This is a genomic window from Bradyrhizobium sp. USDA 4503 (genome assembly GCF_054055815.1).
The window spans coordinates 8,788,739-8,845,784 of sequence record NZ_JBSRXS010000001.1 but is presented as its reverse complement, the minus strand read 5'-3'; the positions used below and the strand labels follow the sequence as shown (position 1 = coordinate 8,845,784).

Here is a 57,046-nt window from a genome sequence, read left to right as displayed (position 1 = left end):
TGCCAGCAGCGAAATCTCTCAATATGGATTTTCCGCTGACGGTCGATGTCACCGAGAGCGCCTCGCTTTATGCCGGCGTCTCCGGCAGTTCGACGAGCTTTGGAAGCGCCGGCTTTTCGTCCTTTCAAATCACAAGCTGGAACATCGGCTTCCAGGCCGACCTTTACGAGCAGAACGGTGGAACCTTTCCTACCGTGACGCTGCAGTCGACTATCACAAAGTCGATTCCCGATGGTCCTCTGAGCACAACCTCCTTCAACAACATTCTCGAATTTGACTATGCGCTCGATTCCGATGAGACCAGAGGCTTCCTCAGCGGTTTCCAATACACGCGAACCGACGTCGACGGTGCGCTGGGCAGGATCAACCCGAACACGATTGCCTATGTCGGCGGCTACTATCAATGGCCGAACAATTGGAAATTTACCGGCCGCGTGGGCGTGCAATCCTTCGAGGGCGCGCAGCTTCTGAACCTCGCATCCATTCAGCCCTTTGCGCAACCGATCGTGCGGATCGATCTCGACCGCGTGGACGATAATGACAACCGACTGTTTGGCGTCACAGCCGAAATCATGTGGGTGCCGAAACCGGCCTATCAACTGACGTTCAGAACGCCTCTGTATGCCGTCAAGAACTAGCCGGCGCCCCGGCCGCCCGAGCAAGCAAGCACCGAGACCATCCGACGAGGGTGCGAGCGACCCGCCCACGGCCGTACTCCGACGACAGGTAGTTCTGCCCAGGTCACTTTGTCCTCTGCGGCCATCACCGGGTCGGCCATCGGCCCGCCGGGATGCGGCGCCAATCGGTGCGGGGACACGGCCAAACAGTCATGGCGTCAGCCGTCACCTCGAAAACCGAAGCGCGCTCGCGGCAACCAATCGTCCGGCTATTGTTGATCGTCGAACGGCTTGACCGAGTAGGCCGGCGCGCGCACCGGCTGGATCGTCAGCCGATAGGCGATCAGGTTGGTGCCATCGAATGCCTCGAGCAAGTAGTCGCAAACGGGACAGTGATACTCACCTTTGGCGCCAGGTTCGGACCATAGCTCCAACCGCCGGAAACCTGCGCCACAGCACGCGCACGTCACATCCGCTTTCCGCACGTTGATCCTCTTGGCTGCGTTCCGCAGGACGTAAAAACACCAGGTGAACTCGGCAATGAAACGATGGCTGTCGCCTGACTGAGGCGAAAAGCAAATGCCATGGAACTCACGTTCGCATTCCAGGCAAGATGCTTCGGCAGCAAAGTACAGATTGTGCCTGGGGTTGATGACAGCTGCCTGACCCTTTTGGAATGCGCGCCCTACTGCATTCCGTTGATCTACGTCAATCTCGCGAGGCGAAATTGTCGCAGTGTCGCCGTTCGCAAATTGTCCCATAGGGAGGACACGCCATGCTTCGTTGCATCCTCGCCGCTCTGGCGGCTCTGGTTCTCGTCGCTGTCTGCCTGATTCCTGATGACGCCTATGCCCGTCGCGGAGGAGGCGGCGGCTTCCGCGGCGGCGGAGGCGGCTTTCACGGCGGCGGGATGCGCGGCGGTGGCATGCATGTAGGCGGCGGAAGAGTTCACGGTGGAGGATATCGCGTTGCCGGCCGTCCAGGTGGCCGACCGATTGCAGGGCGTCCGGGCTATCCCGGTCGACCGATTGCAGGGCGCCCTGGCCGCCCGGTCGCCGGCTATCCCGGCTACGGCAGAGGCTACTATCGGCCGGGCTGGGGTTATGGTGCTGCCGCCGTCGGCGCTGCAGCCGCAGCCGGCGCGTATGGCGCCTATGGCTACTACGGCAACCAAAGCTGCTACTACAATGAATACGGGCAAATGGTCTGCCCGCAGTATTGATCCGGCTGAGCTGCAATGGATGGACGTGCGGTTGCACCGCACCGGCTCGCTGTCGAGCTTCGGTCAGGCATCGGCATGTCCATTTTGAATGGATCGATCGCAAAGAGACGCCATGATCGCCATCGTGGCGGTCCCTTGAATTTTGCTTTTCCAAGGAGACGGCTCGATGGAGTACGACGCCTTCACCGACGCGAGCCTTAAGATGATGTACGAGGCTGTTCGCGGCGCGCTCGAAGCCGACGATGAGTTCGAGGCAAACGGTGAAGATCCAAAATTCCGGGTCCGGTCGACGGCCGAATGGAAGCGGCATGCCAGCAATCTTGAGGCCGAGATTCTGAAACGGGGGCTCCAGATCGACATCATCGACTGGACGCGCGGTCAGAGCGAGCTACCGCTCTAAAGCCATCAGGGGTCCGCGTGAACGCGACGAAGAACACGCGCCCTCGTCCGGATTGGTGCCGGCAACGCTCGCCGTTGATCAAACCGGGCCGTGCGATCCAGGTGGCACCATGTACAGGGTCATGGCGAAAATCACGTAGATGAGCACGAGCAAGGCGCCGATAAACCATGCCGACCGTCCGCTGTTGGTGATGAAGCAGGACGTCACGGAGGCGATCATGACCATCGTCACGGCGCCCGGCCAGAACTGCAAATCCATCGGCTTCGGACCGACGACGTAGCTCAGAAGCACCAGTGCCGGCGCGACAAACAAGGCGATCTGAGACGCGCTGCCGAGCGCGATGCTGACGCTCATATCGAGACGGTTCTTGCGCGCCGCAGAAAACGCGACCGCCATTTCTGCCGCGGCGCCGACCAGCGCGACGATGATGAAACCGACGAACGCCGGGCTCAATCCCAGCGTCGCGCCCGCTTTCTGCACCGAGCTGACGAATATTTCGCTGACCAGCGCAACCAGCACCGTGACGACGAGAAGGGTGCCTATCGCAAGTCCGATCGGCCAGCCGGCGCCGCCGGTTTCGCCATGCTCCTCGCTTGCGAACAGCTCCTTGTGTGTCTTGAGCGAGAACAGCAAGCCGAGCCCATAGGCGCATATCAGCAGCACAGCGAGGCCCGTACTGAGAGCCAGCGCCATGGCCTCGCCGCGCGCCGGATCGAGGTCGGCGACAGCCGAGGGCGCAAGCAGCGCAATCGTCGCCATCAGCAGCAGCGCTGCATACATCCTCCCGCCGGCCCGGTTATATTCCTGAACGTGATGGCGGAGCCCCCCGAGCAGGAACGATGCGCCGAGCATGAAGAGTGAATTGGTGACGATGGCACCAGCGATCGATGCCTTCACCAGCATGTATTCGCCGGCATGCAGCGCAGCGATCGCGATAATCAGCTCGGTCAGATTGCCCAGGGTTGCGTTGAGCAAGCCTCCGATTGCGTCGCCCGTTTTCTCCGCGACGCTTTCCGTCGCGTGGCTGAGAAGGGCAGCCAACGGCACGATGGCCAGCACGGCGAGCACAAACAGTGCTGTGTGGGCGGACGGAGCTGCCGTCTCGACCACCAGCACAATCGGCACGAAGACAAGCATCCAGAATAATGGATTGTGACGAATTTCCTTGAGCAGAAGGTGCATGGGACCGCCCGGTCGGTGGGAGTTGGACAGCAATTTCTGAACACCATGGACCGCCCGCGCTTGATCTAGCTCAACCCGCAAACAGCCGACGTCGCTCGGTATTTTGCGAACGGTCAGAAGAGCGTTCCTGCCTCCGGCTCCCTGCCCCTTTGACCTAGATCAACCGGCAGCCGATCCGGCTATGTTTTCCTTCTCGGGACGTCCAAGAAAAGCAGCTCAGGAGTTTGCAATGACGAGGAACGCAGCCGCCGCAGCGATTGCACTTTTGATGACAACCTCGTCTCTCGCCATCGCAGCAGAGACATCCCCGACTGTCGGCGTTGCGCCACCCAGCGCCGCCGACCTGAAGAGCCTGACCGACATGCGCGTCGGCATCGTCAAGGCCGCCTTGCAGCTGACTCCGGATCAGGAGAAGTACTGGCCGGCCATCGAGGATGCGATCCGCACCAGAGCGAAAAATCGGCAGGCTCGGTTGGAGCGCATTGCCGAATTGCACGAAAACGGACCGATGGACGGAATGCATGAAGGCAATCCGGTCGAATTCATGCAGCGCAGGGCGGATCGGCTGATTCAGCGCGGGACCGACCTCAAGAAGCTCGCCGATGCCTGGGAGCCGCTCTACAAGACATTGAGCGATGATCAGAAGAGAAGGATGGCGTTCGTGTCGTTCGCTGTCATGCGTAGCGTGCGAAATGCGATCGAGCAGCGCGGCGGTCCGGAAGACGAGGACGAGTAAAGCCAAACGGGCGCAGGCGTCTACGTTGCGGGGCGATTCCATGTCGCGGCGCGCATCGCCGCTTCGCCAGAGGCAGCGCCGCGTTCATCAACCGGCGGTCATTCCGGCGGCGGAAAGCGATCGAAGGTCGGCAGCTCGTGTGCATCCTCCATCCAGCGCAGCCGCTCCGCGACCTGGATATGCATCGTGGCCGGCACCGCGTCGGGATCGTCATAGGTGCCGCTCTGGATGTCGATGAACCCGGGCAGCATGTTGCCGTTGGTATAGAAAAGTCCGCTGCCGCAGTTCGCGCAGAAGTGCCGCCGGCCGTGCTCCGAGGATCGGTAGATCCTGGGCTGCCCCTTGGTCACCTTGACCATGTCCTCGGCCACCATGACCCAGCCAACCATCGGCGCGCCAGCGTGGCGCCGGCAATCGGTGCAGTGACACAAAGCATGGACGACCGGTTCGCCGGTCACCTCGTAACGGATCTCGCCGCAGTGACAGCCGCCGGTGACGTCAGCCATGTTTTCCTCCGCTCGATCAGTGGTTTGCCGGATCGATAACGCGGCGAGCAGCAATGCTTCAATTGCGCATCTTGCCCTTGCGTCGAGCTGTCGCGCGGTCCCCTGCGCCCACCGATCATGCAGACCGGCGTCGTACCTCACGAAATCGTCATCCCTGCCCTCGGCCCCGCCAAAGCGTCGGGAATAAAGCCCCGGCCCCGCCGATCATCTCCCCGGAAACCCAATCCCTGGGCCCACGGGAGACTTGCCATGAGCGGACACGATCACGACCATCGCGATGAGGAAAAAGGCGTTAGCCGACGCAAGGTGCTGGAATGCATGACCTGGGCCGGCACCGGCGTGCTGTGGACGGTCACCGGCGGCGTGCCGCATTCGCTCGGCATCGTCGGCTCGGCCGCGGCTGCGGAAGCTGCGCCCGGCATGACCTTCATGCAGATCAGCGACAGCCATGTCGGCTTCGACAAGCCGGCCAACCCGAACGCCATCGGCACGCTGGAAGAGGCCATCAACAAGGTCCGGGCGATGCCGGTCAAGCCGTCCTTCATGATCCACACCGGCGACATCACGCATCTGTCGAAGGCGTCCGAATTCGATGACGCCGATCGCATCATCTCGCAGGCCAAGCTCGACGTGCACTACGTGCCGGGCGAGCACGACTTCATCGACGAGGAGGTCAAGCTCTACAAGGAGCGCTACGGCCGCGGCACCAAGGGTCCGGGCTACTATTCGTTCGATGCCGGCGGCGTGCATTTCATCGGCCTCGTCAACGTCGTCGACCTCAAGGGCGGCGGCCTCGGCAATCTCGGCAACGAGCAGCTCGAATGGCTGGAGAACGACCTCAAGGGCCGCTCGAAGTCGACGCCGATCGTGCTGTTCGCCCACATCCCGCTGTGGACGGTCTATCCGCAATGGGGCTGGGGCACCGAGGACGGCGCCCGCGCGCTGGAATACGTCAAGGGCTTCGGCTCGGTCACGGTGCTCAACGGCCACATCCACCAGGTAATGCAGAAGGTCGAGGGCAACGTCACCTTCCACACCGCGCGTTCGACCGCCTTCCCGCAGCCGTCGCCGGGCTCCGCCCCCTCGCCCGGCCCGATGAAGGTGGAGGATGCCAAGCTGCGCAGCATGCTCGGCGTCGCCAGCATCAACTTCAAGCAGAACAGCCAGCCGCTGGCGATCATCGACACGCCGCTGCAAGGCTGAGGGACAAGACCGATGAGTTCGATCAATCGACGCGACTTCGGGATCGCCGTGGTCGCGACCATGCTGCTGCCGGTCACGGCGGCCCGCGCCGAAGATACCGCGGTTCACATCGACAACTTCTCGTTCACCCCGCCCCAGCTCGAGGTGAAGGCCGGCACGACAGTGACCTGGACCAACCGCGACGACATCCCGCACACCGTGGTGTGCGCGGGCAAATTCCGCTCCAAGACCATGGATACCGACGGCACCTTCTCGTTCACCTTCACGGAGCCCGGCGAGTACAAGTATTTCTGCTCGCTGCATCCGCACATGACAGGCAGTGTCAAGGTTGGGTAACGTGACAACCCATACAATCACAACCATGCCCGGCCGGTGGCCCTCCGCCCCCGGCCGGGCACGAGCCGTCTCTCGACATGCCGGGCAGGACACGATGGTTGTCAACGCGTCGCAAGACGATCCCGAAAAGGCGCGGCGCTTCCGCGAGGCCGCGCTGCCGTACCTTGACGACGCCTATACGCTGGCCCGCTATCTGCTGCGCGACGCCGCCGACGCCGAGGATGCGGTGCAGGAATGCTATCTGCGCGCCTACAAGCATTTCGACAGCTACCGCGGACCTGCGATGAAGCCGTGGCTGTTCGCGATCCTGCGCAATGTCTGCCGGGCCGAATATGCAAGGCGCAAGACCGCCCCGACCGCGGTCGAGGAGTTGCCCGAAGGCGGCGAGCAGACCCCGTTGTGGAATGAAGCCCCGGAGACCCCGGAAAAGCAGCTGCTGCGCCGCTTCGACGGCGAGACCGTGCGCAAGCTGGTCGCGGCGCTTGCCGAGCCGTTCCGCGAGACCTTCGTGCTCAGGGAAATCCAGAATCTTTCATACCGCGAGATCGCCGATGTCGCCGCCGTGCCGGTCGGTACCGTGATGTCCCGCCTCGCGCGCGCCCGCGCCATGCTGCGATCGGCCTGGCTTGCGGAACAGGAGCAAGTGAAATGACCTGCGAGGAAGCCGAAGTGCTGATCCACGCGCTGATCGACGGCGAACTCGACGCCGGCCATGCGCGCGAAGTGGAAGCCCATATCGAGGGGTGCGCGCATTGTGCCGCGCTCATGAAGGAGTATCAGGAGATCCGCCAGGCGATCGCCGAGAGCGATTTGCGCTACAAGGCGCCGCTCGAGCTGCGCCGCAAGATCGAGAAGTCACTGCCGCAACCGCAAGCGCAGGCGGCGCCGACCCGGCGCTCGGTGCTGCGCGGCTTCGCGCTGGGCTCCGCGGTGTCGGCGATGGCAGCGACCGGCCTTGTCGCGATCGTGCTGCGCAACGAAGACGAGCAGCGCATCGAGAACGAGGTGGTGTCGGCGCATCTGCGTTCGCTGCAGGCCGGCCACCTCACCGACGTGATCTCGACGGATCAGCATACGGTCAAGCCCTGGTTCAACGGCAAGCTCGACGTCTCGCCGCCGGTGATCGATCTCACCGCGCAGGGCTTCACGCTGATCGGCGGCCGGCTCGACTACGTCAACGCCCGCGAGATCGGCGCCGTGGTCTACAAGCGGCGCCAGCACGTCATCAACCTGTTCGTGGCGCAGACCGCGAACACCGAACGCAAGGCGGCGAAGATCTCGACACTGCAGGGCTTCAACATCCGCCGCTGGAGCGACCGTGGCCTGAACTACTGGGCGGTCAGCGATCTCGGCGCCGACGAGCTCTCCGAGTTCGGCGACAAGTTCGAGGGCGCAATGCGCGCCAACAAGGAGGGGTGATTTGCTTCCCTTGGCCGACCGTCATTGCGAGGAGCGACAGCGACGAAGCAATCCATATCTCCGTCTGTCGCGCGATGGATTGCTTCGCTGCGCTCGCAATGACGGATAAGGCTGCTTCGTGGCCCGGATGGAGCGAAGCGCAATCCGGGAACGGTCTTGCCGGTTGTGAGAATCCCGGATTTCGCTTCGCTCCATCCGGGCTACATCGTGAGGCCTACGCCGACTTGCGCACCGCGTTGTCGACCAGCGTCTTGCCGAGCGACCAGATCGCGCCGGGCACCTTGTGGCTGCCGGCGATCACGTCGTCGAACGACTTCTCGATCCAGGTGCAGTCTTCTTCGGTGATCATGAGCGGCGGCAGCAGCTTGATGGTGTGGAGGCCGTGGCCCGCGACCTGGGTTAGGATCTTGTGATCCTTGAACAGCGGCACCGTGATCAGCTGGCAGAACAGGCCCTTGTTGGCGGTCTCCAGCAGATTCCACGACGCCTTGAGCCGCAGCGATTTCGGCGGACCGAACTCGACGCCGATCATCAGGCCTTTGCCGCGAACTTCCTTCATCAGTTCATAGCCAGGCACCATGCGCGTCAGCGCAAGACGGAGCTCGGCGCCGCGCTTGGCGGCGTTCTCGACGAGCTTCTCGGCCTTGATGACGTCGAGCGTGGCAATGCCGGCGGCCATCGCGAGATCGTTCTTGGCGAAGGTCGAGCCATGCACGACCGCGCGGTCCATCTGGTTGAAGATCTTGTCGAAGATGTTCTTGCGCGTCAGCAGCGCGCCGATCGGCACGTGACCGCCGGACAGCGCCTTCGCCAGCAGCACCATGTCGGGCTCGATGCCCCAATGCTCGATCGCGAGGAATTTTCCGGTGCGGCCGATGCCGGTCTGGATCTCGTCGGCGATGAACAGCGTGCCGTACTTGCGGCACAGCGCCAGCGCGCCGGGCAGGAACTCGTCGGTGGGCATGTTGACGCCCTTGCCCTGGATCGGCTCGACGATGAAGGCGCCGACCTGGCGCGACGACAGCGCCTTCTCCAGCGCTTCGAGATCGTTGAAGGGAATCGGAGTGCAGCCCGGCAGCAGCGGCTCGAATCCGCCGCGGAAATTCGAATCATCCGTCAGCGACAGCGCGCCGTAGGACAGGCCGTGGAACGAATGCCCGCAATAGACGATACCGGGGCGGCCGGTCGCGCCACGCGCGAACTTGATCGCGGCTTCGACGGTTTCGGCGCCGGAATTGGCGAAAAACACCTTGTCCAGGTATGGAACATGTTCCAGAAGACGTTCAGCGAGCACGCCGGCGAGCGTCGAGACATCGAGCTGCACGAGATTGGGCAGATCGGCGTCGAGCACGCTCTTCAGCGCCTGGCGCAGGGCCGGATGATTGCGGCCAATCGCAAAAACGCCAAATCCGCTCAATAGATCAAGGTAACGAGCCCCCTGACGATCGAAGAGGTATTGGCCTTGCCCCTTCTGGAAGCCGACGTCGTAGCCGATGGTCTTGAGAACGCGAACGAGCTGCTCGTTGAGGTGACGCGTGTGCATGGCACCGCGCTGCCCCTCGCGCTCCACAAAAATCTCGGAAACGTCTAAATTGGAACTTACCATTCGTTACATACGTCGGTTGATGGCCATCTCGTCAACTTAAAACGCTCGCTAGCGGCGTTTTGACCCCCGCTCGGATCGTCCAGTTAAGCACAGGTTTGGACCATGTTGCACTGCCCAAGAACTTTCGCGCGTACAATAGCCTTTTCAGGTTTATTTTTGGCCACCGTATTATCACCGGCACTTGCAGCGGACCCGACCGGCGACTGGAAGGTCGCTGACGGTGTCGCCACCATCCGCGTCGCCCAGTGTAATGGCAACATGTGGGGTGCGGTGTCTTGGGAAAAAACCCCAGGCGGCAAGGATAAGAACAATCCTGATCCTGCGAAGCAGAGCAGGCCGACGCTCGGCATGCCGATCCTGATCGACATGAAGAAGAAGGCCGGCGCGGATGCGTGGGAAGGTCAGGTCTACAACGCCAAGGACGGACAGCTCTACAGCTCGACCATCAAGCCCGTCGGCACCGATCAGCTCGAGATCCAGGGCTGCGTGCTCGGCTTCTTGTGCGGCGGCGAGACCTGGACCCGCGTCGGTCCGCCGATTCCGGTGAGCGCCGCCGGCAGCCCGGCGGCGAAGGGCACCCAGCCCAAGTCAACAGCACCGCAGAAAACCACCGGTGCCGTGGCGCCGGCCACCAAGCCGGGGCAAAAGCAGGCCCCGGGCAATGCCAATGCGCAGGCTGACGCCGTGGGCGATATCTGCCTGCTCCCCGACATCGCGCGACCGACGCATTAGCGGAAACCTGCGGGAACACCGTCCGCTGACATCGCGGCTCGGCGGCGCCTGCCGCCAAGCCGGTTCGACAGCGAATCGCCAACGCGTCAGGTGACGTCGTTGGCGATGTCCTCCTCCTTGACCTCGCGCGGCTTGCCCATCAGCGCCGGTTGGAACAGCAACACCGCCGCGAGCGTGGTGACCAGCGAGAGCGCCAGCAGCTTGCCCATGCTGGCGGTGCCGGGATGGCTCGACAGCCACAGGCTGCCGAACGCGGTCGCCGTGGTCAGCGCGCTGAAAAAGATCGCGCGTGTCAGGCTCGACTGCAGCAGATTCGTCCTGCCCTGGCGCCACGCCGTGACATAGTAGATCTTGAACGCCACGCCGACGCCGAGCAGCAGCGGCAGCGCGACGATGTTGGCGAAGTTGAGCGGCAGCCCGATCAAGACGCAAATCTCCAGCGTGACGATGCCGGCGACGAGGAGCGGCACCAGCGTCATCAGCACGTCGACGACGCGGCGCAGCGTGAGCCACAGCAGCAGGCTGATCGTGACCAGCGCCAGAATGCCGGCGTGGATGAACGCCTTCACGATGACGTCGCCCGACTTCAGGATCGAGACCGGTCCGCCGATCGCGGTCGGCTCGGCGGCGAGCACGGCGTCGGCAAAGCGGCGCAGATTGTCGTTGTCGTTCGGATCGCCCTTCGGCTCCACCTCGACACGCATCAGGCCGTCCTTGGTCTTCCAGCTGGCGACGAGTTCCGGCGGCAGGTTCTGCAGCGTGACGGTCTGGGCCTGCAGCGTATTGCGGAGCTGATCGAACACGATCTTCATCGGCGCGACGAATACGTCCTGCGCCTTGTCGCGGGTCGCCTCATTCGCATCGGCGAGCTTCTGCAGCGCGTCGGCGAGCCGGCGCGCGGCCAGCGCACCCGGCCCCTTGCCGTCGCCCGCGGTCTTGCGCAGGCCGTCGACCGAGCTCTTCAGCGACTCGACATTCTCCTGATCCGACGGCGCCGGATCGACCGAATCCGGGTTGAGCGCGGGGCCGAGCGTCTTGGCCGCCTGCGCGATCAGCTTCAGCTTGGCCGGCTGGTCGTCGGGCACGAAGCTGTCGAGCGACATCACGCGCGACACTTCCGGCAGCTTCTCGAGCTTGGCCTCGATCTTCTTGGCGTCGGCTTCCGAGCGCGTCATCACATTGATGGCATTGGCGCCGGTGTTCGGATCCTTCCTCAGGTCGAGGAAGGTCGCGATCGATTCCACCTTGGAATTGCGCAGATTGATCGGGTTGAAGTCGAACTTCATGTAATGGAGCAGCGGCAAGCCCGCGACCGTGACCAGCAGCGTGCCGACGATGATCGGAACGCGATGCTTCTCCAGGAAGTTATCGAGCGGCGCCAGGAAGGCGTAGCCGACCGGCTCCTTCTCGCCGGGCGGATTGAGCAGATCGAGCAGCGCCGGCAGCACCGTGATGCTGGTGACGAACGCCACCAGCATGCCGGCGCCGGCGATCTTGCCGAGCTCCGAGATGCCCTTGTAGTCGGTCGGCAGGAAGCAGAGGAAACCGGCAGCGGTCGCCATCGCGGCGAGCGACAACGGCACCGCCGAGCGGCGCGCCGCGTTTTCCAGCGCCAGCGTCAGATTGTCGTTCTTGAAGCGCTCGGAGCGGTAGCGGACGCTGAACTGGATGCCGAAGTCGACCCCGAGGCCGATGAACAGCACGGCGAAGGCAATCGAGAGCAGGTTCAGCGAGCCGACCATCATCAGGCCGACCGCCGTGGTGATGGCAAGCCCGATGAACAGGTTCACGAACACGGCGAAGATGATCTTGCCGGAATGCAGCGCCATCCAGAGGATGACCAGCACGATCACCACGGTGCCGATGCCGTTGGTGATCGCGCCGTCCTGCACGGTGGCGTATTCCTCGTTGGCGATCGGCACCGGTCCGGTCAGGCGAACGCGCGCGTGATATTCAGTCGGGAATTTCAGATCGGCCGCCGCCTGGCGGATCGCATCGGTCGCGGCCTTGCCCGGCTCCAGCGCCGAATAGTCGATGATCGGCTTGATCTCGATGAAGGCGCGCTTGTCCGAATCGGTCAGCGGCTTGTCGCTGGTGAGCTCGCGCCACGAGAAGGTCGCGTTGCCCTTGGCGAGGACGGTCTCGACCGTCTCGGAGATCAGGTTGAAGGGCGGCGCGGCATTGTCGAGCTTGACCTGCCCGCGCTTGACGCCGGCAAGGCCGGTCTCGAGCGCGCCGGTCAGGCCGCGTATCGAGGGATCGCCGGCCATGATCTCGATCAACGGTGCAGCCGATTCGAGCTGGCCCGCGACCTTGCCGACCTCTTCGGTCGGCAGGAACAAGAGGCCATTCTTCTCGAAGAATTCGCCGGAGCCGAGCGCGGTGATCGCTTCGAAGTTCTTCTTGTCGGCCTGCAGCTTCGCGGTGAGCGCCTTCGCGGCCGAGCTGGTCAGCTCCGGCGTCGCTGCCTCGACCACCGCCAGGATCAGCCGCTCGCGATCAAATGCTTCCTCGAACTGGTTGTCGCGCTTGCGCCAATCGAGATCCGGCGAGATCAGCTTGTTGATGTCGGTGTTGATCGAGAAGTTGCGGGCCGTGTAGAAGCCGGCGCCGATCGACAACAGGACAGAGATAATCACGACCGGAAGGGCAAAACGCGTACAGGTTCTAACAACGGAGACGACAATATTTGTCAGCACTTCGTTTCTTTCTATCTCGGGGAAGCATGGCCGAAAACGCCCGCTCTGTAGCGGAGTTCCCGGGACCGATCTAATGTTGTTTTGGTTATCTTCCTCGACGGGACGGCGAGGAGGTTCCAAACCACAGGAACGGCCACGAATGGCCGGTATAAACCGCATCAGTGGGCGATAAAGTGACGAACAAGTGAGGGAGACGGACGGTCGCAGGGGTCGAAATCCACACCATACTACCTCTAACGCCCCTCGTCCGTGACCACGCCCCCATCGAACCGCTACCTTTTTGCCACAAATCGCTGTATTTCCATGCGCTTGGGGCGCAGATCCCGTCCAGGAACTGTGATGGCTCAGACATTGCAACTGACGTTGCGACGTCCGACCTGTGGAGTGCGTTGCCGAAAAGGGCATTGAACGAGATTGGTGCAATTTGCGTAACGGACGTCAGATGGAAGTGTTTCTTGCTCAGCCGCGCGGCTTTTGCGCGGGCGTTGTGCGCGCGATCGAGATCGTCGAACGCGCGCTCAAGAAGTATGGGCCGCCGGTCTATGTCCGCCACGAGATCGTGCATAACAAACACGTCGTCGAGAGCCTGAAGAAGAAGGGCGCGATCTTCGTCGAGGACCTCTCGGAAGTGCCGGCCAAGGCGGTGACCGTCTTCAGTGCCCATGGCGTTGCTAGGAGCGTCGAGGAGGAGGCGGAAGCCCGCGATCTGCCGGTGCTCAATGCCACCTGCCCGCTCGTCACCAAGGTCCACAACCAGGGCAAGCGTTATATCTCGAAGGGCCGCGCCCTGATCCTGATCGGGCACGCCGGCCATCCCGAGGTCGAGGGAACCATGGGCCAGGTTCCGGGGCCGGTCCTCCTAGTCCAGAGTGTCCAGGACGTGGCGGAACTGAGGCTGCCGAGCGATACGCCGGTCGCCTACATCACCCAGACCACCCTGTCCGTGGACGACACCAGGGACATCATCGCGGCCCTTCAGGCAAAATTTACAGATATTCAAGGCCCGGATATCAGGGATATCTGCTATGCGACACAGAACCGCCAATCTGCGGTAAGGGACCTCAGCAAACTGGTTGACGTCATTTTGGTGGTGGGGGCCGCCAACAGTTCCAACTCGAACAGGCTTCGTGAAATCGGCACCGAGGTCGGCGTCGCGAGTTATCTCATTGCCGATGGGAGCGAACTCAATCCGGATTGGCTCAAGGATGCGAAGGCCGTCGGCATTACCGCGGGCGCTTCTGCGCCCGAAGTTTTGGTCGACGATGTGATCGAGGCTCTGCGGCGGATCGGACCGGTGTCGGTCTCGGTCGTTCCGGGCCGAGAAGAGAATATCGAATTCCGGCTGCCAGCCGAACTGACTGCGGGCTGATCTGAACCCACATCCCTTTGATAAGTGCAGAAAGAAATCGTCTAATGGCTATACCGTTCTTCAAGGAAATGCGTATCGGCGGTTATCTGATCAAGCAGAAGCTGCTTGGCCGCAAACGCTATCCGCTCGTGCTGATGCTGGAACCTTTGTTCCGTTGCAACCTCGCCTGCGTCGGCTGCGGCAAGATCGACTATCCCGATGCGATCCTCAATCGCCGCATGACGGCGCAGGAATGCTGGGATGCGGCCGATGAGTGCGGCGCGCCGATGGTGGCGATCCCCGGCGGCGAGCCGCTGATCCACAAGGAAATCGGCGAGATCGTGCGCGGCCTCGTGGCCCGCAAGAAGTTCGTCTCGCTGTGCACCAATGCGCTGCTGCTCGAGAAGAAGCTCGATCTGTTCGAGCCGTCGCCCTATTTGTTCTTCTCGGTGCATCTCGACGGCCTGAAGGATCATCACGACAAGGCGGTGTCGCAGAAGGGCGTGTTCGATCGCGCCGTCTCGGCGATCAAGGCGGCGAAGGCGCGCGGCTTCACGGTCAACGTCAATGCCACAATCTTTGATGGTCATCCGGCCGAGGAGATCGCCAAGTTCCTCGATTTCACCACCGAGCTCGGCGTCGGCGTCTCGATGTCGCCGGGTTACGCCTATGAGCGTGCGCCCGACCAGGAGCACTTCCTCAACCGCACCAAGACCAAGAAGCTGTTCCGCGACGTCTTTGCGCTCGGCAAGGGCAAGAAGTGGAATTTCATGCATTCCGGCCTGTTCCTCGACTTCCTCGCCGGCAACCAGGAATACGAGTGCACGCCCTGGGGCATGCCGGCGCGCAACATCTTCGGCTGGCAGAAGCCCTGCTATCTGCTCGGTGAAGGCTACGCCAAGACCTTCAAGGAGCTGATGGACACCACCGACTGGGACACCTACGGCACCGGCAAGTACGAGAAGTGCGCCGACTGTATGGCCCATTGCGGCTACGAGCCGACCGCGGCGACCGCCGCGATCAACAATCCGCTGAAGGCGATGTGGGTTGCGCTGCGCGGCATCAGGACATCAGGCCCGATGGCGCCCGAGATCGACATGTCGAAGCAGCGTCCGGCGCAGTACATCTTCGCCGAGCAGGTGCAGAAGAAGCTCTCGGAGATCCGCCGCGACGAGGCTGCGGCCGCCGCCGCCAAGCAGCAGGCGAAGGCCTCGACCGCCGCCTGACGCGCGATGTGAGCGAAAGCAACATGAAAGCCCCGGTTCAGCGAACCGGGGCTTTTTTTCGTTCAGGATGCCGCCTGCTCTTCCAGTCTCGTGCGCAGAAGCAATTTCTCGATCTCTGCCGCGCGCGGTGCACTGAGTGTGCCGCGCTCGATCCCGAGCGGGACGTTGCGCAGGGCGAGCTCGCGATACAGCGCGCCGGAGGGAGGAAAGCGCTCATCCAGCGCCCGGAGATGCTTGAGGATCGTTCCGACGTCGCCGCGCGCCACGCAGCCGCCCATGCCGTTGGCGAGGCCACCGTCGAGAACAGCCGCGACCGTCCCCCGCAGCAGCGGCATCATCGCGCGCAACGCGTCGGCCTCGCTGGCGCCAAAGCTCTTCCAGAGCTCGACGCCCTCCTTGAGCAGCGCGATCAGGAACGGACCGACGTAATAGGCCGACGCATGATAGAGCGCCCGCGCACCGGCCGGCAGCGCGAGCGGTTCACACCCGATGCGGGTCGCAAGCAATTCCAGGTCACGCCTGAAGTCGCCCTCTGCCTCGATGCCGACGGTGCATCCGCGCAACCCCTCGAGCGCGACGTCGGGATTGGCAAACATCTGCATCGGATGAAATCCGCCGGTCGCGGCGCCTGCGGATTTCGCATGATCGAGCGCGGCCAGTTCGGTCGCGCCGCTGCAATGAACCACGCGGTGACGCGGCTCCCAGCGCAAGTCGCGGCAGACCGGCAGGATCGCGTCGTCGCTCACGGTCAGGAAAACCATGTCGCAGCGGTCGACGACCTGCTGCGCATCCGTCATCGGCCGCGCCGACGGGATGCGGGATCCGAGCCGCTGCGCGGCATCGGCACCGCGGTTGTAGAACGCCGCGACGTTCAGCCCCGCGCAGGCGAAGGCCGGCGCGAGCGTCTGCGCCACGCGGCCGGCGCCGATGAAGCCGATCCGCAACGCCGCCAGCGCCGTGCTCATTGCGCATAGCTCCCGTCGATGCGGTCGAGCCTGCGCCGTAGCGCCGGCCATTCCAGCAGGCCGTACCCGGCTTGCAGATTTTGCGCCGCTTCATTCAGCACCGGATTGGTGTCGCGCTCATTGTCCAGCGTGATCTCGGTGCCGGCAAAACAGGTCACCGTGTTGCCGATCGCCATCTCGGTCGGCGCATGCAGCGGCCGGCCACAGCCGAGCGCGTCGACCTGGATCCGGCAGGCCTGCTCCAGCCAGTAGATCGCGTTGAACGCCTGCGGAATCGTGTTGCCGCACACCAGGAGGCCATGATTGCGCAACACCAGCACATTGTTGCGACCGAGATCAGCGACGACCCGGTCGCATTCCTCCCGATCGATCGCCGGCCCCTCGAAATCGTGATAACCGATCCGACCGTGAAACCGCATCGCCGTCTGCGACAGCGGAAGCAGCCCTTCGGCAAGCGCGCTGACCGCGGTGCCAGCCCTGGTGTGGGTATGGAGAACGCAGTTCACGTCGGGCCGCGCGCGATGGATCGGGGCGTGCAGATAGAAGCCGGCCACGTTGACGTTGTAGCCGTGGTCGGGCTGCAGCAGGGTCCGGCCCTCGATGTCGATCTTGACGAGGCTCGAGGCGGTGATTTCCTTGTACAGCATGCCATAGGGATTGATCAGATACTGATCGTGATGCCCCGGGACCTGTGCACTGATGTGATTGTAGATCAGGTCGGTCATTCCGTAGAGCGCGACCAGGCGGTAGCACGCCGCAAGGTCGACGCGGGTTGCCCACTCCTCGTCTCCGACGACGGCCCTGACATCGCTGACGGCACAAACTTCGGTCTGACGCATGACTTGGACCCTCAGTGATGGATGACGGAGGCACGTTCAACGATGGCGCCAAGACCTTCCGTCGATGGAAGCCCGCCCAATACCTGCATCCCGTCCGCGCCAAGCCTGGATTTCACGAACAGTTCGGCGGTAGCGGCGTCGCCATGCTTCAGCATCTCGGCGGCCTGCAGCGCATGCGCCATGCGGGTGACGAGTGCTCTCGCATGCCCGTCGTCCGGGTATCGAGCACGCAAGCGATCGGCGAGATCGTCCGTGCTTCGGTCATAGACCGGATTGAGGCCCCTGCTCGCACGCAACTCGTCGACGAATGCGTCCCGGCAATTCGCATCGCGTTGCATGGCGCGCAAAACGTCCATGCACATCATGTTCGAGGTGCCTTCCCAGATCGAATTCAACGGCGCCTCGCGATAGAGCCGGGCCATCGGATTCTCCATGATGAAGCCGTTGCCGCCATGCACCTGCAGGCATTCATAGGTGAAGGCCGGCGCGCGCTGGCAGTTCCAGAACTTCATCACGGGTGTCGCGACCCGCGCCAGCAATCGCTCGTGTTCGCTTGTCTGCAGACCGTCGGTCGCGCGCGCGATGCGAAACGCGCCGAGCATCGCCGCCTCGCTCTCGAGCGCGAGGTCGGCGAGCACGTTGCGCTGCATCGGAAGCTCGGACATCGGCTTGCCGAACGCCGTTCGCGTTTGCGCGTGGTTGAGGGCGAGGCTCAGCGCCTGGCGCATCAGCCCGGCGGAGCCGACCGCGAAATCCAGCCGCGTCAGATGGGCATGCGAAAGGATTTCCGCGATGCCGCGGCCCTCTTCGCCAACCAGGATCGACCACGTATCGTGGTACTCGATCTCGCTCGACGCGTTCGACCGGTTACCGCACTTGTCCTTCAGACGCTGAATGTGGATGCGGTTGGCACTGCCATCGGGCAGCAGGCGCGGCACGAACAGGCAGCTGACGCCGGACTGGGTGCGCGCCAGCGTGTAGAATCCGTCGGCCACCGGCACCGAGAAGAACCATTTGTGGCCGGTGAGCGCATAGATCTCGCCATGCGCGCCGCGCTCGACAAAGCGCGCGGTGGTCTGGGTCTCACGCAGATCGGAGCCGCCCTGCTTTTCGGTCATGGCGTAACCGATGACCGCGGAGCGCTTGGCCTCGATCGGAAGCCGCCGCGGATCGTAGTCCGCCGCCAGCGTTCGCTCCCGCCACAAATTGAATTGCGGCTTGCCGGAGAACCCGGCGATCGCGGCGTACGCCATCCCGGTGGGGCAACCGACGCCGTTCTCGATCTGGTTCCAGAGATAGCTCAGCGCCGCACGCGCCAGATGGCCGTGTGGTTCGCGCGTCGACCAGGCGAGGCTATGCACCTCGCTCCGGAACGCCAGCGCCATCAATTGATGCCAGGCCGGATGAAATTCGACCCAATCATTGCGGTTGCCATACCGGTCATGGGTCAGGAGCTTCGGTTCGTGCTCGTTGGCCAGCCGTGCCGCCTCCTGCACGGATTCGCTGCCGGCATGAGCTCCGAGCGCGGAAAGCTTGTCTTTCGCCCACGGCGCGATCGTCGCGATCAGGCCACTCAGCGCGCGGTCGTCATCGAACGCATTGAAGCCGAGCGCCGGCCGCGCCTGATTGCGTACTTCATGGGTCGCAAACGGAGCGGCTTTCGCTTCAGCGACGGCAACCGGCTGGACGCGCGCGTTCATGCGGAGACTCGCGATACAGGGATGAGTTCAGGCGTGGCGTGGCGAAACAGCATGCGCGCGGAAAGCCCTGCGATCGACTGTGCGATCGCCTTCGCCGCGTCGGAATCGGGGGCCGCTTCGGGCGCAAGGGGACCGACCAGCGCCTCCATGAAGGCGCCGGTCACGCAGGATGCCGCGACGTTCGCGTCGATCTCGACGAACTCACCGCCGGCGATACCGCGCCGAACCAGCCTTGCGATCTGATCGGCCAGGGCCGCCCGGTATTTCAGGCGCGCCGCGTCGATCTCGGGTTCACAGGGTTCGGCGATCAACGCGTACGCCAGGCGGCGGCCGCGCATCGCCCGGACCGCGAAAGTGTAGATCGCGTCGACCAGGCACTGGGACGCCGAGCCTTCCGCCTCGACGATCGCGGCGACGACAGCCACCTCGCGCTCGGACACCAGGGCGAGCACCTGCGCGTACAGGTCCGCCTTGGAGTCGAAGTAGCGATACACGCTGCCTGTGGCCACGCCGGCCCGTGAGGCGATCAGGGCGATCTGGGCGTCCTTCCAGCCACTCAGCGCCACGGCCTCCCTGGCGGCATCGAGAATACGCGCTTTGGTTTCGACCAGCTGGTTGAGGCGAACGGCAGCGATTGCCATAGTGAACCTTAATTCATGAATAAAGGATCATAGTTCATTCTCGGATGAATAGCCGTAGCTGTCAAGCGTCGACCCAGCGCGGTCCGCGTAGGGCCTTCCCGGGGCGCCGGCGCGCTGCTGGCAAGTCGTCAGAGGCTGGCCGCGCGACCCCACCGGCCCGAGGGACACGGATATGCGGGGTCTCTCACCGCACAGCGCGCAAGTCCGCTGATCGCGTGGAACCGGAACAGCGTGGCATCGAGCGAAACCTTTGGGCATCAAAGCAAAAGGCCCGATCGCGATGCGACCGGGCCTGTGAGTTGAGCTTGATGCGGTGAGAAACCCGGTCCCTGCCCGGCGCAGCGGATCAGGCCGCCTTCGCTGTGATCAGAACGTCTTCTACCGGCATCAACACCTCGTTGCCGAGCAGGAAGCCGCGGCAGCTGCGCAGCGAGCGCAGCGCGCGGTTGAAGTCAATTCCGGTCGACACCAGCGCGCGCAGCGTCCGTGGATTGCGGGCGATGCCGCGCAGCACCTTGCGCAGGTCGATGTCGCCGTTCGGCTTCACCGCGGATTTCGCAAGTTCCGGTAGCGCCCGGTGCGCGGGATCGCTGATTACGCGCAATGCGGCAAACGGAATGCGGGCCTTGGCGGCATAGGCCGCCGCGATATGGCTCTCCATATCGACCGCGGCTGCGCCCGTCATCGAGCGCAGAGCGGCCTTGCAGGCCTTTGCCGCGATCACCTCTTCCACGCCGGCGAGACTGCCGCGGACGATCCTGCGGCGCTTCAGCGCGGCGCTGGCGATCATCTCTTCGTTCAGCGCGGATGCGGCCAGGAAACGGGTATCGCCCGACATCACCTCGGTCGCAACCACGACGTCGCCTGACTTGAGCGACGGATCGAGCCCGCCGGCCACGCCGAACGAAATCACGCCACGGAAGGTGCTCGGATCCAGCGTCGCCAGCAACTCACGCAGCTGCTGCGGATCGCTCGAACTGCAGATTACGATCATGCCGGGGCCTGCCGCGATGCGAGCCTCCTGCACCAATCCAGTCACAATCAATACCGGCCGAGGATCAATTCTACTGCCCACGGTCTCGGCGGCCCCCGCCTCAACAATCACATCCCGACCCCTACCACCCTGCTATTGGTGCTTCTCAAATTTCGATACCGCGCCAGCGCCCAGAGCGGAAAGAACTTCGAGTAGCCATGATATCGCAAGTAAAATACCCGCGGAAACCCCGTAGCTGTGTATCGCTGCTCGTCCCACAGCCCTTTTTCCGTCTGTGTTGCCTTTAGGTACTCCACCCCGCGCGTAACAGCGGGATTTTCGACCTCTCCGGCCGCCATCAATCCAAGCAAAGCCCATGCCGTTTGCGAGGAGGTCGAAGGCGCAACTTCATAACCCTTGTAATCCAGCCGGTAACTGACGGCGTCCTCGCCCCAGCCGCCGTCCTGATTCTGGACTGACGCCAGCCAGTCGACCGCCTTCCGAATCATCGGGTCGTTGCGATCGACCCCTGCGACATTTAGCGCCGAGAGCACCGACCAGGTGCCGTAGATGTAGTTCAGGCCCCAGCGGCCGTACCAGGAGCCCTCGGCAAGCTGGGTGCGGCGCAAATAAGCGACGCCGTCAGCCATCGCCTTGTTGCTCTCGGCGGTCTCGCCGAGCTGGCCCAGCATCGAGATGCAGCGCGCGGTGACATCCTCGGTCGGCGGATCCAACAATGCGCCATGATCGGAGAACGGGATGTTGTTGAGGTAATATTCGAGGTTGTTGACGTCGAATGCGGCCCAGCCGCCATCGCGGCTCTGCAGCCCCTCGATCCACTCGCGGCCGCGCGCGATGGACTCATCATATTCCCTGGTTCCGGTATGACGCCGCACGCGATCCATCGCCATCACGACCACCGCGGTGTCATCGAGATCGGGATAATGGTCGTTGTTGTACTGGAACGCCCAGCCGCCCGGGCGGACGTCCGGCGCCTTGACCGCCCAATCGCCCTTCAGGTCCAGCACCTGGCGCGGCTTCAGCCAGTCGAGGCCCTGCCTGGCCTTGGCCAGGGTGTCGTCGCCGCCCGCTTCCTGCAGCGCATGACAGGCCAGCGCGGTGTCCCACACCGGCGAAACGCAGGGCTGGCAATAGGCCTCGTGTTCGCTAATCACGAGCAGCTTGTCGATGCCGCGGCGGGTGGTGGCGCGCGGCGGGAAATTCTCGTCCTTGCCGAGCGCCTCGTACATCATGACGATGTTGGCCATCGGCGGATAAATCGCGCCCATGCCGTCTTCGCCGTTCAGCCGCTCTTCGGTGAAGGCGAGCGCGGCATCGATCGCGCGCTGGCGCAGGCTCTTCGGAAACAACGGCTCGATTACCCGCAGCACGGCGTCGAGCGAGCGGAACAGATAGAACCAGCTCGCGCTCTGATGCGGCGCCTTCGGCGCCATGCGGACCGATTTCGGATCCTCCAGGAACAGTTCGTCGATGCCGACGCCCTTCGGATTCTTCGCACGCGGCTTCAGCGCGGCAAGCACCATCAGCGGCACCATGGTGGTGCGCGCCCAGTAGGAGATCTTGTTGATGTGGAACGGCGACCACATCGGCAGCAGCATGATCTCGATCGGCAGCACCGGCGTCGCGCGCCAGGTCACGACGCCATAGAGCGCGAGCAGGAATCGCGTGAACACGTTGCTGCCCGAAGCGCCGCCGCGCGAACGGATCGCCTCGCGCGCCCGCGCCATGTGCGGCGCGTCGACGGAATCGCCGATCATCTTCAGCGCGAAGTACGACTTCACGCTGGCGCTCATGTCGAACGGGCCGTCATGCACCAGCGGCCAGCCGCCATGGGCGCCCTGGACGCGGCGCAGATAGTTGCCGATCTTGGCCTCGAGCCCGGCATCGATCGGCTCGGCCAGGTAGTGACGCAGCAGGATGTACTCGGCCGGAATGGTGCTGTCGGCCTCGAGCTCGAACACCCAGTGCCCGTCGGATTGACGGTAGCCGAGCAGCGCTTCGGTTGCCTTGGAGATGCTCTTCTCCAGCGCGACCGGGTCGACTGCAACGCTGTGATCTCTCGCAAGCATTTCGCTCGATATCCTCTTCATCGCGGGCCGGCTGATCGAAAGCCGCGGCCGCTCCAGAGCATGATCCGATTGCTTCGGATCACGTTCTTGTCCTTCTGTTTGGTCGCGTTTTCTTCACGCGAACCGGTAGCCACTTCGCTCGAAAACGCGCCAACAGGTCGAATCTAACGTCTGGCCAGAACCAGATCGGCGGCGCGATCCCCCGATCGCACCGATCCCTCGATGGTTGCCGGCAACCCGGTAGCAGTCCAGTCGCCGGCAAGGAACAGGTTTTTTTGCGCCGTCGCGGGCCCCGGACGCAGGGCATTCTGTTCCGGCGTCGCCTCAAATGTGGCACGGCGCTCACGCACGATCTGCCAGGGCGGCAGGTCGCCGGAAACCCCCGAGGCCTCGCAGATGTCCTGCCAGATCGCCAGCGCGAGCTCCTCGCGCGGCATGTCGACCAGGCGGTCGCCGTTGCTGATCGTCACCGACAGCCGTTGCGGGAACGCGAACAGCCACTCCACGAGGCCGCCGACCACGCCGAGAATGGGCGCAGCGTCGCGCGGCGGATCGACGCGGAAATGCGCGTTCACGATGGCGCGGAATTTGGTCGGGGTTTTCAGGCCGGGCAGCAGTGCGGCCGCGGCCCGCGGCGGCACCGCAAGCACGACGGCGTCGTCGGCTCCCAGCGCGACCTTGTCGCCATTGCCAAAATCGAGCTCACTGATGCGATCACCCGACATGCCGAGCGCACGCAATTCGTGACTGAACTGAACGCTGTGGCCCCTCTCCTGCAGCAGCTTCACGGCCGGCTCGATCAGGACCGAGCTCAGGCCGTCGCGCGCGATCAACGGACGGCAGGCCTGCCCGCCCGCGAGCAGCGTCTCGCGCACGATGGCGCCCGCGAGCCCGGCCGAGCCCTCCGGCGGATCGACGTTCAATGCGGCGAGCAGCAGCGGCTGCACCAGGCGGTCATACAGCGTGCCCTTGCAGGGAATAGTGTTGCCGACCAGCGCACCGGTGCCGGCCCAAGCCAACGGCGCCAAGGCGAGATAGTCGCGCAGGCTAGTGTCCGGGACGCGGCGCGCCTCGTCGAACACCCACAGCGGCAGGCGGGAATCGCCGAGGTCGAGCTGCCAGCGCCGGCCGCTGGCAAGATCGACGAACGGAAACTGCGCGCGCGCAGGCCCGACGAGGCCGGCCTCGGTGCCGATCGCGCGCGCGTAGCTCAGCGCATGGCGATTCCCCGACAGCAACAGATGGTTGCCATTGTCGATGGTGAGATTGGTGGCCGCGTCGAAATAGGAGCGGCAGCGGCCGCCGGCCTGCTGCGTTGCCTCATGGACGAACACCTTGTAGCCGCCATTGGCGAGGCGCACCGCCGCGGAGAGGCCGGAAATGCCGGCACCGATGATATGAACGGTCTTTTGCATCAGATGATCGCGTAACGAAGAAGGATGCCGATCTTGGCGGCCTTGGACACACGTACCGGCGCGCGCGGCGCGGTGAAGCCGCGCGCGATCAGAAGATCGAGAATCGCGCGGTAGTATTTCGACATGATCCGCGGCGCGCGCACGGCGCGGCGCGAATTGCGCTTCATGATCTCGTCGGATTTCTGGAAATGCATCTTGGCCCGCTCGGCCAGCGGCGCGCACACCTTCGGCAGCGCGCGGTCGGCGGTGACGCGGGCCGGATCGTTATTGGTGATGCCGGCGTGCCAGAGCCATTCGCGCGGCAGATAGAGCCGGCCGAGGCCGGCATCCTCGTCGATGTCACGCAGGATATTGGTGAGCTGCAGCGCGCGGCCGAGGTGGTACGCGAGCTGGATGCCATCGTCCTCGGGCAGGCCGAACACGCGCACCGACAGTCGGCCGACCGCGCTCGCGACGCGATCGCAATACAAATCGAGCGTCGCGAGATCCGGCGCGCGGATGTCCTGCGGCACGTCCATCTCCATGCCGTCGACGATCGCGACAAAATCCTCGCGCTTCAGGCCGAAGGTCTTCACCGAGGCGACATAGTCCTTCAGCCGCTCCGGCGGATGCCCCGCATAGAGCGCGTCGATATCGTCGCGCCACTGCTGCAGCGCGGCCAGCCGCTCCGGCCGCGGGCCGTCGGAATCGGCGATGTCGTCGACCTGCCGGCAGAAGCTGTAGATCTGGAACATCGCCTCGCGCTGCGCGCGCGGCAGAATGCGCATCGCGGCGTAGAACGAGCTGCCCGACGCGGTGCTTCCGTAACTTGCGTTGGCCGCCGCCTCCACGCTCATGCGCCAGCCGCCGATTTGGAGACCGCACGCCGTCCGGTCGCACGCCGCGTCGTCTCGCCGGCCACGCCGCCAAGGCTCTGCAGCAGCAGTTCGAGCGGGCTCAGATGCACGCGCTCGCTGAGCGGATCGCGCACCTTCAGCATGTTGACGATCTTGTCGGCGAACGCCTGGATCACGGAGATCTCGAGCCCCAGCCTGAAATCCTTCACCTCGGCGGCGAGCGACTTGCTCTGGTCGAGCAGCGCCTCGGTGCGCACGGCGAGCGCCTGCAGGCATTTGAGCAGGGCCGGCTGCGATTTCGCCTCGCCGAGCATCTCGACGGTCGCGCCCGCGGCGGCCAGGGCATCGCGCGGCAAGTAGACACGGTTCAGGTTGCGGTAGTCCTTGCCGCAGTCCTGAAGATGATTGTTGATCTGCAGCCCGGCGCAGAGCGCGTCCGACGCCGCCCAGGTCGAGGTATCCTCGCCGTGCACGTCGAGCATGAACCTCCCGACCGGCATCGCCGAGTACCGGCAATAATCGATCACGTCGTCCCAGTTCTCGTAACGCAGCTTGGTGACGTCGAGGCGGAACGCCACCAGCACGTCGAGCGCGTGCCGCGGCGGCATGCCGCGCTCGGCGAAGGCGCGGCGCAGATTGACCGCTTCCTTCTGGGTGTCGCCGTTGCCAAGCAGCTCGGCCTCCATGAGGTCGAGGTAGCGCAGCTTCTCCTCGGCGGGCAGCGTGGCGTGATCGGCGATATCGTCGGCGGTGCGGACGAAATTATAGAAGGCCAGGATCAGGGCACGATGCCGCGGATGAATGATCCACGACGCGACCGGGAAATTCTCGTCGCGGTGGGTCTTTCCGGATCGCAGGTCGCTCGCGGTGGTCATGGGAAATTTGGGCTACACTGGTCATGGCACGACGCAGGCGCGAAAGGTCAGCGCATGCGGGGGATTTGCGAGCCCCATATAGGGGAATACGCCACCAAAACCAATGCTGTCCGTGACCGCCAGCATACCAAGCCCGTGGCCGGCACACATGCCGAGCACGGGCTTTGCGGCGATCCATGGGGCCCGAACCGGCCTTACTGGCCGTGGGTCTTCAGCACCTGGTCGCAGGCGGAGCTGATCTTGCTGCGGTTCTGCTGCAGGCAGGCGAGAATGGTGAAATCGCCCTGATCGATCACGGCGCGGCAGTGACGCTGCACGTCACGCGTGCAGGCCTTCTGCTCATCGGGTGTCCCGCGCGTCTGCTGCTGGGCGAAGGCGCTGGAGGAGAGCGGGATCGACAACAGGGCAAGAGCCAAGAGAAATTTACGCATCGTATTCCTTCATTTCCGACAGCAGAAAATCTGTTCCCGAAAAGCGCTTCGGCATGGCCGGGACGGATTTTGGGGATTTGCAGACGCCACGTAACGCGGCAACGGATTGACGACAAGCACCGCTAAATGCGGCTAAATTTGCGGCGCTGTAAACCCCTACATAAGTTATTGATTCGCAATGACGATTCGTGCCATCACTTTATCGCGTTCGGCTATTGCGGATAGCAGTTGCGCAAAGCTACATGCCGTCACGAAGCCGACGGTTTCTGATTCTGTTCGATGACAATATGGGCGCCGCGCGCCGTTTCTGTCGTTTGAACCTAACATTCTTCGGTGACACTAAACCTTCGATGCGGCGAGACGCTTTCTTGCGTAGGAAGCGTTGATTTTGATGGGAAAATTCACAATGAAACGGTTTGGTTCCAGCCTTTATGGTCAGGCTCTCAGGGCTGTGGGCGTCGGCGCCGCACTGATGCTCTCTGCCTCCGCCGTCCACGCCCAGGCCAGCGGGCCGTTTGCCGGTTTTGCCGGCTCGTGGACCGGAACGGGCACGGTGGCGCTGTCCAACGGCACGACTGAACGGATTCGTTGCAAGGCGGATTACAAGGTCGCACCCTCGGGCATGAGCCTGAAACAGTCCCTGCATTGCGCCAGCGACAGCTACAAGTTCGACCTCTCCAGCGACGTCACCAGCCAGGGCGACCGGATCTCCGGCAACTGGAGCGAGGCGAGCCGCAACATCTTCGGCAATCTGCAGGGCACCGCGGGCGGCGGGCGGATCGACGTGTTCGTCGAGGCGTCCGGCTTTGCCGCGAACCTGAACCTGCAGACCAACGGCTCCAAGCAGGTCGTGCAGATCGACTCCAAGGGCGAGATCCGCGGCGTCTCGATCACGATGACGAAGAGCTGACGCTCCCGGCCGATTGCGCCCACAAGACACAAAGGCCCGGTTCCGAACGCTTCGGAACCGGGCCTTTTTGCTGCAGCTTTTTGATCGCTCGTCGATCAGGCCTTTTCGATCGGCGCGGGCTGGCCGCCCCTGCCGCGGAGCTTTTGCGACAGGTTGATCAGGAACATCGAGGTCGGCCGCAGGATGAAGAGGTCCGCAACCAGGGCTGCGACCATCGAGAAGGCGCTGAGCCAGCCGAACAGGCGCAGCGACGGCAGGTCGGAGAACACGGTGACGACGAGACCGCAGGCCAGCACCACCGTGGTCAGGATCAACGCTGGGCCGACCAGGACGGTGGCGCGCTCCACCGCAAGTTCCGGCGTGACACCCGGCTTGGTCTCGAGCCGCAGGCGATTGAGGAAGTGGATGGTGGCGCTGAGGCCGAGGCCGAACGACACCGTCAAAGCCACCACGCTGGCGAATTGCAGCCCCTCCCCGAGCAGCCACAGCACCGTGCCCGACAGCACCACCGGGAAGATGCCCGGCAGGATGCAGGAGAACATCACCACGATCGAGCGGAATGCGAGCCCGATGAAGATCGCGACCAGCAGGAATTCGATAGTGAGGCCGTGGTTGAGCTTCTCGATCATGCTGGCGCTGTTGCGTGCGGCAATCACCGACAGACCCGTGACCGCGATCTCGTAGCCGGGATGCTCGGCGCGCACCTTGTCCAGCGAATGATCGAGCTTGTTCACCACCGGAAGCAACTGGCTCGAGTCCACATCCGGGACGCGGCCCGACACCACGACAGCATCCTGATTCTTGTCGATGAACCGGCGCACCAGGTGTTCGGGGATCAGGTCGACATATTCCTTCAGCGTCGCGACATCATTGCTGCCGGCCTTTTCGGCGAGCCAGCGCCGCAAGGTCTCCAGCGACCAGACGTTGCCGACGCCGGCAGAGTCCTCGACCAGTGCATGGACATCGGCAATCGTCTTCAAGGTCTCCGGCGAGTACAGCGATTGCCCCTTGGGGAATTCGATCAGCACATCGACCGGATTGGCGCCGGTCAGCTTGGCGTCGAGCCGGCTCGACGCCGCCACCGCCTGCCGCTTGTCCGGCACCTGATCGGCGAGCCGGTAGCGCGGCTCGAGATTGGCGTAGATGATGCCGAGGCCGCCGACCACGATCAGCGCAAGCAGGCTGAACAGCCCGGGACGGCCGACCATGCGCACCGCGATCCAGTAGCAGAAATTGCGCAGCGCCTGTACGCCGGCATCCGCGCTCTGGAACTTGACCGCAAAGATCTTCTCGTTGCGCACGAACAGGACGCCGAACACCGGCACCAGCGACAGCACCGCGATCAGCGCGATGATGGTCGCCGCCAGCCCGGCCTCGCCGAACTTGCGGATCAGGTCGGAATCCGAGAACTGCAGCGCGATGAAGGAAATTCCGGCCGTGCCGTGCGTCAGCACGCAGGCCGGTCCGACCACCAGCACCGCATTCTTGAACGCGGTGAACTTGTCCTGCCCCGCGATCAGCCGGTCGCGCGCCGCGAATGTCAGCTGCATCGAGTCGGAGAAGCTGATCACCATGATGAGCGGCGTCATCACGTTGAGGAACATGTTGAGGTTGAAATTGGCCCAGCCGAGGCCGCCGAGCGCGAGCAGGATCGCGATCATCGGCGGGAACGCCGCCGCCACCATGAAGGATATCTTGCGGAAGAAGATGATGGCGATGATGCAGCCGGCGAGGATGCCGAGGATGTTGTAGGTCAGGCCGTCGCGCTCGACCGCGTTGCGGATCTCGAGCTGCATGACCGGCACGCCGGACAATTGCGCATTGAGCCCGCTGCCGCCGAGGTCGTCGGCCATAATCTTCCTGATGTCGCCGACCACCTTGCTGAGCTTGTTGCTGCCGACCACCTCGGGCTCGAGCGATAGCACGATCAGCGCGAGCGTTCCGTCCTCCGACAGCAGCTTGCCGCGGATGATCTCGTTGCTTTTGACGGTCTCGACGAATTTGTCGTAGGCTGCGCCCTCGGGCAGCTCGTTCGGGAACAACGCCGCCGGCAGCTTGCCTCGCTCCGGCGCCTGGCGCGCGGAGAACAGCGACACCAGGCCGCGCACGCCCTCGACGAGTTGCAGATCCGTGACCATGTCACGCAGCTTGCCGAGATTGTCGCGCTCGAGCAGCGTCTTGCCTTCGACCACGACGAGCACGTCGAACTCGGTCGCCGGGAAGCGCTTGGTCACCGCCTCATACTGCTTGTAGTCCTTGGATTCGGAACGGAACAGCTGCGACAGCGAGTCGTCGATCTTGATCCGGTGCACGCCGAACACGGCGCCGATCAGCAACAGAACGAGGACGATGCAGGACAGGATCGGCGCCCGCATCGGGATCAGGCCGAGACGCTCGATCCCGAACGCGATGCTGAGGCCCGACCGCGGCTCTTCGATCTTCTCGACGTGGACCTGACTTTCGGAATTCTTTTCGAGCATGCCCTGTCCAGTTCTGAAAACGGCTCAATCTGTCTAGCTTGGGTCTAGGGGCGCGAATGAGGCGGGTGAGCGCAACTGATCAGCGCTAGTCCTTGAAAACACGCGAATATTGACCGGCGCCGGTTTTACCTGCCCGCCCCTTTGCTCGCAAGCGCGAGGGGCCGACCAAATCGACAGGGAACCGCCGACCCCCGCCATTAAGTATCTGATTTGTCACACCTTGGTAGCGCATTCCTCGACGATCCACCGCCGCTTTCATCTTTCAACGCGACCCCTGTGATCTGGCGTGCCAGGCCCTCGCGCACAAGCCACGAAATCCTGAATGCGGCCTCCACATAGCTCAGCCCGGCATGGTGGATGTTGGAGATGCAGTTGCGGTCGGCGTCGGTGAGACCGATTCGCGGCGCGAAGGTGAGATAGGCGCCGAGGCTGTCGGGAGCGGACAGGCCCGGCCGTTCGCCGATCAGCATCACCAGCATGCGCGCGCCGACGATGGCGCCGATCTCGTCACCGAGCGCGACCCGCGCCCCGGACGCTGCGATCACCGCGCCGGCCTCGATCTTGTCGGCCGCCAAGCGCGGCACGAGATGCCGGATCAATTCGACGGCATGCACATTGACCGCCGTCGGCGACAGGCCGTCGCCAATCACGATGGCGCAGGGGCATGCGGTGATGCCACACTTCTCCAGCGACCGCCGCGACGCAGAATCCAGCATGCGCCCGAGATCGGGCCGCCGCAGATAGTCGCGCCGGCTGTGCGCCTGGCTCGACACCTCAAGCGGCGTGATGCCGAGGCCGGCAAGACCGGCCGCGATCCCGCTGACATCGAAGGCGGCGTGGACGGCGTCGCGGGCGCGGGCATGGTCGAGCGTGAACGACAGCAGCGCATCGGTCGGCAGGCTGGCACCGGACCGGCCAAGGCCGACGCGCGCCGGCGTGAGCTCGCGCAGATCGGCGAGCGAAGGGGACGTGGGCGCCGGCGGTGTCGTCATGCTGTTATTCGGCGGGGACGGAAGCCTCGCGCAGCCGGATCGAGTAGTTCGAGGCGTTCTGCCGGCCGCTGGAGGCTGCACGCGCAAAGGTGATCAAATGATGCGCAACCAGTGTCGCCGAGATCAACCCCTCGATGTCGCCGCGCTTGAGCCGGCCGAGCGCAAACCTCCAGAACACGCGCTTGTAGTCGCCGAGCACGCCGACCTTCCAGAAGATGTTGCGGAGCATGATCAGGCCGCGCCGGATGTTGGCCCAGCTCTTCATCTCCGGGCTAACCGGCACCTTGATGCGATTGGCATAGGTGTAGTTGCATTGATGCAAATAGCGCGCGAACAGCTTCTTCGGCTCGTAGGCAACTTCCATGCATTTGCGCCAGGAACTGACCACGTCCTCGTAGGGCAGCAGGAACTCGACATTGGAGTCGCGGCCCTCGTCATCGATCAGGCGCCCGGCTTTTTCGAGCCGATCCCACAATGGCGTCTTCGGCAGCGCCTGCAGCAGGTTGATGGTGAGCAGCGGAATCCGCGACTCCTCGACGAAGGAGAGCAACGCGTCGCCGGTCTGGGGCTTGTCGGTATCGAGCCCCATGATGATGCCGGAGACGACCTCCATGCCGAACGAGTTGATGGTGCGCACGCCCTCGAGGATCGGAACCATCATGTTCTGATCCTTATGCATGGCCTTCAGCGCGTCGGGATCGGGCGTCTCGATGCCGACGAAGATCGTCACGAAGTAGGCTTCGCGCATCTTCTCCAGGATCTCGGGACGCTTGGCGATGTTGAGCGTCGCCTCGCAAGCGAGGCGCGTGACATATCCGGTCCGCTTCTGCCACTCGATCAGGTGCGGCAACAGCTCGCTCGCGGCCTTACGGTTACCGATGAAATTGTCGTCGACGAAATACACGGTGTCGGTAGCACCACAGGCGCGCAGCTTGTCGAGCTCGGCGATGATCTGCTGCGGCGACTTCAGGCGCGGATTGCGGCCATAGAGCCCGGGGATGTCGCAGAACTCGCACTGATAGGGGCAGCCCGAGGAGAACTGGATGCTGCCGAGGAAATACTTCTTGGTTTCGGCGAGCTCATAGGCCGGCAGCGGGAATTCCGTCATCGGCAGCCGGTCGGTGGTTTTAAGCACCACCTGCTCGTCGGGACGGCTGGTATCATCAGCCAGACGCTTGATCAGCTCATTGGTCGCATCGCCGAGCTCGCCGACGTGGAGGTAGTCGAATGAGGGATAGTAGTCCGGGCAAGCACTGACCGACGGGCCGCCGATCGCGACCACCAGGTCATGGTCATGCGCGCGATGGCAGATGTCGTTCATCTGCTGGCGCTGGATATGCATACCGCTGACGAACACGGCATCCGCCCACTCGAAATCCTCCGCCGTCGCCGGACGCAGATTCTCGTCGACGAAACGCACCGGCCAGTTCTCGGGAAGGTATGCGGCGATCAGCAGCAGGCCCTGCGGCGGCATGAACGCCTTGACGCCGTCAGTGAGGGGGTAGGCGTGCTCGAAGGTCCCAAACGACGACGTATAGCGCGGAAAAACGCAGAGGATACGTCGTACTGTCTCTATGCCCTCAGCTCTCATCAAGCGACCCCGAAGCACCGGCAAATCTAACCACGGCGCGGAACGCTGGGCCAGAAATTCTTCAACATTGTGGCACTACTTAACGTCATAACGACGAGATAGTTGCTCTGCAGAATTTCGCTATCCCCCTCAGGTCAGGAGCCTGGCAGCGAGGTCGGGCAGCCGCTCCGCATCGGCCACGAGGCGGAAGTCCTGCCCGGCAAGGCCGACGCGCGCGAGCCAGTCGTCGAATTCGGGGGCCCGCCTCAGGCCGAAAAGGTCGCGGACATAGAGCGCATCGTGAAACGATGTCGACTGATAGTTCAGCATGACGTCATCCGCGCCCGGCACGCCCATGATGAAGTTCACGCCGGCGGCCGCGAGCAGCGTCAGGAGATTGTCCATGTCGTCCTGATCCGCCTCGGCGTGGTTGGTGTAGCAGACGTCGATCCCGAGCGGCAGGCCGAGCAGCTTGCCGCAGAAGTGATCCTCGAGCCCGGCGCGGATGATTTCCTTGCCGTCATAGAGGTACTCAGGACCGATGAAGCCGACCACGCTGTTGACGAGCAGCGGATCGAACGCACGCGCCACCGCATAGGCCCGCGCCTCGCAGGTCTGCTGGTCGACCTGGTGATGGGCATTGGCGGACAGCGCTGAGCCCTGCCCGGTCTCGAAATACATCACATTGTCACCGACCGTGCCGCGGCGCAGCGACAGCCCCGCTTCCCGGGCCTCCCGCAGCAGCGAGAGGTCGACGCCGAAACTGCGATTGGCCGCCTCGGTGCCGGCGATCGACTGGAACACGAGATCGACCGGCAGCCCCTGCCCGATCAGTCCGAGCGTGGTCGTGACATGGGTCAGCACGCAGCCCTGCGTCGGAATCTCGAATCGCGTGATGATGTCGTCCAGGAGCCGCAGCAGGGTGCCGATGACGTTTGGGTCGTCGCTCGCCGGATTGATGCCGATGCAGGCATCGCCCGCTCCCAGCAGCAGCCCGTCGAGAATCGAGGCGGTGATGCCCTTGGGGTCGTCGAAAGGATGGTTCGGCTGCAGCCGCGTGCTCATTCGCCCGCGCAACCCGATGGTGTTGCGGAAGCGGGTCGTCACCTCGCATTTCTTCGCGACCAGGATCAGATCCTGGTTGCGCATCAGCTTCGACACCGCCGCAACCATCTCTGGCGTGATGCCGCGCGAGATCTTCTTGATCGCTTCCCCGCTGGCGGCATCCGACAGCAGCCAGTCGCGGAATCCGCCGACGGTGAGCGACGACACCGGCAGAAAGCCGGCAACGTCGTGGCTGTCGAGGATCAGGCGGGTGACTTCGTCAGCCTCATAGGGGATGACAGGCTCATCGAGGAATTGTTTGAGCGGAACATTGGCCAGCGCAAGCCGCGCTGCGATCATCTCCTCCGCGCTGTCGGCGGCGATGCCGGCCAGGCGGTCGCCTGAACGCGGCGGCGAGGCCTTGGCAAGCAGGATGCGCAGATCGTCGAATGCGTAATTGGTGGCGTCGATGGTGTGACGATAGAGCATGAGGGGTTCGTCGCGGGCTGGGGCAGCGCAATCTAGCACCTCTTTGCGAAAGGCGTGCCATCGGCTTCGCCCCGCGTGCTGGCGCCTTTGCCGGTAACGGCGGCGCAGCCTCGGCACGACCGCAAGCCGCGAGCACCCGGCAGACTCAAAGCGGCCCATAAGGCATTGGGATTATTTACAGATTTTAACGGTCGCGGCTGCACAAATCTCGCGTGTTAACAAATTGTCCATGAAAATTTTGCATAAGCTTTAATCGGCCGAAGGTACTCCCCGGCCTCTTGGAGTGCCCCGCAATGCCCGCCCCCGTCACATCCCCCATCTCCATGTCCCGGCCTCCAATGGCATCCCGATTCTCGCTTGCTGCCAGGCTGTACTCGACGTTTGCGCTGATTGCGGCGCTGACCGCGGCCATCACCTTCCTGTCCGAATACAATGCGCGGCGTAATGCCGAGCTGACCGAGGCCGTCGACCTCGCAAGCCGTGCCGCACTCAATGTCGAGCGGGTCAATTCACTGGTCTACGCCGTGGTGATGGAATCCCGCGGCATCTACATGTCGACCGATCCGGCAGCGGTGAAGAAATACGGCGACGGGCTGCTGGCGTTCAACGAACGCATTCTCGGCGTGGTCAAGAACTGGGAAACGCTGGTGCAGGCCGACGACGCCGCCCAGTTCGCGGTGTTCAAGAAGCGCATCGAGCAGTTCATCGATTTCCGCAAGGAGCTGGTACGCCGCGGCATCGAGATCGGCGCCGCAGCCGGGCGGGAATGGGGCGACAACGACGCCAACCGCGACGTGCGCACCGCACTGAACAAGGATCTCGAGGCGCTCTCCAAGGTCTATGCCGACCGCAGCAAGAAGCTGGCGCGGGAGACCGACACCAACCGCACGATGGCGCTGGTGCTGACCGGCCTCGGCGCCGCGGCCTTGATTGTGGTGGTACTCGGCGTGCTGATCATCGCCCGCTCGGTGGCCCGGCCGCTGTCGCAGATCACCATGACGATCAAGCGCGTCGCCGAGGGCACCGACCATGTCGAAGTACCGCATGTCGGGCGCAGCGACGAGATCGGCGCACTGGCACGCGCCATCAAGGTCTTCCAGGAGGCGATGGACCGCAATCGCAGCCTCAACGCGCAGGTCGTACAGGATTCCGAGGCGCGCGACGCGCGCGGCCGGCATATCGAGACCTTCGTCGAAGCGTTCCGTGGCACGATCGGCGAGGTGCTCCGCGCGGTGCACGACAACGCCGCGACGATGCGTCAAACCGCGCAGACCATCGCAACCGTCGCGTCGGACGCCAGCGACCGCGCGGTGGCGGCGGCAGGCGCCACCGAACAGGCCTCGAGCAACGTCTCCGCGGTGGCGGGCGCAGCCGAAGAACTCTCCGCCTCGGTCGAGGAGATCGGCCGCCAGGTCAAGCAGTCGTCCGGCGCAGTCGATCAGGCCGGTGCGCGCACCGACCGCTCGATCACCGAGATCGAGGGCCTTGCCGCCACCACCCAGCGCATCGACGGGGTGCTGAGTCTGATCCAGGCGATCGCCGAGCAGACTAACCTGCTCGCCCTCAACGCCACCATCGAAGCCGCCCGCGCCGGCGATGCCGGCCGTGGCTTCGCCGTCGTCGCGCATGAGGTCAAGGCGCTGGCCGGCCAGACCGCGAAGGCAACCGCCGAGATCAGCGAGAATGTGGGCCTGATCCAGGCCTCGACCCGCAACTCCGTGGCCGCCGTGCGCGAGATCGGTCAGGCGGTGCGCGAGATCAGCAACGTCACCGCGAACATCGCGAGCGCGGTCGGCCAGCAGGACGCGGCGACGCGCGAAATCTCCGCCAATGCCCAGATGGCCGCCCAGGGCAACGAGACCCTGGTCACTAATGTCGGCTCGCTCCGCGATGACATGGACCAAACCAGCAAGGCGGCGGAATCGGTGCTCGCGGCCTCGAACGATCTGACCACAACTGCCGAGACGCTGTCGCGCGAGGTCGAGCAGTTCTTCCGCAACCTGCGCAGCGACGCGGCCGACGGCCTGCAGCGGACCGGAACCTGAGCGGCGATCTGGCGGGGCCCTGCGACAGGGCCCCGGCAATTCGGATGGTTAAGACTCTCCCAACGCACGGACACAAATTGCCTCCGTTTCGGGTCGCATTTCTCAATTTGATGCCTCCATAGAAAAGCGTCGCTGCGCGAGGGCGCGGGGAAGTGGAACCGAGCAATGAACGGGCTTTTGCCAAAGCCGAAGGCAGTGCCGACCAAACGGCTCCTTGCGCTCGGGATCGGCCTCGTTCTCTGCTTTTCGGCGATCTGCGCATCCATCCTCTGGGAGATGGCGGGCAAGGACTATCAGCATGCGAAGCAAGGTGCGACCAACCTCGTCGCCTCCATCGCCAGCGAGATCGACCGCAACATCGACCTCTACGACCTCTCGCTCCAGGCGGTCGCCGACGGCGTCAAGCTGCAGGAACTCGGCAAGATCAGCCCGGAGCTTCGCCAGGTCGTGCTGTTCGACCGCGCCGCCACGGCCAAGGATCTCGGCTCGATCCTTGTGCTGAATGCGGCGGGGGACGTCACGCTCGATTCCAGGACGTTGACGCCGCGGGCCGCAAATTTCGCCGATCGAGACTTCTTCCGGGCACATCAGACGCGAGCGGACGGCGGGCTGTTCATCAGCGCTCCGTGGATTACCTCTGACGGCGAATATCTGATCAACCTCAGCCGCCGCATCAACAATGACGACGGTTCCTTTGCCGGCGTGGTCGCGGGCAGCATGCGGCTCAGCTATTTCCACAATCTGTTTCGCAAGCTGAATTTCGGCTTCGGCGACAGCATGGCGCTGTTCAACAGCGATGGCGTCATACTGATGCGCGCCCCGTTCGACATCAGCAAGATCGGGCAAAGCATCAAGGACTCTCTGGTCTTCAAGCAATTTCCGGCACGACAATCCGGCTCCTACATCACGAAATCGATCGTCGATCATGTCAGCCGGCTCTATGTTTTCCAGGCGGTCGGACACAATCGCCTGCTCATCGCCGAGGGTCTTGCGCTCGACGGCATCTATGCCGACTGGTGGCAGCAGCTCTGGCTGATCGGCAGCGTGGTGGCAGCGCTCTGCGGCTTCTCGATCGTGCTGATGTTCTACCTGGTGGCCGCTCTCAAACGGCGGGCCGCCGCGGAAGACCGGCTCGCGCACCTCGCGAGCACGGATGCACTGACGGGCCTCGCCAATCGCCGCCGCCTCGACGATACCCTTGACGTCGAATGGCGCCGTGGCATGCGTGCAAAGGCGCCGGTCTCGCTTCTGATGATCGACGTCGATCATTTCAAGATCTACAACGACACGTACGGGCATCAGGCCGGCGACGCCGTGCTCACCACCGTGGGACGGTGCATCGCAAGCAGCGCCAAGCGTGCAACTGATCTCGGTGCCCGCTATGGCGGCGAGGAGTTTTCGGTGTTGCTGCCGGGCATCGGCAAGACGGGCGCCCTGGAAATTGCCGAACGGATTCGCACCAAGCTGGCGGCTGCGCGGGAATCCGAGCCTGAATTGCCGACCGTCAGCATCGGATTGTCCTGCCTCGTCCCGGACCACGAGCGCACGTCGCGCGATCTGCTCAAGGCCGCGGACCTCGCGCTCTATCAAGCCAAGCGTGAAGGCCGCGACCGCGTCATCGTCAGCCCGATCGGGTGGGACAAATCGGGCAAGCGGCACGTCGCCTGATCGCGACCGCATTGGCGCGGTCGAGCGCGCCGCGCGCCCATCCCGGCTCACCCCACCGGCAGCACGTCGACCGCAACGGCGAGCTTCTGCTTGCGCGCGCCGACGATGACGCCATCGACCGGCGAGACGTCGGCGAAGTCGCGGCCGATGGCGAGAATGATGTGGTCGCTCCCGACCATCAGATCGTTGGTCGGGTCGAACCCGACCCAGCCGAGCGCGCTGCCGCACCAGACCGAGACCCAGGCATGGGTGGCGTCGGCGCCCTGCAGCCGCGGCTGGCCCGGCGGCGGAATGGTGCGCAAATAGCCGCTGACATAGGCCGCGGGCAGGCCGAGGCCGCGCAGCCCCGCGATCATCACATGGGCAAAGTCCTGGCACACGCCGTGGCGCTTCTCGAACACGTCGCGAAGCGGTGTCGAGATCACGGTCGCCTTGGGATCGTATTTGAAGTCGTTGCGGATGCGGCGCATCAGGTCGGCCGCCCCGGTGAGGATGCCGCCGCCGGGCAAAAAGCTCGCGGAAGCGTAGGCCGTCACGGGCCGTAGCACCGGCACCAGTGCGCTGGCAAAGACGTAGCCGACCGGCGAGGCCGCATCGAGGCTCAATGCCTCGAACGCGTTGTCACGCACGTCCTCCCAGGGCGGACTGGCGGCGTCGCACGCCGGCGGCTGTCGCGCCACCGAGACCCGCGAGCGGGCATCGATGCGCAGACTGCGATGCGCGGTCTCGATCAGGACGCTTTCAGTGAGCGTGCCGAAGAAGTCGCGCCTTGCGGTGCGTTCCGCGGGCCTCGGACGGATCTCGACCGAATGCGAGATCAACTGCTGCCCGTCGCCAGTGACCGGCTCCAGCCGCAGCGAGCAGCGCGCGAAGCTGACCTGGGTCTCGTAGCTGTAGGTCGTGACGTGACGGATGTCGTAGATCACGCCAGCCCCGTGAGCTTCTCCGGCCGGCTGGCATTCGGTCCGTGCGGGAAATAATGCAGCCCGATCGCGTCGGCGAGGTTGAGCAGATCCTGCTCCAGCGCGAACAGCGTCTTGACGTCGAGGCTCGAGGCTTCAGCCGTTGTGAGCATTGCCTCGACCGCGACGGCAAGACGCTGCGGCCGCTCGATCAGGCCATGCTCCTTCAGGCTCGGCAGCGCGGCAATATGCTCGTTCAGCGCCGCGACCTGGAATGCGACCGAGCGCGGATTGTAGGGGTCGAGCACCGCCAGATCGCGCACCGGTGCGAGCAGCGGCTGCACCAGATAGCGCGAGCGATAAGTGATCTGGCAGTCGACCAGCGTGAGCAGAACGTCGAGGTCCTCGTCACCGGCTTCGTCATAGGCGAACTGACGGGCAAAGCGCGTGGTGTTGACGGCGCGCTCGGCGCGGCGGCCCATCTCGAGGAAACGCCAGCCGGCGGCGCGGTTCATGTTTTCCTGCGCGAGGCCGGCGAAGCTTGCGAGCTCCTGCAAGGTCAATTCGGCGGCGCTGACGACGCCGTCATCGTCATGAACCTCGATGGCCAGCCGATCAGCCATCTCGGTGATGACCTGCCAAGCGTCCGGCGACAGCCGCTCGCGGAGCGAGGTCGCCGTGCGCTGCGCGGATCGCACCAGCGACAGCGCCGAGCCGAATTTCTCCTCGCTCTGCAGCGCTTCGAGCGCGACCTTGGCGAGATTGGCGCGCGCGGTCTGCGAGGCCGCGCCCCAGGCGACCAGCATGCGCTGGATGCGCTCGGCCGAATGCATCGCCGGCGCCGCGCCGTTCGAATTCGCGCGCGCAGGATCGCGCAGCGGCGTGCACAGCGCGCGGATCAGCCGGATGGTGGCCTCGGCGCGCTCCAGATAGCGGCCGAGCCAGAACAGATTATCGGCGGCGCGGCTCGGCAGCACGCCGGCGATGCGGCGGATGCGGACGGTGTCGACCGCCGGCAGCAGGGTCGAGGTCTCAACCGCCTTGTCGGAGACCACCCAGACATCGGCGGACACCGCGCCATCGCCCATCGACACCGCGCGCGCATCGGCCCGATCAGCAATCCGGCAGAAGCCGCCGGGCAGCACAGTCCAGCCGCTCGGCGTCGCCGCCGCGAACACCCGCAACACGAACGGACGCGGCGCGATGCGACCGTTCTCCCATACCGGCGTGGTCGACAGCCGCACGAGCTCCTGACCGACATAATCGATGCCGCGATGGCTGATGGCATCCTTCAGGCGGTCGCGGTCCGCTGCCGACAATTCGCCCGGGAGCACCGGTCCGTTGCCGGGAAAATCCGCAACGCCGCGGCCATAGGCGCCTTCGATCGCGAACTCGTCGAGCCGCGACAGCACCTCTTCGCGGGCGGATTTCTGGCCGCACCACCAGGTCGCGATGTGCGGCATCATCAGGTCTTCAGAGAGCAGGCGCCGGCACAGATTGGGCAGGAAGCCGAGCAGCGCCCTCGCCTCCATCACGCCGGAGCCCGGCATGTTGGCGACCACGACGCCGCCCTTGCGCAGAACCTCGACAAGCCCGGGCACGCCGAGATAGGAGGACGCGTCGAGCTCGAGCGGATCGAGCATGTTGGAATCGACCCGGCGCAGCAGCACGTCGAGCCGCTTCAGCCCGGCGACGGTGCGGATGTGGACGCGATCGCCTGAGACCGCGAGATCGTCGCCCTCGACCAGCAGGAAACCGAGATAGCGCGCCAGCGTGGCGTGCTCGAAGTAGGTCTCGCTGAACGCGCCGGGCGTCAGCAGGCCGATCCGCGGCTCGTCGCGATCGGCGCTGGCGCGCAGCGAATCGCGGAACGCCTCGAAGAACGGCGCGACGCGCTCGACATTCATCGACTTGTAGAGATTGGAAAAGGCGCGCGACAGCACCAGGCGGTTTTCCAGCGCATAGCCCGCGCCCGACGGTGCCTGCGTGCGATCGCCGAGCACCCACCAGCGGCCGTCAGGCCCGCGGCCGATGTCGGCGGCATAGAGATGCAGATAGCGGCCCCCCGGCGGCTTGATGCCGCTGACCGCGCGCAGATACTCGCTGCTGCCGGCGATCGCCGCGGCAGGGATGGCGCCGTCCGCAACGAGGCGGCCTTCGCCGTAGAGGTCGGCCAGCACCATCTCCAGCAGCTGCGCGCGTTGCGCGACACCGGCGGCGAGCTGGCGCCAGTCCGCCGCGTCGATGATCAGCGGCAGATGGCTGAGCGGCCAGATCCGGTCGGAAGTGTCGCCCGGCGCGCGATAGGTGACGCCGGCCTCATGCAGATGGCGATCGGCGGAGGCGAAGCGGCGCTCGATATCGGCCGGCGACAGCGCGGCAAAGGCGTCGAAGAAACGGGCCCAGACCGGCCGCGGCGCGCCGTTGTCTGCAATATACTCGTCGGGAATGCCGGGCAGCCGGACATAGTCGCGGGTCCACTGCGCCATCCGGCGCTGACCGGGACGGGCCCTGCTCTCCTGACTGCTGCCTGGACTATTGCCACCCGATGCGGACATTCCACTTCCCCTTGACACAATTAGTGCAGGAGCGGCGTCCGCAAGTCGAGGGTCAAGGGAAACTCAATTGTGCGTTCCTCCGGCGGCGTCTCGATCTTGCCGGGGGTATGGCCGTGCTCCTGGAAGCGCGCCAGCCGCCGCGCCTCGGCCTCGTAGGAATTGACCGGCTTGGTCTCGTAGTTGCGGCCGCCGGGATGGGCGACATGATAGACGCAGCCGCCGAACGAGCGTCCGTTCCAGGTGTCGATCAGGTCAAACGTCAGCGGCGCATGCACGGGAATGGTCGGATGCAGGCCGGAGGCCGGCTGCCAGGCCTTGAAGCGGACACCGGCGACCGCCTCGCCGGCACGGCCGGTCTCGGTCATCGGCATCCGTCTGCCGTTGCAGGTGATGACATGGCGCCCATCGACGAATCCGGTCGCCTTTACCTGCAGCCGCTCGACCGACGAATCGACATAGCGCACGGTGCCGCCGGAGGTGCCCTCCTCGCCCAGCACGTGCCATGGCTCGAGCGCCTGCCGCAGTTCGAGACCGACGCCGCCGTGATGAACGCGGCCGAAGGCGGGGAAGCGGAATTCGAGCTGTGCCTGGTACCATTCCGGCTCGACGTCGTAACCGGATTGCTTGAGCTCGGCGAGCACGCCGAGGAAATCCTCCCAGAGGAAATGCGGCAGCATGAAGCGGTCATGCAGCGCGGTGCCCCAGCGCACGAACCTGCCCTGCTGCGGCTCACGCCACAGCTTTGCGATCAGCGCGCGGATCAACAGTTGCTGCGCCAGCGACATCCGCGGGTCGGGCGGCATTTCGAGCGCGCGGAATTCGACCAGGCCGAGCCGGCCGGTCGGGCCGTCGGGCGAATACAGCTTGTCGATGCAGATCTCGGCGCGGTGGGTGTTGCCGGTGATGTCGACCAGGATATGCCGGAACAGGCGATCGACCAGCCACAGCGGCGCATCCATGCCCGGCGGCGGCACGTGCGACAGCGCAATCTCCAGCTCATAGAGCCCGTCATGCCGCGCCTCGTCGATGCGCGGCGCCTGGCTGGTCGGGCCGATGAACATCCCGGAAAACAGGTAGGACAGCGACGGATGCCGCTGCCAGTACAGCACGAGGCTCTTCAACAGATCGGGCCGGCGCAGGAACGGTGAATCCTCCGGCCTGCTGCCGCCGACCACGATGTGGTTGCCGCCGCCGGTGCCCGTGTGGCGGCCGTCGATCAGGAAACGGTTGGCCCCTAACCGCGTCTTGGCGGAGTCCTCATAGAGGCCGAGCGTGATGTCGACGGCCTCGCGCCAACTCTGCGCCGGCTGCACGTTGATCTCGATCACGCCGGGATCCGGCGTCACCTTGATCACCTCGATGCGCGGATCGAAGGGCGGTGCATAACCCTCGACGTGCACCTGCAGCTGCAACTCTTCGGCCGCGGCTTCGATCGCTGCGATCAGGTCGAGATAATCCTCGACCTTCTCGACCGGCGGCATGAAGGCGCACAGCACGCCGTCGCGAACCTCGATCGACATCGCGGTGCGCACCGGCAGCGGCTCGGGAATCTCCTTCAAGGCTTGCTGCAGCTCGTCGGAAAGCACGTCGCGCGTCGCCATCGGATCGCGTTCGACGACGTAGGGATAATCGTCCGGCGGCACATATTCGAGCGAGGCGATCGGAAGCCGCAAGCCCAGCGGCGAGTCGCCGGGTGACAGGAACAGATGGCTACGCCGGATCTTCCAGCGCTCGCTGCGCCAGCGTGCCGGCACGCGATCACCGAGCGGGCTCCAGCGCTGGATCGGCAGCACGTAACCTTTCGGCGTGGTCAAACCCTCGTCGAACACCCGCGCCATCCGGGCGCGCTCTTCCGGATCGGTCAGCTTGGAATTCGCCGGGCTGACATTGGCCGGCAGGCTGGCTTCACGCTGCAGCCAGAAGGCGGGATCTTCATAAGCCGGCATGGCATAGTCGACGCCGAGACCAAGCTTGGTTGCTGTTACTTTGACGAAACGCTGGGCCTCCGCGATCTCGGCCCTGCGCGAATTCTCAATGCCGGCGATCAGCTCGGCATTCTTCCAGATCGGCTTGCCGTCCTTGCGCCAGTAGAGACCGAACGCCCAGCGCGGCAGGCTCTCGCCGGGATACCATTTGCCCTGGCCGTAATGCAGCAGGCCGCCCGGCGCGAACCGCGTGCGCAGCTTGCGGATCAATTCGTCGGCGAGCGCGCGCTTGGTCGGGCCGACCGCGGCGACATTCCACTCCGGCGATTCCAGATCGTCGACAGAAACGAAGGTCGGCTCGCCGCCCATGGTCAGGCGCACATCGTCTTTCCTCAGGTCGGCATCGACCTGCTCGCCGAGCTGGTCGAGCCGCGCCCAGGATTCATCGGAGAATGGTTTGGTGATGCGCGGCGCCTCGCCGATGCGCTTGACGCTCATCTCGAAGCCGAACTCGACATTGGCAACGCCCGCGGTGCCGGTCACCGGCGCGGCCGAACGATAGTGTGGCGTGGCGCAGACCGGGATGTGGCCCTCGCCCGTCAGCATGCCGGAGGTGACGTCGAAACCGATCCAGCCCGCCCCCGGCAGATAGACCTCGGCCCAGGCGTGCAGATCGGTGAAATCGCTCTCGACCTCGCGCGGCCCCTCGAGCGGATCGATGTCCGGCCGCAGCTGAATGAGATATCCGGAGACGAAACGCGCGGCGAGCCCGAGGTGGCGCAGCGTCTGGATCAAGAGCCACGCCGAGTCGCGGCAGGAGCCGGAGCCCGCGGCAAGCGTCTCCTCCGGCGTCTGGATGCCGGCCTCCATGCGGATGACGTAGCTGATCTTCTTCTGCAGCTGCGCGTTCAGCTCGACCAGGAAGTTGACGGTGCTGTCAGCCTGGCGCGGAATCTCCTTCAGATAAGCCGCGAGCAGCGGCTCGGCCTCATCGGTCTCGAGATAGGGCGCGAGCTCGGTCTTGAGATCGCCGGGATATTCGAACGGAAAGCTGTTGGCAAAGGGCTCGACGAAGAAGTCGAACGGATTGACCACCGTCATGTCAGCGGTGAAATCGACCTCGACCTTGAGCTCGGTGGTCTTCTCTGGAAAGACGTAGCGCGCCAGCCAGTTGCCCTGCGGGTCTTGCTGCCAGTTCACGAAGTGATTGGCGGGCGTGACCTTGAGCGAATAGCTCGTGATCGGCATGCGCGTATGCGGCGCGGGCCGAAGCCGAATGGTCTGAGGCCCGAGATCGATCGGCCGGTCGTATTTGTAGTGCGTGACGTGATGCAGTGCGACTGATATCGACACGGACCGAGGGCTCCAGCAGCTTTTTTGAGCAGAACACTGCTGCCGGTCGACATCAAGCACTAACAACGGGCACGGGGTGCCCAAGGTAAGGGCGCGATCCGTAGCCCTGATGGAGCGAAAGCGAAATCCGGGGCCTTCATCCGCAGGAAGAGTCCCGGATTGCGCGGAGCCTGTCATCGGGCGCGCATTCGCGCGACCCGTTGGCTTCATCCGGGCTACGCGATTGCTAGCGGCCGATTGCGCCGGATACCTGCGAAGCAAGCTGCTCGGCGAGCATATGATAGCCCTCGGGGGTCAAATGCACACCATCGGGCTGATGGGGGAGTCCACCCAGCATCCCGTTAGGGAGCATGATCACGGCGATGCCACGGGCGCTGAGACGACTTTGGATATCCGCGGTCCGGTCAGGGCTGCCCTTGCGCCGGTCATTGCCGCCTGGCTGCAAAATAACCGCACGGGTCCCGTTCGGGACGGCGCGGTCGAGGCGTTGCAGCATCCCTTCCGTGGTCTCGCCGTTGATGCCGGCGTTCACGATGCGGACGCTCAATCCCTTCGCCCGCAAGATCGCTTCGAGCTGCGCGGGATAGGCCTGGTTGCGCGCCACGCCCTTGCCGTAGGTATTGCTCGCGCCAAGCGCGACTATGGTTGCGGCGTCAGCCGAAGCGGCGCCGAGGCTCAAAGCGGCGAGAAATGCAATGCATCCAACAATTCCCAACCAACGCGCGCGCATGCTTCCTCCGTCCCCTCCGTAGCCCGGATGGAGCGCAGCGTAGTCCGGGAAGCTTCATTCGCCAACGTACTTCCTTGTCGTCCCTGCGAAAGTGTTTGGTCCCTGCTGATTGGTTGGATGGAATCGGTGTAGAACGAGGCGTGGCTTTTATCATGGAGCGCTTCGCGTCATGGAACTGAGCCTGCATGCGAACGCCACGACGACACCGAAGACGCGTGCCTACATCCAGCGCAGCAGGAAGTCGGTCGCCCAATTGGCGGCCGAGCTGGGGGTCAGCGAGACCACAATCTATCGCTGGCGCGGTCGCAGCACGGTCGAGGATCGCTCGCATCGGCCGAAGCACCTCACGACCAGCCTGTCCGCCCTTGAGGAACGGGCAGTGTGTGAGCTGCGGACATCGCTGCAGCTGCCGCTGGACGATATCGTCGAGGTGATGCAGCGGTGCATCAATGCCAAGCTGTCCCGCAGCGCGATCCACCGCTGCCTGCAGCGCAACGGCATCAGCCGGCTTGCCAAGCCTGACAAGCCCAAGGCCGGCGTCTTCGAAAGCGCCAGCATCGGCTTCATTCATATCGACGTGAAGTATCTGCCCGCGCTGCAACGCCGCACCAGTTATGCCTTTGTCGCGATCGATCGCGCCACCCGATACGTCTTCGTCGAGATCCATTCCAGGCGAGACGGAACGACCGCGACCGGCTTCCTCGAACGCTTCCTGGCCGACTTTCCGCACGGTGTTCACACCATCCTGACCGACAACGGAGCCGAGTTCACCGACCGCTTCGCCGTCGACAAGAAGAACAAACCGGTCGGGAAGCCTTCCGGCGACCATCCCTTTGATCGGCTCTGCAAGCAGCGCGCAATCGAGCATCGCCTGACCAAGCCCTACCACCCGCAAACCAACGGCCTCGTCGAACGCTTCAACCGGCGCATCGCTGAAGCCATCGGCCGCGAACACAAACGGGGCAGCGCCCGGCGGACCTTTGTCAACCACGCCGACCGCGACGCCTTCATCGCCAAGTTCGTCCACGACTACAATCGGACCCGCCTCAAATGCCTCGGCTACCTGGCGCCAATCCAGGCCCTCGCCAATCACACGGGACCGAACACGAAAGCAGGGACCCAGACCGCGTGGTCCTAATGATGAAAGACGATGGCAGACGCCTCGCACATCACTACGGCCGGTGGTTATGGGTCCCAGCTTTCGCACTAGCGTGTCTACACGGTTTTGGGGCGCGACAGATTGACTCGGTGCAGCAAGAAGTGGCGTCTCTGCAGCATGTTGTATGATTCTCTCACTGGCGCTTTGATTCGAAGGAGCGCCAGCGATGCAGCCGGATTTGTCTTTGGGTGAGTTCGGGGACGTTCGTCTCGACAAAAGGGGGCGACGCTTCTCCGGGCTATGCTTTGCACGCGCAGCGTCTGCTTGCGCCAGATGGCCCGGGGCGATTGGGCTGCCAATATGGCGTTCTGGCGGTTTGTGAACAACCCCCAAGTCACGATCGATAAATTGATTGAGGGCTGGAGCGCGCAGACGCGGACTGCGGTCAGCGGGCGTCATGTGCTGGCGATCCAGGATACGAGCGAGGTCAAGTTCCAGACCCAGGCGGGACGGCGGCGCGGGCTGGGCAAAGTCGGCAAGGGCAATGCTCGCGGCGTGCTGTTGCATGCGATGATGGCGGTGGATGCCGACAGCGGGGTCTGTCTTGGCCTTACTGGCGGCAACGTTTGGACGCGCAAAGGCAAGGTAAAAATCCCGCATGAGCGGCGCGCCTTGGCCGACAAGGAGTCGGCGCGCTGGGTGACGGCCGCCGAGCAAGGCCGCGACGTCCTGGCAGATGCCCGCATGATCACCGTCGTCAACGACCGCGAGGGGGATTTCTTTGCTCACTGGGCGCTGACGCCAGCCGAGAATGTCCATCTTCTGTCGCGTGCCATGCACGACCATGCGCTGGTCGATGGCGACACACTTTATCAGGCGGTCGAGCGGAGCCGCTTCTGCGACAACGCGGTGATCGATCTGCCGCAGCGAATGGATCGGCGCGGCCGGCAGGCCCATCTCTCGATGCGCTTCGGAACCGTCGTGCTCAAGCGGCCGCAGAGGCCCGGCGTCACCGACTTGGCGGAGGGCATCAAACTCAGCTTCGTAGAAGTGGTCGAGTTGCATCCGCCGAGAGGTGCGGAGCCCATTCGCTGGCTGCTCCTGACCACTCATCCGGTCGCCACCGTTAAAGACGCCTGGCAGATCGTCTCCTGGTACCGCCAGCGCTGGATCATTGAGCAACTCTTTCGCTCGCTGAAGAGCCAGGGTTTGCGCATCGAGGATAGTCAGATCGAGAGCGCCGAAGGCCTGATCAAGCTCGTGGCGGTCGCCACCAGAGCGGCATGTATCGTCATTCAACTCGTTCAGGCCCGCAACAGTGGCGAAGAATTGCCGGCTGAATTTGTCTTCACCGCAGAAGAGATCGAGACGCTCAGGGCCATCAACAAAACCATGAAAGGTCGCACCGAGCTTCAGAAAAACCACCATCGCCCCAACACTCTTGCTTGGGCGGCATGGATCATCGCAAAACTCGGCGGATGGACCGGCTACGCCTCCCACCGTCCACCTGGACCAATCACCTTCCACACCGGAATGGCCCGCTTCCAAATCCTCGCAAATGGCCCGACAAACGTGTAGATGCACTAGAGCTTTCGCAGGGACGACGGCGGAGTGAAAGGCTAGATCGTGGCTCTAAACTACATCGTCGCGCCCAGCACCCACGGCGCGAATTCAGCGCCGCCGAAGTCAAAGCTCTCGCTCTTGGTCGGCTGGCCCGAGGCGGTCTTGAGGATGAGGTCGAAGATGCGCTGGCCGCATTCCTGCACGCTCTCCTCGCCGTCGAGGATGGTGCCGCAATTGACGTCCATGTCGTCTTCCATCCGCTTGTACATCGGCGTGTTGGTCGCGAGCTTGATCGACGGCGCCGGCTTGCAGCCGAACACGCTGCCGCGGCCGGTGGTGAAGCAGACGAGGTTGGCGCCGCCGGCGACCTGCCCGGTCGCGGCGACCGGGTCGTAGCCCGGCGTGTCCATGAACACAAAGCCCTTCTTGGTGACGGGCTCGGCGTAGTTGAGGACGTCGACGAGGTTGGTGCTGCCGGCCTTGGCCATCGCGCCCAGCGACTTCTCAAGGATGGTGGTGAGACCGCCGGCCTTGTTGCCCGGGCTCGGATTGGCGTTCATTTCGGCGCCCTCACGCTGGGTGTACTCCTCCCACCAGCGCATCAGGCCGACCAGCTTCTCGCCGACCTCGCGGCTGACGGCGCGGCGAGTCAGCAGATGCTCCGCGCCATAGGTCTCGGGCGTCTCCGAGAGGATCACGGTGCCGCCGTGACGGACCAGCAGATCGCTCGCCGCGCCGAGCGCCGGATTGGCGGATACGCCGGAGTAACCATCCGAGCCGCCGCATTGCAGCGCCACGGTGAGCTCGCTCGCCGGCACCGCCTCGCGCTTGACCTTGTTGGCGTCGGCGAGCGCTTCCTTGACGAAGGCAACGCCGGCTTCCACCGTCTTGCGGGTGCCGCCGACCTCCTGGATGTCCATCGCGCGCAGACGACCGGCGAGCTTCTGCTCCTGCATCAGGCCGCCGATCTGGTTCACCTCGCAGCCGAGGCCGAGCACAATGACGTTGGAGAAATTGACGTGCCGCGCATAGCCGCCGAGCGTGCGGCGGAGCAGCGCCAAGGGCTCGTCCTGGGTCATGCCGCAGCCGGTCTTGTGGGTCAGCGCGACGACGCCGTCGACACTCGGGTAATCGGCGAGCGGATTGTCGCCGGTGAACGGATTCTTCTTGAACATGTCGGCCACGATGCCGGCGACATGGGCGCTGCAATTCACCGAGGTGAGGATGCCGATATAGTTGCGGGTCGCGACGCGGCCGTCGGCGCGGCGGATGCCTTCGAAGGTCGCCGGCAGATCGAAGTTCGGCACCGGCTTGACGTCGACACCATAGGCATAATCCTTGGCGAAATCACCCATGCCGCAGTTCTGCGTATGTACGTGCTGGCCGGGCGCGATCGGCTGGGTCGCAAAGCCGATGATCTGGCCGTAGCGCCGGATCGGCTCGCCTTGCGCGATCGGCTTGATCGCGACCTTGTGGCCCGCGGGGATCCGATCGACCGTCGTGACGCCCTCAGTCACCTCAAGCCCCGGCGGCAGGCTCGCGCGCGCGATCAGGACGCTGTCGTCGGCGTGCAGGCGGATCACTTGTGCCGAGGCCATCGGAGTTCTCCTTTGGAGTTAGTCACCTCTCCCCGTCCTTTACGGGGAGAGGTCGAATTCTCGCACAGCGACAATTCGGGTGAGGGGCGACGCACGTTGCCAATTACAAAGACGGTGCTAGCCGGATAGAGCCCCTCACCCCAACCCTCTTCCCGCAAAAGCAGGGCGAGGGAGCAGAGCTAACATCGCGGACAGAGCTTACGCCTTGCCGCCGGACTTCTCGCGGGTCGCGTTGACCTGCATCTTGGCGTAGACCTGCATCAGGCCGACCTCGTTCGACAGCGTCACGAGCTTGAAGCCCATGTTGATCGCGCGCACCGCGCCTTCGGCGCCCGAGCAGTGGATGCCCGGATTGAGGCCGCGCTTGCCGCATTCCTTGATGATCTTCTCGTAGATCTTGAGGATCTCCGGCTCGTCGCGATCGAGCTTCGGCACCAGGCCGTAGGAGAAGCCGAGATCGGACGGGCCGATATAGACGCCATCGATGCCTTCGACATCGAGGATCGCTTCCATGTTCTCGACCGCGGTCTTGGTCTCCATCATCGGCAGCAGCACGATCTCGTCGTTGGCGGTCTGCTGATAGGTGCCGGCCGAGCCGTACATGCCGGCGCGGATCGGGCCGTTGGAGCGCACGCCCTTCGGCGGATATTTGGCGTAGGAGACGAGGTTTCTGGCTTCCTGCGGTGTGTTGACCATCGGGCAGATCACGCCATAGGCGCCGCCGTCCAGCACCTTGCCGATGATGCCGGGCTCATTCCAGGGCACGCGGACCATCGGCGTCACCGGATGGGCGTGCATCGACTGAAAGCACTGCACCATCGACTGATAATCCTGCACACCGTGCTGCATGTCGACGGTGACGCTGTCGAAGCCGCATTGCGCGATCACTTCGGCCGAGAATCCCGAGGGGATCGCGAGCCACGCGTTCACCACCGCTTTGCCCGATGCCCAGACTTGCTTGACCTTGTTTGCCATTGATCGCGTTTCCCTTTGCGGTTTATTGGGGGACGAGCCTTCAGCTGGTCGCCCGCTGGATAGAAACTTCGCTGACGCCGACTTCGCGCGCGGTATTCACTATCGCCGCCCACGTGTCGTCAGGCAAGGGGATGCCATTCCTGGTGCGATCGGCACGGGTTTTCCGCTCCGGATCGCCTGGAACCAGCACGGAATCCGTGCCCGCGATCGGCTTGGTGGCGCGGATGAAATCGGTGTAGCGGGTGATTTCTCCATCGAAGAAATTGCTGGTGTCGATCACCTTGGGGTCGATGTAGAACGCCATCATGCCGTTGGCGAAGCGCCGGTCCGACGACGTCGCGCCGGTGCCGGTCAGCGCGCCGCCCAGCAGTTCGCAGATGAAGGCGAGACCCGAGCCCTTGTGATCGCCGAAGGCGCGGATCGCGCCAGTTCCCTTGGTGTGGTCGCGCGGTCCGTCCGGCGTGTACGGCCCATACAGCACGTGGGGATCCTCGCTCAGCGTGCCGTCGGCATCGACGAGCGCGCCGGTCGGCAGCTTCTTGCCGCCGCGGCTTGCCACCAGGCACTTGCCCTCGGCGACAACCGAGGTCGCAAAATCGAGCACGATCGGATCCTGGCCCTGACGCGGAATGCCGACGCAATACGGCGCCGTGGACAGGCGCTTCTCGACGCCGCCGTAAGGCGCAACCAGCAGCGAGCCGGCCGCGGTCACGAAATGAATTGAAACAAGACCTTCGGCGGCGGCCATCTCGGCCCAGTCGCCGACGCGGCCGAGATGACCGGAGTTGCGCAGCGCGACCGCGGCGAGCCCCGCCTTCTTGCACTTCTCGATGCCGAGTCTGACCGCAACCGGCGTGACGGTCTGGCCATAGCCGAACTTGCCGTCGACCACCGCGAGCGATGGCGTGTCGACCACCACCTCGGGAGTCTGGTTCGGCACGATCGAGCCCATCTTCTTCCACCTGACATAAACCGGCACGCGGATCACGCCGTGGCTGTCATGACCTGTAAGATTCGCGGTCGTCAGATAGGTCGCGATGCGCTTCGCCTCTTCCGGAGAGGACTCCGAATGGGAAAACACCTCGGACACGAAGTTGATGAGGTTATCGACCTTGATGGTGACCATGAAAAACCAGCTCGCTCAGTAAAGCACGGGACGTTGTCAGGCGTGGGTTTTGGCGTGGCCGCCGAGATAGGCCGCGGCGATAGCCTCATTGCCCCACAATTCGTCGGGCTTGCCGCCCAGCACGATCCGCCCCGTTTCCAGGACAAAGCCATGATCGGCGACCGAAAGTCCCATGCGCGCATTTTGCTCGACGAGCAAGACCGTGGTGTCCTTCCTGATCTGCGAAATGATGCGGAACACCGCCTGCACGATCACAGGCGCCAGCCCGAGCGACGGTTCGTCGAGCAGCAGCAGCCGCGGCTTGGCCATCAGGCCGCGCGCCACCGCGACCATCTGCAGCTGGCCGCCGGACAGCGTCCAGCCGAGCGCGTTGGAAAAGGCGCGGATGTCCGGGAACAGATCGAACATCGCGTCGGCCTCGCGCGAGATCTGCGACGCCGGCACCTTCCGGTTCGATGCGCCGAGCATGATGTTCTCTTTCACGGTGAGGCCCGGAAACACGCGGCGGCCTTCCGGCACGTGCGAGATGCCGAGCCGGACGATCGCTTCGGGCCCGAGGCCCGCGATCGAGTGGCCGTCGAACATAATGTCGCCGGAGGCGGGCTTGGCGAGGCCTGAGATCGCGCGCAGCGTGGTCGACTTGCCGGCGCCGTTGGCGCCGAGCAGCGTGACCACCTGGCCCTGCTCCACGGCGATGGTGACGCCGCGCAGCGCCTCGATCTCGCCGTAGCGGACCACGAGATTACGGATTTCGAGCAGCGGCATCATTCGCTCCCGAGATAGGCGGAGACGACGTCGGGATGGCGCAGCACCGCCATCGACTCGCCGTCCGCGATGCGGCGTCCGAAGTTCAGCACGGTGATGTGCTGGGCCGCTTCCGACACCAGCGTCATGTCGTGATCGATGATCAGGATGGTGAGGCCCTGGGCTGCGATGCGCTTGAGCAGCTCATGCAGCTCCAGCTTCTCGGTCGAGTTGAGACCGGCCGCCGGCTCGTCGAGCAGCAGCAGCGTCGGGTTCGACGCCAGCGCCCGCGCGATCTCGATCAGGCGCTGGTGGCCGTAGGAGAAGCTCGAGATCAATTCGTTGGCGCGGTTGCCGAGCCCGACGAAGGTCAGCGCCTCCATCGCGCGCTCCGTCAGCGCGTCCTCGCCCTTCCCGATCATGGTGTTGCCGGGCCGCTCGGCGCCGATCTCGACATTCTCCAGCGCGGTCATCGAACGGAACAGGCGGATGTTCTGGAAGGTGCGTCCGAGGCCGGCCGCCGTGCGCTGATGCGGCGCCATGTTGGTGATGTCGGTGCCGTCGAGCACGATCCTGCCCGCGGTCGCCTTGTAGAGCCCGGACAGCACGTTCAGCGTCGTGGTCTTGCCGGAGCCGTTGGGCCCGATCAGCGCATGCACGCTGCCGCGCTTCACCGCGATATCGACGCCGTCGACCGCCTTGAGGCCGCCAAAGTGCTTCGACAGCCCGGTCACTTCGAGCACGATGTCGCCGCCTGACGTCGCCGGCTTGAGCTGCAAGGCCGCCGCGGCCGGCGGCGCCTTGGTGTGCGCACGCCAGCGCGTGAATGCGTCCGACACAAAACCCCAGATGCCGTCGGGCATGAAGCGGATGATCAGGATTACGAACAGGCCGTAGATCGCCAGATAAAGTCCCGGCACGCTCTTGAGGAAGCGCAGCCATTCCGGGATCAGGATCAGGAGGCCCGTACCGATCACCGAGCCAATCGGCGAGGCCACGCCGCCGAGCAGCGACATGGTCAGGAACACGATCGATTCCGCGAACGAGAACTGGTCCGGGCTGACATAGGCGAAGCCGCCGGCGAACAGGCCACCGGCCAGACCGCCGAGCAACGCGCACAGGCCGAAGGCGTAGATCTTGGTGCGGAACACGTCGATGCCATTGACGCCCGCCGCAAGCTCGTTGTCGCGCACCGCGCGCATGGCGCGGCCGAGCTTGGTATCAGGCAGATGCCAGACCAGATAACCGACGATCGCGAGCATCGCGACGCAGAAGGCCAGGTAGCTCTGCGAGGACTGGAACAGCTCCGGCCGGCGAATGTTGGCGACGCCGTCCGGCCCGTGGGTCACGCCGATGGCATTGATCATCACCAGCGTCACGATCTGCTGGAACGAGATCGTCACCATCGCAAGGTAGTGCCCGCCGAGCCGCAGCGTCGACATGCCGAGGAACGCGCCGGCGATCAGCGTGATCGCGCAGGCGCCAACCAGGCAGAGCCAGAAGTTCAGGTGCAGGTCCGCGGTGCCGAGCCCGACCACATAGGCGCCGAAGCCGAAGAACGCGGCCTGCGCCAGGTTGATCTGGCCGCACAGGCCGAGCACGACCGACAGCCCGAACACCGCGATCGAGAAGGTCGTGGCCTGCAGCAGGATGTTGAGGATGTACCCGTCGAACCGCATGCCGGCGGCGAGCGCCACCAGCACCGCGGCGCCGATGAAATACGGCAGATGACGGATGATCAGCGGCTTCGAGCGCACGGCCGGCGCGGGGATCATGTTGTCGGTGGCGCTCATGCTTTCTCCGCGACGCGTTCGCCGAAGATGCCCTGCGGCCGGAACACCAGGAAAGCGATCAGCACCAGGAAGGCAAAGCCGTCCTTGTACGGCACCGAAATATAGGCGGCGCCGAACGTCTCGATGACGCCGAGCGCGAGGCCACCGACGATGGCGCCGGCGACGTCACCGAAGCCGCCGATGATGGTCGCGGCAAACGCCTTCAGCGCAATCGTCGAGCCCATCTGGATCGAGACGAACAGCACCGGCGCCACCAGGATGCCGGCGAGACCGCCGAGCACGGCCGAATAGATGAAGGTGATCATGATCATGGTGGAAACGGAAATGCCGAGCAGCGAGGCCATTTCCTTATCCTGCGAGGTCGCCTGCAGCTTCTTGCCGAGCAGCGTCTTCTCGAAGAACCAAAAATTGAACAGCACCAGGAGGATCGTGACGCCGATGATCAGAAGATACTGGCTGTCGAGATAGACCGGGCCGAGCTGGATGCCGGGCGTATCGAACCAGCCCTGCAGCACCTGCGGCTGCGGGCCGTAGATCGCAAGCACCGAGTTCGACAGCAGGATCGAGGCGCCGATGGTGGCGATGATCACGGGCAGATAGGTGCGATTGCGCAGCGGATAATAGACGCCGAGATTGAAGATGACGCCGAACAACGCCATGCCGGCGAGCGCGATCAGGAACGACAGCCAGTAAGGCCAGCCGAGATCGACCGAGAACACCACCATCAGATAGGCGGCGACCATCGAGAACTCGCCTTGCGCGAAGTTCACCACGTTGGTGGCACGGAAGATCAGCACGAAACCGAGCGCGACCAGCGCGTAGACCGCGCCGATGCCGATGCCGGTAAAGAGCAGTTGGAGGACGAGATCCATGACGAGCGCTCGATCTGAGAATTGTGTCGCGGGCGAACGGCCTCTCCGAGGTGGCCCGGAGAGGCCGAACCGCTATCAATCGTTGAAGTCGATATGCTTGTCGTAGACGATCTTGCCCTTGTCGTTCTTCACGACATTGTAGCCGTGCAGACCGTCGCCGTTCTTGTCGAAATTGTACTCGCCCTCGGCGCCGGCGAACTTCTGCGTCGCGAGGATGGCGTCGCGGATCTTGTTCGGATCGGTCGAGCCGGCCTTGTTGATCGCCGCCGACAGGATGGTGATCGCATCGTACGGCCAGGCGCTCTGGTTGTCGGGCGCGGTCTTGTAGGCATCGCGATAGGCCTTGCCGAACGCCTTCGCGGTATCGCTCGAATCCTCGGCGAAGTCGGCGACGCCGTAGGTGTTGAACAGCGCGGGGCCGGCGAGCTTGGTCGAGGAGACCGCCACCACCGAGGGCGAGCCGACCCAGGGGATATTGACGCCGAGCTGGCGCAGCTGGCGGGCAAAGATGCCCAGATCGTTCTCGAAGGTGAAGTAGGTGCCGAGCACATCAGCGCCGGACTGCTTCACGGCCAGCACGACCGGCGTGAAGTCCTGGCTCTGGTTGGCGTAACCCTGGTCGAGCACCGGCGGCGCGCCGAGCTTGGTCAGCGCTTCCGAGAGTGCCTTGCCGCCCGCGGTGCCGAAGGCGTCGGTGGAATGCACGATCGCCCATTTCTTCTTGCCGAGCGTGTTGACGCCGAAGTCGGCGATCACGCGGCCGGAATAATTGTCGTTCGGACGGAAGCGGAACAGCCAGGGATTGCCGGAATGGGTGAGGTCGGGATTGGTGCCGCCGATCATCACCGGCTTGCCGACCTTGATCACGTCGGGCGCCATCGCCTGCACCTGGGTCGAGCGGATCGAGCCGAGGAAGGCGACGATGTCGGATTGCGCGGCGAGCTTGGAGAATGCCAGCACGATGCCCGGATTGGTGGTCTGATCGTCCTCGATGACGAGTTCGACCTGCTTGCCGAGCACGCCGCCGGCCTTGTTGACCGCGGCCAGCGCCAGCTTGGCGCCGTTCTGGGCCCACAGCCCCTGCTCCGCCGCGGGTCCGGTCACCGGCACGCACATGCCGATCTTGATCGTCGCACCCTGCGCCCCAGCGCTGCGCATCAGCGCGGGTGCAGCGAGACCTGCCGCCAAACCAGCGGAAAACTCACGTCTCGTCAGTTTCATTCCATCCTCCCTGTGATGCGCCGAACTTGCTGTCGGCTGCGTTGAGACGAGCTGACGCGTCGATCTGTTGGCCCGTTCGCAGCCATCAAACGGCGCGACGAGCAAACGTGAGCACCGCTGCAGCGCACAAAGCCGTGCAACGGCGACCATCAATCTGGCGCTTGACCCAGCTAAACATGATTGCACATTGCACGCAATAGTCAAAAGTTCGCTGGCAGAGGTGCGTAAATGCCTGCTACGAGCGACCATGACGCGATCACGTGATAGTGTGGCCAGCGGGCAGCCATTCCATGTCGATTCCACGAGCGAAATCGCAGACCAGACGAAAACAGCCGGCCTACGCGCTGATCAAGAGCGCATTGGCAAAGCACATCCGCGCCGGTCACGTGCCACCTGGCACGGTCCTTTCCGAATCGGCGATCGCGACCTTGTTCGGCTCCAGCCGCTCTCCGGTGCGGCAAGCTTTTGAACAGCTCGAGCATATCGGCCTGGTGCGGCGGTTCGACGGTCGCGGCGTCATCGCCGGCAAGCGCAAGGTCGACCCTCGGCGCGTCCCGATCACACCGGAAATGTTTGGGCTGACCGACGGCCCCGTCGATGCCGTGCGCAGCGACGCTTGGGATACGCTCTACTACAAGCTCGAACGTGAGATCATTTACCGGTCGCTGTTCGGACGCTTCCGCGTCAGCGAGCTCGCATTGGCGCGGCATTTCCGGGTGGGGCGCACGGTGGCGCGCAACCTGCTGCTGCGCGCGCAGGCGATCGGCATCCTCGAGAAGGGCGCCAAGGCGCACTGGTACGTGGTGCCGTTGGACGAGGACCGCCTCCGCGACATCTTCGAGGTGCGCGCAACGCTCGAGCCGCTGCTCCTCAAATCCGCGACGGCGACAATTCCTGCCGCCCTGCTCGACCGTATGGCGGAGCGGCTGCGCGAGGGGATCCAGCACCGCGACCGCGTCGGCGTCGGCGAACTCGATGAGATCGAAGGCGACCTCCATATCCGCTGCCTGGGTTACGGCGCCAATCGCGAGATGATCGAAGCCCTCAAGCGCACCCACTGCGCTTTCGTGATCGGCAAGCACATTCAGGTCGCCCTGACCGCGCCGCAGATCGATTCCTTCATGGACGAGCATCTGGTGATCATCGAAGCCTTGCGCACGCGTGACGGCGACGCGGCGGCAGCCATCTTGCGCCGCCATATCGAATGGTCCCACTCGAAGGTCGCGGGCTGGATTGCCGAATTCCGCGCCATCAACGTGATTTCGCGCGTGCCCTACATGGCCTGAGCGCGAATGCCGCGCATGATCGAAGCTACTCGTCAGCCTCGACCTCGGCGTCATCGGACGAGCCCATTCCGGCCAGGCTCGCTTCGAGCGCGCCCAGCATCTCCTG

General features: G+C 64.2%; 48 protein-coding genes (2 of these 48 cut by a window edge). 17 read left to right on the top strand and 31 right to left on the bottom strand.

All coding sequences use genetic code 11. The annotated features are described in order from the left end of the window. A protein-coding gene (locus ACVMIH_RS41430; RefSeq protein ID WP_456866327.1) for a hypothetical protein crosses the window boundary here: on the top strand, positions 1–638 show its 3' portion. The gene continues 277 nt to the left of window position 1, outside the view; only the last 638 of its 915 coding nucleotides appear in the window; its start codon lies off the left edge, out of view; the stop codon is at positions 636–638. 248 nt (positions 639–886) lie between these two features. Here ACVMIH_RS41430 and ACVMIH_RS41425 read toward each other — a convergent pair whose 3' ends face one another. Further along, a complete protein-coding gene (locus ACVMIH_RS41425) occupies positions 887–1,378 on the bottom strand; it encodes a hypothetical protein (RefSeq protein ID WP_456866324.1) in 492 nt (163 codons plus the stop codon). Positions 1,379–1,392: 14 nt separating this feature from the next. On the opposite strand from ACVMIH_RS41425, the gene ACVMIH_RS41420 reads away from it, so the two are divergent. Continuing rightward, complete coding sequence (locus tag ACVMIH_RS41420; RefSeq protein ID WP_076833062.1) at positions 1,393–1,839, top strand: hypothetical protein; 447 nt, start codon at positions 1,393–1,395, stop codon at positions 1,837–1,839. 166 nt (positions 1,840–2,005) lie between these two features. Further along, positions 2,006–2,239, top strand: a complete 234-nt coding sequence (locus ACVMIH_RS41415; RefSeq protein ID WP_028331701.1) for a hypothetical protein — start codon at positions 2,006–2,008, stop codon at positions 2,237–2,239. 78 nt (positions 2,240–2,317) lie between these two features. Here ACVMIH_RS41415 and cax read toward each other — a convergent pair whose 3' ends face one another. After that, on the bottom strand, positions 2,318–3,421 hold the full coding sequence (gene cax, locus ACVMIH_RS41410; RefSeq protein WP_456866321.1) for a calcium/proton exchanger: 1,104 nt from the start codon (positions 3,419–3,421) through the stop codon (positions 2,318–2,320). A gap of 181 nt (positions 3,422–3,602) precedes the next feature. On the opposite strand from cax, the gene ACVMIH_RS41405 reads away from it, so the two are divergent. Further along, complete coding sequence (locus ACVMIH_RS41405) at positions 3,603–4,157, top strand: Spy/CpxP family protein refolding chaperone (RefSeq protein ID WP_233475477.1); 555 nt, start codon at positions 3,603–3,605, stop codon at positions 4,155–4,157. Between the two features lie 98 nt (positions 4,158–4,255). Here ACVMIH_RS41405 and ACVMIH_RS41400 read toward each other — a convergent pair whose 3' ends face one another. Further along, positions 4,256–4,663, bottom strand: coding sequence for a GFA family protein (locus ACVMIH_RS41400; protein ID WP_253609577.1), 408 nt, complete (start codon positions 4,661–4,663; stop codon positions 4,256–4,258). Between the two features lie 249 nt (positions 4,664–4,912). Here ACVMIH_RS41400 and ACVMIH_RS41395 point away from each other — a divergent pair, with 249 nt between their 5' ends. The 4 genes from ACVMIH_RS41395 to ACVMIH_RS41380 all read left to right on the top strand — a co-directional run bounded on the left by ACVMIH_RS41395 (position 4,913) and on the right by ACVMIH_RS41380 (position 7,621). Beyond that, a complete protein-coding gene (locus ACVMIH_RS41395; RefSeq protein WP_253640299.1) occupies positions 4,913–5,866 on the top strand; it encodes a metallophosphoesterase family protein in 954 nt (317 codons plus the stop codon). A gap of 12 nt (positions 5,867–5,878) precedes the next feature. Beyond that, a complete protein-coding gene (locus ACVMIH_RS41390) occupies positions 5,879–6,202 on the top strand; it encodes a cupredoxin domain-containing protein (RefSeq protein WP_229190026.1) in 324 nt (107 codons plus the stop codon). A gap of 94 nt (positions 6,203–6,296) precedes the next feature. After that, entirely contained in the window at positions 6,297–6,854 is a 558-nt protein-coding gene (locus ACVMIH_RS41385; protein WP_168856432.1) for a sigma-70 family RNA polymerase sigma factor, read from the top strand. Continuing rightward, positions 6,851–7,621: an anti-sigma factor family protein gene (locus ACVMIH_RS41380; RefSeq protein WP_456866318.1), complete on the top strand. Its 771-nt coding sequence runs from the start codon at positions 6,851–6,853 to the stop codon at positions 7,619–7,621. Before ACVMIH_RS41385 ends, ACVMIH_RS41380 begins: the two co-directional genes overlap by 4 nt. 214 nt (positions 7,622–7,835) lie before the next feature. Here ACVMIH_RS41380 and hpnO read toward each other — a convergent pair whose 3' ends face one another. Next, complete coding sequence (gene hpnO / locus ACVMIH_RS41375) at positions 7,836–9,227, bottom strand: aminobacteriohopanetriol synthase HpnO (RefSeq protein WP_057015689.1); 1,392 nt, start codon at positions 9,225–9,227, stop codon at positions 7,836–7,838. Between the two features lie 102 nt (positions 9,228–9,329). Here hpnO and ACVMIH_RS41370 point away from each other — a divergent pair, with 102 nt between their 5' ends. Next, complete coding sequence (locus ACVMIH_RS41370) at positions 9,330–9,959, top strand: DUF2147 domain-containing protein (protein WP_057015690.1); 630 nt, start codon at positions 9,330–9,332, stop codon at positions 9,957–9,959. An 86-nt stretch (positions 9,960–10,045) separates the two neighbouring features. On the opposite strand, the gene hpnN is transcribed toward ACVMIH_RS41370, so the two are convergent. Further along, positions 10,046–12,658: a hopanoid transporter HpnN gene (gene hpnN / locus ACVMIH_RS41365; RefSeq protein WP_057015691.1), complete on the bottom strand. Its 2,613-nt coding sequence runs from the start codon at positions 12,656–12,658 to the stop codon at positions 10,046–10,048. Positions 12,659–13,100: 442 nt separating this feature from the next. Between hpnN and ispH the strand changes: the two genes are divergently transcribed. Both ispH and hpnH read left to right on the top strand, forming a co-directional pair. Next, positions 13,101–14,027 (top strand): 4-hydroxy-3-methylbut-2-enyl diphosphate reductase, encoded by a 927-nt coding sequence (ispH, locus tag ACVMIH_RS41360; protein WP_057015692.1) that lies wholly within the window; start codon positions 13,101–13,103, stop codon positions 14,025–14,027. Between the two features lie 44 nt (positions 14,028–14,071). Further along, positions 14,072–15,232 carry an adenosyl-hopene transferase HpnH gene (gene hpnH, locus ACVMIH_RS41355; protein ID WP_028331712.1) on the top strand — a complete coding sequence of 387 codons (1,161 nt, stop codon included), beginning with the start codon at positions 14,072–14,074 and terminating at the stop codon, positions 15,230–15,232. 62 nt (positions 15,233–15,294) lie between these two features. On the opposite strand, the gene ACVMIH_RS41350 is transcribed toward hpnH, so the two are convergent. The 10 genes from ACVMIH_RS41350 to ACVMIH_RS41305 all read right to left on the bottom strand — a co-directional run bounded on the left by ACVMIH_RS41350 (position 15,295) and on the right by ACVMIH_RS41305 (position 25,997). Then, positions 15,295–16,197 (bottom strand): Rossmann-like and DUF2520 domain-containing protein, encoded by a 903-nt coding sequence (locus tag ACVMIH_RS41350; RefSeq protein WP_057015693.1) that lies wholly within the window; start codon positions 16,195–16,197, stop codon positions 15,295–15,297. Beyond that, entirely contained in the window at positions 16,194–17,036 is an 843-nt protein-coding gene (locus ACVMIH_RS41345; protein WP_141339507.1) for a class II aldolase/adducin family protein, read from the bottom strand. Before ACVMIH_RS41345 ends, ACVMIH_RS41350 begins: the two co-directional genes overlap by 4 nt. Before the next feature lie 11 nt (positions 17,037–17,047). Further along, positions 17,048–18,736, bottom strand: coding sequence for an acyl-CoA dehydrogenase family protein (locus tag ACVMIH_RS41340; protein WP_141339505.1), 1,689 nt, complete (start codon positions 18,734–18,736; stop codon positions 17,048–17,050). Then, complete coding sequence (locus tag ACVMIH_RS41335) at positions 18,733–19,377, bottom strand: TetR/AcrR family transcriptional regulator (RefSeq protein WP_057015695.1); 645 nt, start codon at positions 19,375–19,377, stop codon at positions 18,733–18,735. Before ACVMIH_RS41335 ends, ACVMIH_RS41340 begins: the two co-directional genes overlap by 4 nt. 346 nt (positions 19,378–19,723) lie before the next feature. Continuing rightward, positions 19,724–20,482: a phosphorylase gene (locus ACVMIH_RS41330; RefSeq protein ID WP_076833044.1), complete on the bottom strand. Its 759-nt coding sequence runs from the start codon at positions 20,480–20,482 to the stop codon at positions 19,724–19,726. Then, positions 20,479–22,440 carry a squalene--hopene cyclase gene (gene shc, locus ACVMIH_RS41325; protein ID WP_141339503.1) on the bottom strand — a complete coding sequence of 654 codons (1,962 nt, stop codon included), beginning with the start codon at positions 22,438–22,440 and terminating at the stop codon, positions 20,479–20,481. Before shc ends, ACVMIH_RS41330 begins: the two co-directional genes overlap by 4 nt. A 164-nt stretch (positions 22,441–22,604) precedes the next feature. Continuing rightward, complete coding sequence (hpnE, locus tag ACVMIH_RS41320) at positions 22,605–23,855, bottom strand: hydroxysqualene dehydroxylase HpnE (protein WP_456784319.1); 1,251 nt, start codon at positions 23,853–23,855, stop codon at positions 22,605–22,607. Beyond that, on the bottom strand, positions 23,855–24,691 hold the full coding sequence (hpnD, locus tag ACVMIH_RS41315; protein ID WP_141339499.1) for a presqualene diphosphate synthase HpnD: 837 nt from the start codon (positions 24,689–24,691) through the stop codon (positions 23,855–23,857). The genes hpnE and hpnD overlap by 1 nt, the downstream gene beginning before the upstream one ends. After that, complete coding sequence (gene hpnC / locus ACVMIH_RS41310) at positions 24,688–25,566, bottom strand: squalene synthase HpnC (RefSeq protein ID WP_141339497.1); 879 nt, start codon at positions 25,564–25,566, stop codon at positions 24,688–24,690. Before hpnC ends, hpnD begins: the two co-directional genes overlap by 4 nt. Before the next feature lie 194 nt (positions 25,567–25,760). Further along, positions 25,761–25,997 (bottom strand): hypothetical protein, encoded by a 237-nt coding sequence (locus ACVMIH_RS41305; RefSeq protein WP_057015701.1) that lies wholly within the window; start codon positions 25,995–25,997, stop codon positions 25,761–25,763. 406 nt (positions 25,998–26,403) lie between these two features. Here ACVMIH_RS41305 and ACVMIH_RS41300 point away from each other — a divergent pair, with 406 nt between their 5' ends. Beyond that, complete coding sequence (locus ACVMIH_RS41300) at positions 26,404–26,907, top strand: hypothetical protein (protein ID WP_028331723.1); 504 nt, start codon at positions 26,404–26,406, stop codon at positions 26,905–26,907. A gap of 95 nt (positions 26,908–27,002) precedes the next feature. Here the strand turns inward: ACVMIH_RS41300 and ACVMIH_RS41295 are convergent, their stop codons facing one another. The 4 genes from ACVMIH_RS41295 to ACVMIH_RS41280 form a co-directional block, all read right to left on the bottom strand. Then, positions 27,003–29,387: an efflux RND transporter permease subunit gene (locus ACVMIH_RS41295; protein WP_141339495.1), complete on the bottom strand. Its 2,385-nt coding sequence runs from the start codon at positions 29,385–29,387 to the stop codon at positions 27,003–27,005. A gap of 197 nt (positions 29,388–29,584) precedes the next feature. Further along, the gene (gene eutC / locus ACVMIH_RS41290; protein WP_141339493.1) at positions 29,585–30,379 is read right to left on the bottom strand and encodes an ethanolamine ammonia-lyase subunit EutC; all 795 of its coding nucleotides are present in this window, start codon (positions 30,377–30,379) and stop codon (positions 29,585–29,587) included. Between the two features lie 4 nt (positions 30,380–30,383). Beyond that, the gene (locus ACVMIH_RS41285; protein WP_456866314.1) at positions 30,384–31,970 is read right to left on the bottom strand and encodes a B12-binding domain-containing radical SAM protein; all 1,587 of its coding nucleotides are present in this window, start codon (positions 31,968–31,970) and stop codon (positions 30,384–30,386) included. A 129-nt stretch (positions 31,971–32,099) separates the two neighbouring features. After that, the gene (locus ACVMIH_RS41280) at positions 32,100–33,482 is read right to left on the bottom strand and encodes an ethanolamine ammonia-lyase subunit EutB (protein WP_456781179.1); all 1,383 of its coding nucleotides are present in this window, start codon (positions 33,480–33,482) and stop codon (positions 32,100–32,102) included. A 338-nt stretch (positions 33,483–33,820) separates the two neighbouring features. Between ACVMIH_RS41280 and ACVMIH_RS41275 the strand changes: the two genes are divergently transcribed. Both ACVMIH_RS41275 and ACVMIH_RS41270 read left to right on the top strand, forming a co-directional pair. Continuing rightward, entirely contained in the window at positions 33,821–35,527 is a 1,707-nt protein-coding gene (locus ACVMIH_RS41275; RefSeq protein ID WP_141339491.1) for a methyl-accepting chemotaxis protein, read from the top strand. Positions 35,528–35,692: 165 nt separating this feature from the next. Further along, the gene (locus ACVMIH_RS41270; protein ID WP_456814144.1) at positions 35,693–37,195 is read left to right on the top strand and encodes a sensor domain-containing diguanylate cyclase; all 1,503 of its coding nucleotides are present in this window, start codon (positions 35,693–35,695) and stop codon (positions 37,193–37,195) included. A gap of 47 nt (positions 37,196–37,242) precedes the next feature. On the opposite strand, the gene ACVMIH_RS41265 is transcribed toward ACVMIH_RS41270, so the two are convergent. The 4 genes from ACVMIH_RS41265 to ACVMIH_RS41250 all read right to left on the bottom strand — a co-directional run bounded on the left by ACVMIH_RS41265 (position 37,243) and on the right by ACVMIH_RS41250 (position 44,663). After that, complete coding sequence (locus tag ACVMIH_RS41265; RefSeq protein WP_141339487.1) at positions 37,243–38,121, bottom strand: transglutaminase family protein; 879 nt, start codon at positions 38,119–38,121, stop codon at positions 37,243–37,245. Beyond that, positions 38,118–40,655, bottom strand: a complete 2,538-nt coding sequence (locus ACVMIH_RS41260) for a circularly permuted type 2 ATP-grasp protein (RefSeq protein WP_456815851.1) — start codon at positions 40,653–40,655, stop codon at positions 38,118–38,120. The genes ACVMIH_RS41265 and ACVMIH_RS41260 overlap by 4 nt, the downstream gene beginning before the upstream one ends. Positions 40,656–40,675: 20 nt before the next feature. After that, positions 40,676–43,933: a transglutaminase family protein gene (locus tag ACVMIH_RS41255; RefSeq protein WP_456866311.1), complete on the bottom strand. Its 3,258-nt coding sequence runs from the start codon at positions 43,931–43,933 to the stop codon at positions 40,676–40,678. Between the two features lie 226 nt (positions 43,934–44,159). Further along, complete coding sequence (locus ACVMIH_RS41250; RefSeq protein ID WP_316394705.1) at positions 44,160–44,663, bottom strand: GDSL-type esterase/lipase family protein; 504 nt, start codon at positions 44,661–44,663, stop codon at positions 44,160–44,162. Between the two features lie 169 nt (positions 44,664–44,832). Here ACVMIH_RS41250 and ACVMIH_RS41245 point away from each other — a divergent pair, with 169 nt between their 5' ends. Together ACVMIH_RS41245 and ACVMIH_RS41240 are read left to right on the top strand one after the other, a co-directional pair. Next, a complete protein-coding gene (locus ACVMIH_RS41245; RefSeq protein ID WP_456866307.1) occupies positions 44,833–45,801 on the top strand; it encodes an IS481 family transposase in 969 nt (322 codons plus the stop codon). Positions 45,802–46,095: 294 nt separating this feature from the next. Continuing rightward, positions 46,096–47,340: an IS4 family transposase gene (locus ACVMIH_RS41240; RefSeq protein WP_229193590.1), complete on the top strand. Its 1,245-nt coding sequence runs from the start codon at positions 46,096–46,098 to the stop codon at positions 47,338–47,340. Between the two features lie 59 nt (positions 47,341–47,399). On the opposite strand, the gene ACVMIH_RS41235 is transcribed toward ACVMIH_RS41240, so the two are convergent. The 7 genes from ACVMIH_RS41235 to ACVMIH_RS41205 form a co-directional block, all read right to left on the bottom strand. Next, on the bottom strand, positions 47,400–48,923 hold the full coding sequence (locus tag ACVMIH_RS41235) for a UxaA family hydrolase (protein ID WP_456866305.1): 1,524 nt from the start codon (positions 48,921–48,923) through the stop codon (positions 47,400–47,402). Positions 48,924–49,121: 198 nt separating this feature from the next. Next, positions 49,122–49,898 (bottom strand): HpcH/HpaI aldolase family protein, encoded by a 777-nt coding sequence (locus tag ACVMIH_RS41230; RefSeq protein ID WP_229189433.1) that lies wholly within the window; start codon positions 49,896–49,898, stop codon positions 49,122–49,124. Between the two features lie 40 nt (positions 49,899–49,938). Beyond that, on the bottom strand, positions 49,939–51,024 hold the full coding sequence (locus tag ACVMIH_RS41225; RefSeq protein ID WP_076833002.1) for a malate/lactate/ureidoglycolate dehydrogenase: 1,086 nt from the start codon (positions 51,022–51,024) through the stop codon (positions 49,939–49,941). 36 nt (positions 51,025–51,060) lie between these two features. Further along, entirely contained in the window at positions 51,061–51,789 is a 729-nt protein-coding gene (locus ACVMIH_RS41220) for an ABC transporter ATP-binding protein (RefSeq protein WP_057015754.1), read from the bottom strand. Then, on the bottom strand, positions 51,789–53,561 hold the full coding sequence (locus tag ACVMIH_RS41215) for a branched-chain amino acid ABC transporter ATP-binding protein/permease (protein ID WP_141339479.1): 1,773 nt from the start codon (positions 53,559–53,561) through the stop codon (positions 51,789–51,791). The genes ACVMIH_RS41220 and ACVMIH_RS41215 overlap by 1 nt, the downstream gene beginning before the upstream one ends. Then, positions 53,558–54,433, bottom strand: a complete 876-nt coding sequence (locus ACVMIH_RS41210) for a branched-chain amino acid ABC transporter permease (protein ID WP_016841141.1) — start codon at positions 54,431–54,433, stop codon at positions 53,558–53,560. The genes ACVMIH_RS41215 and ACVMIH_RS41210 overlap by 4 nt, the downstream gene beginning before the upstream one ends. Before the next feature lie 75 nt (positions 54,434–54,508). Next, positions 54,509–55,654: an ABC transporter substrate-binding protein gene (locus ACVMIH_RS41205; RefSeq protein WP_456866303.1), complete on the bottom strand. Its 1,146-nt coding sequence runs from the start codon at positions 55,652–55,654 to the stop codon at positions 54,509–54,511. A 290-nt stretch (positions 55,655–55,944) separates the two neighbouring features. Between ACVMIH_RS41205 and ACVMIH_RS41200 the strand changes: the two genes are divergently transcribed. Beyond that, positions 55,945–56,940, top strand: a complete 996-nt coding sequence (locus ACVMIH_RS41200) for a GntR family transcriptional regulator (protein WP_076832993.1) — start codon at positions 55,945–55,947, stop codon at positions 56,938–56,940. Between the two features lie 25 nt (positions 56,941–56,965). Here the strand turns inward: ACVMIH_RS41200 and hpaR are convergent, their stop codons facing one another. Further along, positions 56,966–57,046: the final stretch of a homoprotocatechuate degradation operon regulator HpaR gene (gene hpaR / locus ACVMIH_RS41195; protein ID WP_057015717.1), read on the bottom strand. The gene runs 453 nt beyond the window's last position; only the last 81 of its 534 coding nucleotides appear in the window; its start codon lies off the right edge, out of view; it ends in the stop codon at positions 56,966–56,968.

What these genes read in the sequence shown, in the direction of transcription:
- ACVMIH_RS41425 (WP_456866324.1), bottom strand. Translation starts at nt 1,378, where the DNA reads ATGGGACAATTTGCGAACGGCGACACTGCGACAATTTCGCCTCGCGAG.
- ACVMIH_RS41420 (WP_076833062.1), top strand. Translation starts at nt 1,393, where the DNA reads ATGCTTCGTTGCATCCTCGCCGCTCTGGCGGCTCTGGTTCTCGTCGCT.
- ACVMIH_RS41415 (WP_028331701.1), top strand. Translation starts at nt 2,006, where the DNA reads ATGGAGTACGACGCCTTCACCGACGCGAGCCTTAAGATGATGTACGAG.
- cax (WP_456866321.1), bottom strand. Translation starts at nt 3,421, where the DNA reads ATGCACCTTCTGCTCAAGGAAATTCGTCACAATCCATTATTCTGGATG.
- ACVMIH_RS41405 (WP_233475477.1), top strand. Translation starts at nt 3,603, where the DNA reads ATGTTTTCCTTCTCGGGACGTCCAAGAAAAGCAGCTCAGGAGTTTGCA.
- ACVMIH_RS41400 (WP_253609577.1), bottom strand. Translation starts at nt 4,663, where the DNA reads ATGGCTGACGTCACCGGCGGCTGTCACTGCGGCGAGATCCGTTACGAG.
- ACVMIH_RS41395 (WP_253640299.1), top strand. Translation starts at nt 4,913, where the DNA reads ATGAGCGGACACGATCACGACCATCGCGATGAGGAAAAAGGCGTTAGC.
- ACVMIH_RS41390 (WP_229190026.1), top strand. Translation starts at nt 5,879, where the DNA reads ATGAGTTCGATCAATCGACGCGACTTCGGGATCGCCGTGGTCGCGACC.
- ACVMIH_RS41385 (WP_168856432.1), top strand. Translation starts at nt 6,297, where the DNA reads ATGGTTGTCAACGCGTCGCAAGACGATCCCGAAAAGGCGCGGCGCTTC.
- ACVMIH_RS41380 (WP_456866318.1), top strand. Translation starts at nt 6,851, where the DNA reads ATGACCTGCGAGGAAGCCGAAGTGCTGATCCACGCGCTGATCGACGGC.
- hpnO (WP_057015689.1), bottom strand. Translation starts at nt 9,227, where the DNA reads ATGGTAAGTTCCAATTTAGACGTTTCCGAGATTTTTGTGGAGCGCGAG.
- ACVMIH_RS41370 (WP_057015690.1), top strand. Translation starts at nt 9,330, where the DNA reads ATGTTGCACTGCCCAAGAACTTTCGCGCGTACAATAGCCTTTTCAGGT.
- ispH (WP_057015692.1), top strand. Translation starts at nt 13,101, where the DNA reads ATGGAAGTGTTTCTTGCTCAGCCGCGCGGCTTTTGCGCGGGCGTTGTG.
- hpnH (WP_028331712.1), top strand. Translation starts at nt 14,072, where the DNA reads ATGGCTATACCGTTCTTCAAGGAAATGCGTATCGGCGGTTATCTGATC.
- ACVMIH_RS41350 (WP_057015693.1), bottom strand. Translation starts at nt 16,197, where the DNA reads ATGAGCACGGCGCTGGCGGCGTTGCGGATCGGCTTCATCGGCGCCGGC.
- ACVMIH_RS41345 (WP_141339507.1), bottom strand. Translation starts at nt 17,036, where the DNA reads ATGCGTCAGACCGAAGTTTGTGCCGTCAGCGATGTCAGGGCCGTCGTC.
- ACVMIH_RS41340 (WP_141339505.1), bottom strand. Translation starts at nt 18,736, where the DNA reads ATGAACGCGCGCGTCCAGCCGGTTGCCGTCGCTGAAGCGAAAGCCGCT.
- ACVMIH_RS41335 (WP_057015695.1), bottom strand. Translation starts at nt 19,377, where the DNA reads ATGGCAATCGCTGCCGTTCGCCTCAACCAGCTGGTCGAAACCAAAGCG.
- shc (WP_141339503.1), bottom strand. Translation starts at nt 22,440, where the DNA reads ATGCTTGCGAGAGATCACAGCGTTGCAGTCGACCCGGTCGCGCTGGAG.
- hpnE (WP_456784319.1), bottom strand. Translation starts at nt 23,855, where the DNA reads ATGCAAAAGACCGTTCATATCATCGGTGCCGGCATTTCCGGCCTCTCC.
- hpnD (WP_141339499.1), bottom strand. Translation starts at nt 24,691, where the DNA reads ATGAGCGTGGAGGCGGCGGCCAACGCAAGTTACGGAAGCACCGCGTCG.
- hpnC (WP_141339497.1), bottom strand. Translation starts at nt 25,566, where the DNA reads ATGACCACCGCGAGCGACCTGCGATCCGGAAAGACCCACCGCGACGAG.
- ACVMIH_RS41305 (WP_057015701.1), bottom strand. Translation starts at nt 25,997, where the DNA reads ATGCGTAAATTTCTCTTGGCTCTTGCCCTGTTGTCGATCCCGCTCTCC.
- ACVMIH_RS41300 (WP_028331723.1), top strand. Translation starts at nt 26,404, where the DNA reads ATGAAACGGTTTGGTTCCAGCCTTTATGGTCAGGCTCTCAGGGCTGTG.
- ACVMIH_RS41295 (WP_141339495.1), bottom strand. Translation starts at nt 29,387, where the DNA reads ATGCTCGAAAAGAATTCCGAAAGTCAGGTCCACGTCGAGAAGATCGAA.
- eutC (WP_141339493.1), bottom strand. Translation starts at nt 30,379, where the DNA reads ATGACGACACCGCCGGCGCCCACGTCCCCTTCGCTCGCCGATCTGCGC.
- ACVMIH_RS41285 (WP_456866314.1), bottom strand. Translation starts at nt 31,970, where the DNA reads ATGAGAGCTGAGGGCATAGAGACAGTACGACGTATCCTCTGCGTTTTT.
- ACVMIH_RS41280 (WP_456781179.1), bottom strand. Translation starts at nt 33,482, where the DNA reads ATGCTCTATCGTCACACCATCGACGCCACCAATTACGCATTCGACGAT.
- ACVMIH_RS41275 (WP_141339491.1), top strand. Translation starts at nt 33,821, where the DNA reads ATGGCATCCCGATTCTCGCTTGCTGCCAGGCTGTACTCGACGTTTGCG.
- ACVMIH_RS41270 (WP_456814144.1), top strand. Translation starts at nt 35,693, where the DNA reads ATGAACGGGCTTTTGCCAAAGCCGAAGGCAGTGCCGACCAAACGGCTC.
- ACVMIH_RS41260 (WP_456815851.1), bottom strand. Translation starts at nt 40,655, where the DNA reads ATGTCCGCATCGGGTGGCAATAGTCCAGGCAGCAGTCAGGAGAGCAGG.
- ACVMIH_RS41250 (WP_316394705.1), bottom strand. Translation starts at nt 44,663, where the DNA reads ATGCGCGCGCGTTGGTTGGGAATTGTTGGATGCATTGCATTTCTCGCC.
- ACVMIH_RS41245 (WP_456866307.1), top strand. Translation starts at nt 44,833, where the DNA reads ATGGAACTGAGCCTGCATGCGAACGCCACGACGACACCGAAGACGCGT.
- ACVMIH_RS41240 (WP_229193590.1), top strand. Translation starts at nt 46,096, where the DNA reads ATGGCCCGGGGCGATTGGGCTGCCAATATGGCGTTCTGGCGGTTTGTG.
- ACVMIH_RS41235 (WP_456866305.1), bottom strand. Translation starts at nt 48,923, where the DNA reads ATGGCCTCGGCACAAGTGATCCGCCTGCACGCCGACGACAGCGTCCTG.
- ACVMIH_RS41230 (WP_229189433.1), bottom strand. Translation starts at nt 49,898, where the DNA reads ATGGCAAACAAGGTCAAGCAAGTCTGGGCATCGGGCAAAGCGGTGGTG.
- ACVMIH_RS41225 (WP_076833002.1), bottom strand. Translation starts at nt 51,024, where the DNA reads ATGGTCACCATCAAGGTCGATAACCTCATCAACTTCGTGTCCGAGGTG.
- ACVMIH_RS41220 (WP_057015754.1), bottom strand. Translation starts at nt 51,789, where the DNA reads ATGCCGCTGCTCGAAATCCGTAATCTCGTGGTCCGCTACGGCGAGATC.
- ACVMIH_RS41215 (WP_141339479.1), bottom strand. Translation starts at nt 53,561, where the DNA reads ATGAGCGCCACCGACAACATGATCCCCGCGCCGGCCGTGCGCTCGAAG.
- ACVMIH_RS41210 (WP_016841141.1), bottom strand. Translation starts at nt 54,433, where the DNA reads ATGGATCTCGTCCTCCAACTGCTCTTTACCGGCATCGGCATCGGCGCG.
- ACVMIH_RS41205 (WP_456866303.1), bottom strand. Translation starts at nt 55,654, where the DNA reads ATGAAACTGACGAGACGTGAGTTTTCCGCTGGTTTGGCGGCAGGTCTC.
- ACVMIH_RS41200 (WP_076832993.1), top strand. Translation starts at nt 55,945, where the DNA reads ATGTCGATTCCACGAGCGAAATCGCAGACCAGACGAAAACAGCCGGCC.